Origin of the sequence: Draconibacterium orientale, from assembly GCF_900111425.1 — a bacterium.
Taxonomy (GTDB): Bacteria; Bacteroidota; Bacteroidia; order Bacteroidales; family Prolixibacteraceae; genus Draconibacterium; species Draconibacterium orientale.
The window spans coordinates 1-57,671 of record NZ_FOHT01000032.1 but is presented as its reverse complement, the minus strand read 5'-3'; the positions used below and the strand labels follow the sequence as shown (position 1 = coordinate 57,671).

Annotated in this window: 51 protein-coding genes, 1 tRNA gene and 2 riboswitches (1 of these 54 running past the window's edge); of the genes, 24 read left to right on the top strand and 28 right to left on the bottom strand. The window is 42.0% G+C overall.

The features are described from left to right. A protein-coding gene (locus BMW53_RS16125) for a hypothetical protein (protein WP_139178211.1) crosses the window boundary here: on the top strand, positions 1-648 show its 3' portion. It extends 84 nt beyond the left edge of the window; the window shows 648 of its 732 coding nt (coding positions 85-732); its start codon lies beyond the left edge, outside the window; its stop codon occupies positions 646-648. Positions 649-1,628: 980 nt separating this feature from the next. On the opposite strand, the gene BMW53_RS16115 is transcribed toward BMW53_RS16125, so the two are convergent. The 21 genes from BMW53_RS16115 to BMW53_RS16015 all read right to left on the bottom strand — a co-directional run bounded on the left by BMW53_RS16115 (position 1,629) and on the right by BMW53_RS16015 (position 24,365). Further along, positions 1,629-2,948 (bottom strand): citrate (Si)-synthase, encoded by a 1,320-nt coding sequence (locus BMW53_RS16115; RefSeq protein WP_038559465.1) that lies wholly within the window; start codon positions 2,946-2,948, stop codon positions 1,629-1,631. Between the two features lie 20 nt (positions 2,949-2,968). Then, positions 2,969-4,234, bottom strand: coding sequence for an NADP-dependent isocitrate dehydrogenase (gene icd / locus BMW53_RS16110; protein WP_038559468.1), 1,266 nt, complete (start codon positions 4,232-4,234; stop codon positions 2,969-2,971). Between the two features lie 102 nt (positions 4,235-4,336). Continuing rightward, the gene (locus tag BMW53_RS16105) at positions 4,337-5,563 is read right to left on the bottom strand and encodes an isocitrate dehydrogenase (NADP(+)) (RefSeq protein ID WP_038559471.1); all 1,227 of its coding nucleotides are present in this window, start codon (positions 5,561-5,563) and stop codon (positions 4,337-4,339) included. Between the two features lie 293 nt (positions 5,564-5,856). Beyond that, positions 5,857-8,118, bottom strand: a complete 2,262-nt coding sequence (locus tag BMW53_RS16100; RefSeq protein ID WP_038559474.1) for an aconitate hydratase — start codon at positions 8,116-8,118, stop codon at positions 5,857-5,859. A 308-nt stretch (positions 8,119-8,426) separates the two neighbouring features. Further along, positions 8,427-9,902, bottom strand: a complete 1,476-nt coding sequence (locus BMW53_RS16095) for a phytoene desaturase family protein (protein ID WP_038559477.1) — start codon at positions 9,900-9,902, stop codon at positions 8,427-8,429. Further along, positions 9,899-10,642, bottom strand: a complete 744-nt coding sequence (locus tag BMW53_RS16090; RefSeq protein ID WP_038559479.1) for a hypothetical protein — start codon at positions 10,640-10,642, stop codon at positions 9,899-9,901. Before BMW53_RS16090 ends, BMW53_RS16095 begins: the two co-directional genes overlap by 4 nt. Beyond that, positions 10,618-11,709 (bottom strand): glycosyltransferase family 2 protein, encoded by a 1,092-nt coding sequence (locus BMW53_RS16085; protein WP_051567869.1) that lies wholly within the window; start codon positions 11,707-11,709, stop codon positions 10,618-10,620. The genes BMW53_RS16090 and BMW53_RS16085 overlap by 25 nt, the downstream gene beginning before the upstream one ends. Before the next feature lie 2 nt (positions 11,710-11,711). Further along, on the bottom strand, positions 11,712-12,266 hold the full coding sequence (locus BMW53_RS16080; protein WP_038559482.1) for a 1-acyl-sn-glycerol-3-phosphate acyltransferase: 555 nt from the start codon (positions 12,264-12,266) through the stop codon (positions 11,712-11,714). A 70-nt stretch (positions 12,267-12,336) separates the two neighbouring features. Beyond that, complete coding sequence (locus BMW53_RS16075; protein ID WP_168136416.1) at positions 12,337-12,999, bottom strand: carotenoid biosynthesis protein; 663 nt, start codon at positions 12,997-12,999, stop codon at positions 12,337-12,339. Continuing rightward, entirely contained in the window at positions 12,996-13,682 is a 687-nt protein-coding gene (locus tag BMW53_RS16070; RefSeq protein ID WP_038559488.1) for a lycopene cyclase domain-containing protein, read from the bottom strand. The genes BMW53_RS16075 and BMW53_RS16070 overlap by 4 nt, the downstream gene beginning before the upstream one ends. Then, on the bottom strand, positions 13,683-14,156 hold the full coding sequence (locus BMW53_RS16065; RefSeq protein ID WP_217642967.1) for a sterol desaturase family protein: 474 nt from the start codon (positions 14,154-14,156) through the stop codon (positions 13,683-13,685). Beyond that, the gene (gene idi, locus BMW53_RS16060; RefSeq protein ID WP_038559491.1) at positions 14,153-14,689 is read right to left on the bottom strand and encodes an isopentenyl-diphosphate Delta-isomerase; all 537 of its coding nucleotides are present in this window, start codon (positions 14,687-14,689) and stop codon (positions 14,153-14,155) included. The genes BMW53_RS16065 and idi overlap by 4 nt, the downstream gene beginning before the upstream one ends. Further along, positions 14,686-15,522 carry a phytoene/squalene synthase family protein gene (locus BMW53_RS16055; RefSeq protein ID WP_038559494.1) on the bottom strand — a complete coding sequence of 279 codons (837 nt, stop codon included), beginning with the start codon at positions 15,520-15,522 and terminating at the stop codon, positions 14,686-14,688. The genes idi and BMW53_RS16055 overlap by 4 nt, the downstream gene beginning before the upstream one ends. A gap of 200 nt (positions 15,523-15,722) precedes the next feature. Next, on the bottom strand, positions 15,723-16,478 hold the full coding sequence (locus BMW53_RS16050) for a tetratricopeptide repeat protein (protein WP_083404960.1): 756 nt from the start codon (positions 16,476-16,478) through the stop codon (positions 15,723-15,725). Between the two features lie 4 nt (positions 16,479-16,482). Further along, positions 16,483-18,345 carry an aerotolerance protein BatD gene (locus tag BMW53_RS16045; RefSeq protein WP_139178209.1) on the bottom strand — a complete coding sequence of 621 codons (1,863 nt, stop codon included), beginning with the start codon at positions 18,343-18,345 and terminating at the stop codon, positions 16,483-16,485. A 54-nt stretch (positions 18,346-18,399) separates the two neighbouring features. Continuing rightward, on the bottom strand, positions 18,400-19,227 hold the full coding sequence (locus BMW53_RS16040) for a TPR repeat aerotolerance protein BatC (RefSeq protein WP_038559503.1): 828 nt from the start codon (positions 19,225-19,227) through the stop codon (positions 18,400-18,402). Positions 19,228-19,238: 11 nt separating this feature from the next. After that, positions 19,239-20,270: a VWA domain-containing protein gene (locus BMW53_RS16035; protein ID WP_245749059.1), complete on the bottom strand. Its 1,032-nt coding sequence runs from the start codon at positions 20,268-20,270 to the stop codon at positions 19,239-19,241. A 12-nt stretch (positions 20,271-20,282) separates the two neighbouring features. Then, on the bottom strand, positions 20,283-21,278 hold the full coding sequence (locus BMW53_RS16030; protein WP_139178207.1) for a vWA domain-containing protein: 996 nt from the start codon (positions 21,276-21,278) through the stop codon (positions 20,283-20,285). A gap of 6 nt (positions 21,279-21,284) precedes the next feature. Further along, positions 21,285-22,403, bottom strand: coding sequence for a hypothetical protein (locus BMW53_RS16025; protein WP_051567871.1), 1,119 nt, complete (start codon positions 22,401-22,403; stop codon positions 21,285-21,287). Positions 22,404-22,409: 6 nt separating this feature from the next. Beyond that, entirely contained in the window at positions 22,410-23,288 is an 879-nt protein-coding gene (locus tag BMW53_RS16020) for a DUF58 domain-containing protein (RefSeq protein ID WP_038559506.1), read from the bottom strand. An 81-nt stretch (positions 23,289-23,369) separates the two neighbouring features. After that, positions 23,370-24,365, bottom strand: coding sequence for an AAA family ATPase (locus BMW53_RS16015; RefSeq protein WP_038564817.1), 996 nt, complete (start codon positions 24,363-24,365; stop codon positions 23,370-23,372). A 407-nt stretch (positions 24,366-24,772) separates the two neighbouring features. On the opposite strand from BMW53_RS16015, the gene BMW53_RS16010 reads away from it, so the two are divergent. Together BMW53_RS16010 and BMW53_RS16005 are read left to right on the top strand one after the other, a co-directional pair. Further along, entirely contained in the window at positions 24,773-25,729 is a 957-nt protein-coding gene (locus tag BMW53_RS16010; RefSeq protein ID WP_157470818.1) for a hypothetical protein, read from the top strand. Positions 25,730-25,900: 171 nt separating this feature from the next. Then, a complete protein-coding gene (locus BMW53_RS16005) occupies positions 25,901-26,287 on the top strand; it encodes a hypothetical protein (protein ID WP_038559512.1) in 387 nt (128 codons plus the stop codon). 69 nt (positions 26,288-26,356) lie between these two features. On the opposite strand, the gene BMW53_RS16000 is transcribed toward BMW53_RS16005, so the two are convergent. Further along, positions 26,357-26,797 carry an Hsp20/alpha crystallin family protein gene (locus BMW53_RS16000; RefSeq protein ID WP_038564821.1) on the bottom strand — a complete coding sequence of 147 codons (441 nt, stop codon included), beginning with the start codon at positions 26,795-26,797 and terminating at the stop codon, positions 26,357-26,359. A gap of 598 nt (positions 26,798-27,395) precedes the next feature. Here BMW53_RS16000 and truA point away from each other — a divergent pair. The 11 genes from truA (at position 27,396) to cobC (ending at position 39,391) form a co-directional block, all read left to right on the top strand. Next, the gene (gene truA / locus BMW53_RS15995) at positions 27,396-28,154 is read left to right on the top strand and encodes a tRNA pseudouridine(38-40) synthase TruA (protein WP_038559515.1); all 759 of its coding nucleotides are present in this window, start codon (positions 27,396-27,398) and stop codon (positions 28,152-28,154) included. Positions 28,155-28,221: 67 nt separating this feature from the next. After that, a riboswitch (cobalamin riboswitch) is annotated at positions 28,222-28,407 on the top strand. 70 nt (positions 28,408-28,477) lie between these two features. Further along, complete coding sequence (locus BMW53_RS15990; protein WP_074780964.1) at positions 28,478-29,284, top strand: ABC transporter substrate-binding protein; 807 nt, start codon at positions 28,478-28,480, stop codon at positions 29,282-29,284. 19 nt (positions 29,285-29,303) lie between these two features. Then, a complete protein-coding gene (locus BMW53_RS15985) occupies positions 29,304-30,314 on the top strand; it encodes a FecCD family ABC transporter permease (RefSeq protein ID WP_038559523.1) in 1,011 nt (336 codons plus the stop codon). Position 30,315: 1 nt separating this feature from the next. After that, entirely contained in the window at positions 30,316-31,116 is an 801-nt protein-coding gene (locus BMW53_RS15980) for an ABC transporter ATP-binding protein (protein WP_038559526.1), read from the top strand. A gap of 244 nt (positions 31,117-31,360) precedes the next feature. After that, a riboswitch (cobalamin riboswitch) is annotated at positions 31,361-31,577 on the top strand. Between the two features lie 80 nt (positions 31,578-31,657). Further along, the gene (locus tag BMW53_RS15975; protein WP_038559529.1) at positions 31,658-33,592 is read left to right on the top strand and encodes a TonB-dependent receptor; all 1,935 of its coding nucleotides are present in this window, start codon (positions 31,658-31,660) and stop codon (positions 33,590-33,592) included. Between the two features lie 17 nt (positions 33,593-33,609). Further along, positions 33,610-34,920, top strand: coding sequence for a PKD domain-containing protein (locus BMW53_RS15970; protein WP_038559532.1), 1,311 nt, complete (start codon positions 33,610-33,612; stop codon positions 34,918-34,920). Positions 34,921-34,923: 3 nt separating this feature from the next. Further along, positions 34,924-35,316, top strand: coding sequence for a DUF4430 domain-containing protein (locus BMW53_RS15965; protein ID WP_038559535.1), 393 nt, complete (start codon positions 34,924-34,926; stop codon positions 35,314-35,316). A 126-nt stretch (positions 35,317-35,442) separates the two neighbouring features. Next, on the top strand, positions 35,443-36,015 hold the full coding sequence (cobU, locus tag BMW53_RS15960; RefSeq protein ID WP_051567872.1) for a bifunctional adenosylcobinamide kinase/adenosylcobinamide-phosphate guanylyltransferase: 573 nt from the start codon (positions 35,443-35,445) through the stop codon (positions 36,013-36,015). Between the two features lie 1,000 nt (positions 36,016-37,015). Continuing rightward, positions 37,016-38,020 (top strand): nicotinate-nucleotide--dimethylbenzimidazole phosphoribosyltransferase, encoded by a 1,005-nt coding sequence (gene cobT, locus BMW53_RS15955; RefSeq protein ID WP_038559538.1) that lies wholly within the window; start codon positions 37,016-37,018, stop codon positions 38,018-38,020. Between the two features lie 64 nt (positions 38,021-38,084). Next, entirely contained in the window at positions 38,085-38,846 is a 762-nt protein-coding gene (locus tag BMW53_RS15950) for an adenosylcobinamide-GDP ribazoletransferase (protein ID WP_038559540.1), read from the top strand. Beyond that, complete coding sequence (gene cobC / locus BMW53_RS15945; RefSeq protein ID WP_051567873.1) at positions 38,843-39,391, top strand: alpha-ribazole phosphatase; 549 nt, start codon at positions 38,843-38,845, stop codon at positions 39,389-39,391. Before BMW53_RS15950 ends, cobC begins: the two co-directional genes overlap by 4 nt. Positions 39,392-41,311: 1,920 nt before the next feature. Here cobC and floA read toward each other — a convergent pair. From floA to BMW53_RS15925, 4 genes are read right to left on the bottom strand one after another with little or no spacing between them, the layout of a single operon-like run. Further along, positions 41,312-42,298 (bottom strand): flotillin-like protein FloA, encoded by a 987-nt coding sequence (floA, locus tag BMW53_RS15940; RefSeq protein WP_038559543.1) that lies wholly within the window; start codon positions 42,296-42,298, stop codon positions 41,312-41,314. 2 nt (positions 42,299-42,300) lie between these two features. Further along, positions 42,301-42,771 (bottom strand): NfeD family protein, encoded by a 471-nt coding sequence (locus BMW53_RS15935; RefSeq protein ID WP_038559546.1) that lies wholly within the window; start codon positions 42,769-42,771, stop codon positions 42,301-42,303. A 5-nt stretch (positions 42,772-42,776) separates the two neighbouring features. Further along, positions 42,777-43,055 (bottom strand): ATP-dependent Clp protease adaptor ClpS, encoded by a 279-nt coding sequence (locus BMW53_RS15930; RefSeq protein ID WP_038559550.1) that lies wholly within the window; start codon positions 43,053-43,055, stop codon positions 42,777-42,779. Next, a complete protein-coding gene (locus BMW53_RS15925; RefSeq protein ID WP_074780961.1) occupies positions 43,052-44,500 on the bottom strand; it encodes a hypothetical protein in 1,449 nt (482 codons plus the stop codon). Before BMW53_RS15925 ends, BMW53_RS15930 begins: the two co-directional genes overlap by 4 nt. 153 nt (positions 44,501-44,653) lie before the next feature. Here BMW53_RS15925 and bcp point away from each other — a divergent pair, with 153 nt between their 5' ends. The 7 genes from bcp (at position 44,654) to rpe (ending at position 53,133) form a co-directional block, all read left to right on the top strand. Next, a complete protein-coding gene (gene bcp / locus BMW53_RS15920; protein WP_038559556.1) occupies positions 44,654-45,118 on the top strand; it encodes a thioredoxin-dependent thiol peroxidase in 465 nt (154 codons plus the stop codon). 12 nt (positions 45,119-45,130) lie between these two features. Next, positions 45,131-46,162 (top strand): recombinase RecA, encoded by a 1,032-nt coding sequence (gene recA / locus BMW53_RS15915; RefSeq protein ID WP_038559559.1) that lies wholly within the window; start codon positions 45,131-45,133, stop codon positions 46,160-46,162. 122 nt (positions 46,163-46,284) lie between these two features. Beyond that, on the top strand, positions 46,285-48,705 hold the full coding sequence (thrA, locus tag BMW53_RS15910) for a bifunctional aspartate kinase/homoserine dehydrogenase I (protein WP_038559562.1): 2,421 nt from the start codon (positions 46,285-46,287) through the stop codon (positions 48,703-48,705). Between the two features lie 113 nt (positions 48,706-48,818). After that, positions 48,819-50,024: a cofactor-independent phosphoglycerate mutase gene (locus BMW53_RS15905; RefSeq protein ID WP_038559565.1), complete on the top strand. Its 1,206-nt coding sequence runs from the start codon at positions 48,819-48,821 to the stop codon at positions 50,022-50,024. A gap of 103 nt (positions 50,025-50,127) precedes the next feature. Further along, on the top strand, positions 50,128-51,435 hold the full coding sequence (gene thrC / locus BMW53_RS15900; protein WP_038559568.1) for a threonine synthase: 1,308 nt from the start codon (positions 50,128-50,130) through the stop codon (positions 51,433-51,435). A gap of 171 nt (positions 51,436-51,606) precedes the next feature. Next, positions 51,607-52,473, top strand: a complete 867-nt coding sequence (locus BMW53_RS15895; RefSeq protein WP_038559571.1) for a sigma-70 family RNA polymerase sigma factor — start codon at positions 51,607-51,609, stop codon at positions 52,471-52,473. Between the two features lie 9 nt (positions 52,474-52,482). After that, complete coding sequence (gene rpe / locus BMW53_RS15890) at positions 52,483-53,133, top strand: ribulose-phosphate 3-epimerase (protein WP_038559574.1); 651 nt, start codon at positions 52,483-52,485, stop codon at positions 53,131-53,133. Here the strand turns inward: rpe and BMW53_RS15885 are convergent. Continuing rightward, entirely contained in the window at positions 53,125-53,376 is a 252-nt protein-coding gene (locus BMW53_RS15885; protein ID WP_038559577.1) for a hypothetical protein, read from the bottom strand. The two genes, rpe and BMW53_RS15885, sit on opposite strands and share 9 nt — an antisense overlap. 1 nt (position 53,377) lies before the next feature. After that, a complete protein-coding gene (gene feoB / locus BMW53_RS15880) occupies positions 53,378-55,840 on the bottom strand; it encodes a ferrous iron transport protein B (protein ID WP_038559580.1) in 2,463 nt (820 codons plus the stop codon). A 140-nt stretch (positions 55,841-55,980) separates the two neighbouring features. Between feoB and BMW53_RS15875 the strand changes: the two genes are divergently transcribed. The 3 genes from BMW53_RS15875 to BMW53_RS15865 all read left to right on the top strand — a co-directional run bounded on the left by BMW53_RS15875 (position 55,981) and on the right by BMW53_RS15865 (position 57,234). Further along, complete coding sequence (locus BMW53_RS15875; protein WP_051567874.1) at positions 55,981-56,733, top strand: hypothetical protein; 753 nt, start codon at positions 55,981-55,983, stop codon at positions 56,731-56,733. Next, complete coding sequence (locus tag BMW53_RS15870; RefSeq protein ID WP_038559583.1) at positions 56,714-57,016, top strand: thiamine-binding protein; 303 nt, start codon at positions 56,714-56,716, stop codon at positions 57,014-57,016. Before BMW53_RS15875 ends, BMW53_RS15870 begins: the two co-directional genes overlap by 20 nt. A gap of 144 nt (positions 57,017-57,160) precedes the next feature. Beyond that, positions 57,161-57,234, top strand: a tRNA-Arg gene (locus tag BMW53_RS15865). Positions 57,235-57,671: the final 437 nt, after the last annotated feature.

The following is a 57,671-nucleotide window of genomic DNA, read 5'->3' as shown; positions in this document are numbered from 1 at the left end:
GCCGATCAATGGGCGATAAGTACCGAAACGCAAACACGGCTCACCACGCTTTACCCGGCTTTTCGACAGGAAATAGCCGAGCGGCAGGAGCAGTTTGCCAAACAAGCCGAGGCTTCCGAAGTGGAAAATGCACAGCAAGTGGTGTTACATCGTTGCGTGTCGCATTTCTTCCAGGTTTTTAATTTAGCTGTTGAACGGGGTGTGTTTAGTGCATCAGATCGTTTGTACTACGGATTGAATGCCAACCAGAGCGAACTGCCCAAACTAAGTACCGAACAAGACCTTACTACCTGGGCACTTAACCTAATAATGGGCGAGCAGAAACGTACACAACAGACCGATCCCGAAGCCGCAGACCCGGTGCCTATGAGTAACCCGTCGGCAGCCGAAGTGCAGACCGAACTAATGCGATACAATGAGTTAAGCAGCGCACAGTCGGCCGAAAAGCAGGCTTTTGATGCCGAAAACAAAGATGTGCTGGATATGCTGCCAGAAATCGACGAATTGATACGTGATATTTACGATGAGGTAGAATTTTACTACCGCAAAGAAACACCCCCCAACCGCCGAAAACTAGCACGCGAGTGGGGTGTGAGCTATGTATCGAGGCCGGGCGAAGAACCCGATGATGAGGTGGTGGAAGAGTGATTCCGCCGCTATACCAGTAAAACGAAAGGCTGTTCCGGAGGGCAGCCTTTTGTTTTTTGGTCTCCCTGCCTATCGGTAACATGTCGTTGCCCTTACGAACAGCGCTTTACTGTTGCCGACCGATGGCCCTGTTTCGTCACAGGGGCAAAGCCCCGGCATTTTATAGCATCATCCGTAAGGGTGATGATTCAAATTTTCAAAGGAATAGAATGTAAAATATTCCCATTTTCAAATGATTTTGCAACGATTTTTCGTTCGGAACAAGCTGACCAATTCTAATCAATTTTAGACGCCGAACGATTTTTTATCGATCTTTTACCCGGCGCTTTGTGTCTTCGTAAACTCAGCCACTCGCACCGGGCTATTGCCTGTCGCCCGCTTCGGGGCTTTAAGCACCAAGGGTGCGTAATCAATAGCCCGGGGGAAGCACCCGCAGGGAGCGCAACCCCGGGGATAGAAGAGAAAAATGACAAAGGCGCAACTGCTACCGGTTTTTGAAATACAACCCTACCTTGCGCCGCATATTAAAAGTCGATTGTAAAGCAGAACTTTCTAAAATAGTTGTGTGTACACCTCCTTTAAAAAAAGTGAGGACGCGGCTGCTTGTCCCCCTTGGCGAAGGGGGAATAAAAGGGGGATTGTTTGATCTGACTTGTTTTTGCATAATGAATCCTCCGACTCCTGCGGAGCCACCTCCTTTAAAAAAAAAAGGAGGACGAGCAACAAGAGGCAGGGTACCTACAAATCCGCCGGATTTTTTGGGGCTTGCTTTTGTTACATAGGAAATTTTATTTAAACTGTTGAAATTGAGTCCGAATGTAGGGTTTACTAAATAAATTGGATTGTAAGTTATGTTGGTGCTACATCCCCTCGCTCGTGCCAATTCCCAATCGGAGTGCAATTAGTAAGCAGCAAATCAAACTTCATAAACAAAAAAAGCCGGTAAAACCGGCTTTCTTAATATCATCTCGTTGCAACTCTTAGCAATCTGATCCTTTTCCTTCAGCTTGTTCTTTAAACCAGCTTAACGGGTGCGATGTTGGGCGCTCAATCGGCATACCGTAAATACGGTCGTTTACCAACGATGCCAGTACTCCCAATGCACGCGATACACCAAACATTACGGTATAGAAGGTGTATTCCTTAATGCCGTAGTGGTACAGCAACGATCCGCTGTAGGCATCAACATTAGGCCATGGATTTTTGATTTTTCCTACCGATCCCAGAATTGGAGGAACTACGCGGTACAACTGGTTGGCCAGGTTTACCATTTTATCGTCTTTAATGTACTTGTCGGCAAATTCCTGTTGTGCGGTAAAACGCGGGTCGGTTTTACGTAATACAGCGTGTCCGTAACCCGGAATTACGCGGCCACTTTCCAGTGTGTTTTTGCAATACTCGGCTACCTGTTCGTCGGTAGGTGTGTCGGTATCCAGTTCTTCAATCATTTCAAAAATCCAGAAAATTACATCCTGGTTTGCCAGACCGTGCAATGGTCCTGCCAGTCCGTTCATGGCTGCCGAATAACAGTAGTATGGATTGCTTAACGCAGATCCTACCAGGTGTGCTGTGTGTGCTGATACATTTCCTCCTTCGTGGTCGGCGTGGATAATCATGTACAGGCGGAACAAACGACGGATGTCTTCCGAGTCAAAACCCATCATATGCGCCAGGTTGCCGGCCCAGTCTAAACGAGGATTAGGCTCAATATGGTTGCCGTTGTGGAACTGACGACGGTAAATATAGGCAGCCACACGTGGTAAACGGGCAATCAGGTTCATTACGTCTTCGTAAGTGGCATCCCAGAAATATTTTTTATTTACACCGGCGCGGTAGGCCTTCTGGAAAGTTGACTCGGTTGCCATAGAAAGGATCGCAGCACTGAACTGTGTCATTGGCTTCGATGTTTTTGGCATCGCATCAATTACATCGAAAGTGTGCTGCGGCACGTGTGCACGTGTTGCCAGGTCGCGCGACAGGTTCAGTGCATCTTCTTGCGATGGAATTTCGCCGATCAGCATCAGGTAAAGCAGCCCTTCAGGGATGGGTTCGCCATCCGGATTTATTTTTGGAAGTTTTTGCTGCAATTCAGGAATGGTATATCCTTTAAAACGGATTCCCTCTTCCGGGTCGAGTTTTGAAGTGTCGGTAACCAGCAAGGGGATACCTTTCATTCCGGTTAATACTTGTCCGAGTTTTACTTCTCCGAGCACCACATCGGCATGTTCACTTTTGAGTCTTTGGAACTCCTTAGCGCACTTATTCGCTTTCTGGTAAAATCTGTACTTAATGTATTCCATCTGTTATTGTTATTGATTTATTAATGCATATTCTTAATTATGGCATCGGCAAACTCCGACGTTGTTAGCAGAGTAGCTCCCTCCATTTGCGCATGCAGATCGCTGGTTACCTTACGTTTAGCAAATACGTGTTCCATTGCATCGTAAACGTGCTCAGCTGCTTCGTTCCATCCCATATACTCCAACATCATAACCGCCGACAGGATCAGTGATCCCGGGTTGGCTTTTCCGGTTCCGGCAATATTAGGCGCTGTTCCGTGAGTTGCCTCAAAAATGGCATAACCACTTTGGTAGTTGATATTTGCTCCCGGCGAAATTCCAATTCCACCCACCATTGCTGCCAGCTGATCCGATACGTAATCGCCGTTCAGGTTCATGGTTGCAATTACCGAATGATCCCACGGGTGCAATAACGACTCCTGTAAAAAGGCATCGGTGATACAATCTTTAACGATCACTTTCCCGGCTTTGCGGGCTTCGTCGAGTGCTTTTTTAGCATCCAGTTCGCCTTTCTCCTTTTTCAGGGTTTCGTATTGTCGCCAGGTAAAAGTCTGTTCGCCAAATTCAGTTTCTGCCAGGTCGTAGCTCCAGTTTTTAAAGGCACCCTCGGTAAATTTCATAATGTTTCCTTTGTGAACAATGGTAACCGATGGCAACTGGCGATCGATGGCATATTCGATAGCTGCACGTGTTAAGCGCTCCGATCCGTCTTTCGAGATGGGTTTTACTCCAAACGACGACGACTCGGGGAAACGAACCTGGTCAACACCCATTTCGTTAAGCAGAAAATCCCTAAACTTTTTCGTTTCTTCTTCGCCCATCATGTATTCGATACCGGCGTAAATGTCTTCGGTGTTTTCACGGAAAATGTGCATGTCAACCATCGACGGGTAACGAATAGGCGAGGGCACCCCTTTAAACCAGCGCACCGGGCGCACGCAAACGTACAAATCGAGCGTTTGGCGCAAAGCCACGTTCAACGAACGTATTCCACCACCAACGGGTGTTTGCAGCGGGCCTTTTATACCGATGAGGTACTCTTTAAAAGCTTCGATTGTTTCGTCGGGCAGGTAACTCCCGGTTTCGTGGTAGGCTTTTTCGCCGGCCAATACTTCTTTCCAGGTAATCTTTTTCGATTCGCCGTAGGCTTTAGCTACTGCAGCATCGATTACACGTTGCGAAGGCAGGCTGATATCCTTTCCGATTCCATCACCCTCGATAAACGGAATGGTCGGATAATCCGGCACTACCAACTTCCCGTTGATTATTTTGGTTTTTTCTGTCATATCAGTAATGTTTCATTGTCATTTCGAAGGAGGTAACGACTGAGAAATCTGTTTCATAAGCGCTCAGAAGCTACAGATTTCTCTCTGCGTTCGAAATGACAGTTAATTCAACTTTGCCTGTAAATTTTCGTCCAACGCTTCCAAAAACTGCTCAGTTGTTAAATAGTGCACTTCTTGCAATTCTTTACCGTGAATAATCAAGGCCAGGTCTTTGGTCATTTTACCCGATTCTACGGTTTCAATACAAACTTGTTCCAGTGCATGTGCAAAATCAATCAGTTCCTGGTTTTCGTCTAGTTTACCGCGGAAAGCCAAACCTCGTGTCCATGCAAAAATCGATGCAATCGGATTCGTTGATGTTGGTTTTCCCTGCTGGTGCTGACGGAAGTGGCGTGTTACCGTTCCGTGAGCTGCTTCGGCTTCCATGGTTTTTCCGTCGGGAGTAACCAATGTTGAAGTCATTAATCCCAACGAACCAAAACCTTGTGCAACGGTGTCGCTCTGTACGTCGCCATCGTAGTTTTTACAGGCCCAAACAAATCCGCCTTCCCATTTAAGGGCGGCAGCTACCATATCGTCGATCAAACGGTGTTCGTACCAAATTCCGGCAGCTTCGAATTTCTCGCGGTATTCGTTCTCGTAAACCATCTGGAACAGGTCTTTAAAACGACCATCATAGGCTTTTAAGATGGTATTTTTTGTTGACATATACAGCGGCCACTTTTTGTCGAGTGCCTGGTTCATACACGAGTGGGCAAAACCAATAATCGACTCATCGGTGTTGTACATAGCCATCGCCAGTCCGTTTCCTTCGAAATCGAAAACTTCATGCGAGATCGGTTCACTGCCGTCTTCCGGCGTAAACGTAATCGTTAACTTACCTTTTCCTTTGGTGAGAAAATCGGTAGCACGATACTGATCGCCAAACGCGTGACGACCGATACAAATGGGCTGTTTCCACCCCGGTACCAAACGCGGAATATTCGAAATCATGATCGGCTCGCGGAAAACCGTTCCTCCCAAAATGTTGCGGATAGTTCCGTTTGGCGACTTCCACATTTTCTTCAGGCCGAATTCTTCCACACGGGCTTCATCGGGTGTAATGGTGGCACATTTTACCCCAACTCCATATTTCCGGATAGCGTGGGCTGCGTCTATAGTTATTTGGTCGTCGGTGGCATCGCGGCTTTCCATTCCCAAATCGTAATATTTCAAATCGATATCAAGATAGGGTAGAATGAGTTTTTGTTTGATGAAATCCCATATTACCCGGGTCATTTCATCACCGTCGAGTTCGACAACCGGATTTTGTACTTTGATCTTTTGCATGGTCGTAATCAATTAATTTACTGGTTATAATTATTTTGTTGTATGTCTTTTTATGTTTTCAGTATGCGGCGAATAGTTGGCCTGAATATTTGTTTAACTGTACCGGATTCGCCTTTTGTACTATTTTGTATTATACCCCGGGCTGAAGCCCGGGGCTAATTATCTTTCCTGTGATGATCATTGAAATAGGAAAATTCAAGGCGTGAACTAATTTGAATACCGGAGTCCCGATTCTATCGGGATGAGGATTTCAAATTTGTGAAACAACGCCGAAGTTTTCATTTCAATGCTTATCACGCGTTTTGTTTTTTGATCAGATTCAATGCCGATCCGGCTTTAAACCACTCAATCTGTTGCTCATTGTAAGTGTGGTTCACTTTAATGGTGTCTTTCGATCCATCGGCATGAACGAGCTCCACAGTAAGTGGTTTGTCAGGTGCAAAATCCACCAGGTCAACAAAGTTGAATGTATCGTCTTCCTGAACCAAGTCGTAATCGCTTTCATTATCGAACGTCAATCCTAACATTCCCTGTTTTTTCAGGTTGGTTTCGTGGATCCGTGCAAACGATTTAACGATTACCGCTTTTACTCCCAAATGACGAGGCTCCATGGCGGCATGCTCGCGCGACGATCCTTCGCCATAGTTATGATCGCCAACCACAATCGTTGGAATTCCTTCAGCTTTGTACTGGCGCTGAACGGCAGGAACTGCATCGTATTCGCCGGTAAGCTGGTTTTTCACTTTGTTGGTTTCGCCATTAAACGCGTTAACGGCACCAATAAGCATGTTATTCGAAATGTTATCAAGGTGACCACGGAAACGTAACCACGGTCCGGCCATTGAAATGTGGTCGGTGGTACATTTTCCTTCGGCTTTAATCAGCAGTTTTGCACCTGTTATATTTTGTCCGTCCCATTTGTCGAAAGGCGATAAAAGCTGTAAACGATTCGAGTCGTCGGCAACATTCACCACAACGTTTGAACCGTCGGCTGCCGGAGCCTGGAACCCGGGATCTTTTACATCAAAGCCTTTGCTTGGCAATTCTTCGCCTGTTGGAAGGTCGAGTTTTACTTCTTCGCCGTTTTTGTTGGTCAGCGTGTCGGTAGCCGGATTAAAATCCAACCTGCCGGCAATGGCCAGCGCTGTTACCATTTCGGGCGATGTTACAAAAGCGTGGGTATTCGGGTTCCCGTCGGCACGTTTCGAGAAGTTACGGTTGAACGAGTGCACAATCGTGTTTTTCTCTCCTTTTTCAGCTCCGGGGCGCGCCCACTGACCGATACATGGTCCACAGGCATTGGCAAATACTTTTCCGCCAATTTTTTCGAAAGTATCAATAAATCCATCGCGTTCGATGGTGTAACGCACTTGCTCCGATCCCGGAGTAATGGTAAATTCCGATTTTGCGATCAAACCTTTTTCTTCGGCTTGTTTGGCAATCGATGCAGCGCGCGAAATATCTTCGTACGATGAGTTGGTACAACTACCGATCAATCCCACCGATATATCCATTGGCCATCCATTGGCTTCGGCTTCAGCTTTCATTTTCGAGATAGGAGTAGCACGGTCGGGAGTAAATGGCCCGTTTACGTGTGGCTCCAGTTCTGAAAGATTGATCTCGATCAGCTCGTCGTAATATTGTTCAGGATTGGCATAAACCTCATCATCGGCATCAAGGTGTTCTTTAACACCGTTGGCCAGATCGGCAACTTCTGCGCGACCTGTAGCGCGTAAATAACGCTCCATACTTTCGTCGTAAGCAAAAATACTTGTGGTAGCACCTACTTCAGCACCCATATTACAGATCGTTCCTTTACCGGTTGCTGAAAGCGATTTTGCACCTTCGCCAAAGTATTCGATAATGGCCCCGGTTCCACCTTTTACGGTCAGGATTCCGGCCACTTTAAGAATTACATCTTTTGGAGCCGCCCAGCCACTTAGTTTCCCGGTGAGTTTTACACCGATCATTTTGGGCATTTTTAGCTCCCAGGCCATTCCTGCCATCACATCAACAGCATCGGCACCGCCAACTCCAATGGCAACCATTCCCAGTCCACCCGCGTTAACGGTGTGCGAGTCGGTTCCAATCATCATTCCACCCGGGAATGCATAATTTTCCAAAACCACCTGGTGAATAATACCGGCTCCCGGTTTCCAGAATCCTATTCCGTATTTATTCGAAACGGACTCGAGGAAATCAAAAACTTCCTTATTAGCGGTTTTTGAAACAGAGAGGTCGGTTTTTCCTTCCACCTGCGCCTGAATCAAGTGATCGCAATGCACGGTTGACGGCACAGCTGTCCGCTTTTTTCCTGAGTTAATAAATTGAAGTAATGCCATCTGCGCAGTGGCGTCCTGCATGGCTACCCGGTCGGGAGCAAAATCAACATAATCTGCTCCTCGTTTAAAGGCAGCTAATTCCTGCGCTGCAAACAGGTGAGAATAAAGAATTTTTTCTGCGTACGTCATTGGCTTATTCAGAATTCCTTTGGCTTGTTTCACCTTCTCAGGGAGTTCTGAATACACTTTTTTTACTAGGTCTAAATCAAACATAAGATATTTAGTTTTTTTGAATATTGTCGACGTATTATTTGTCGCTTTTACTAACAATAAATATCGTGAAAAGTTGACTTAATTCCTATAGAAATTAACTATTACAGTTCACTGATATCGATATATACCGTACATAAATAAACCATAATATAAGTTTTCTATTTGTAATTTTAATCACATAACATAGCCGGGGAGATTTGATATATATCAATATGTGGAATTAATGAATCGGATGAATTGTTACGGTCTGATATTCAGTGTGTTAATTTATGGTTTTGTGCTACATTGATAACCCGAATTGTGTTATGTTATGAAACATGTTGCTGAATGCGCTTAAAAGCTAGTTTTGAGCTGATTATAGCCATCGGAATTCCGGCGCCGGGAACAGTGGAGGCACCAACATAAAAAACGTTCTTGTATTTCTCGTCGATATTGCGCGGGCGCATTATGCCAATTTGGTTCATGTTGTGCGAAAGGCCAAGTCCGGCGCCGCGATGTAAATTAAAGCGGTTTTGCCACACTTGTGGCGTATAAATGGTGCGCGATACGATTTCGTCTTTTATATTCGTTCCAATCCGTTCCGAGAAGTCTTCAATAATACTGTCAACGATCTGATCTTTATCCGACCAGTCTCTTTTGAAATAAAGGTTAGGCACCGGGCAAACAAAAAACAGGCTTTCGCAACCTTCGGGTGCGCAATCGTTATTGTGTTTCGAGAGGACATTTACATAGTAATACGGTTTCTGTAATGTCCCCGGGTCCTTCATTACATTTTCGGCATAGTCTTTATAATTCGTTCCCAGGTAATAGTTGTGATGATTTACCTGTGGTAGTTTGCATTTTAGCCCGATGTAAAAGGTAAGGTAGCCCATTGTCCAGCTCATTTTGTCGAGTTTGGGGGGAGCATAAGCCGGACGTTTAAAAATATTCCCTCTGAACCAGGCTGCATCCGAATTAATAAGGTAACTGTCGGCCGACCACGTTTTTCCGTTTTGATCGGTAAGCGATTGAAGTACTCCGTTGTTTTCTGTGAATCCTTTTATTTCGGTGTTGTAAAGGATTTTTACGTTTTCCTTTTTGAGCACATCCACAAAACCTTCAATAATTTTATACATTCCGCCTTTTACGTTGTAGTAGCCGTCGTGTTTAAATTCGGTGTACGAAAGCAGGCTGTAGATTCCCATGGTATCGAAAGGTGTACGCCCGAGGAAAAAAGCCACTAGCGAAATAATCTGTTGTGCCTGCGATGACGAAAAGTATTTTGTAACGTGGTTCCAGAAGCTTTTGAACAATACCGGAATATGCACCGGGTTTACACGCATTAATGCCCATACATAACCCGCCAGCGAGTCGAAGTTTTGTTTGATTACAATATCAACGGTGTCGAGGAAAAGCGCACCGGCTTTGTCCATGTAACGCTCAAACTTTTCTTTAAAATCGGGTTCGATGTCGGCAAATTGTTCGGCCAGTTTATCAATGTCTTTATACAAAAAATAGGTTTTGTCGTCGCCTCTGAAATTTACCGTGTAAAGCGGATCGAGTTCCACATATTCAAACGGCAGCTGAATGCCACATTCTTTGGCAAACTCCTCAAATTCGTATGACATGCTGAAAAAACTGGGACCGGTATCGAAAGTAAAACCATCTTTTTTTATCTGGTTCAGCCTTCCGCCGGCTTGTTCGTTCTTTTCCAGCATTTCAACTTTGTAACCGTTTTTTACCAGGCGAATTGCTGTTGCCAGTCCACCGATTCCGGCACCTACTATCAAAACCTTTTTCTTCATTGTTGTTTCAGTTTTGTTTTTAAGTCAGGATAAAGTTCGTCTTTAATCCATTTAAAATTGGGTTCAAATTTTAATGCTTTCTCGTATATAACCTGCGCTTTGCCAAATTCGTTCAATTCTTCATAAGATTGTGCGGTTAAACTCAGTAAACTCAGGTAATTCCAATTGTTCTTTAATTCTTCGGGTGAAGTCTCCATTTGCTTAATGGCCAGCAAAAAATGCTCGATGGCTACTTGTTTCGATCCGCCAAAAACAGCCGGCATATAAAAATACGCATTGCCATATTGCACATGGGCAAAAGGGAGTTGGTTGTTTAATTCCAGCGCCCGATCAGCATTTTTAATACACCTGCGTCCAAAGATTGGTGCCTTTATTGGCGACAGGCCAATTTTAAAGCCCCAGAAAGCCGCTTCATACGCATTCACAAGTGCCGGATCAAAGTTTTTATTCTCCAAGATGTCCAGGTTGTTTTCAGCCAGATCGAGGTAATGTTTGGCTTTCTTATCATCATCTTCAGCCAGACAATAACCAATGTAACCGTATTGGTAGTTTACCAGTTCGCTGAGGTAAGCCGCATTTCCTGTTTTGTTTTGCTCCATACTATCGATCACTATTTGCCAATCAATCATGCGATTGCTAATATAGGCCGCATAAATTTTTTCCTTGTTCGAAGCAAAAGCACTTCCCGAAAGGGAAAAGGCTAAAAGCAGTGTAATTATGATATCGTTCTTCCTTTCCATTGGTAGGCTTTTTTTGATTTATTGAGAAATGCTTTTATAATGAAAATACCCAGCACTACTTGTTGAGGAATTGCCAACAGCAGATTTTTTAACCGATTTTGATGGCTGATAACACTAATTAAAATACGAATGCTAACCAGCATGAACAAATAGATAAAAATGTGTACTGTTGGCAAAGCAATAAGAACGGGAATAAATCCCAGTGTGGTAATTAGCCAAAAAAGAACAGCCATTATCCCGGAGTTCCCGAAGAACATAATTACATTTTTTGAGAAGCCGTTTACAGCGTCGCTAAACGAATTGTACATGCGACAGGAAATTGAAGCATTTCCCGACAGACAAGCGATTTGTATTCCATTTTGCTTGAAGAAACGAGCTATTGAGATATCTTCCACTTTGTTATTCCGAAAGTTGTAATGCGGTTGTGTTTCACGATATATTTTGGCATCAAACAGCATAAACTGGCCGTTTGCTGCTGCCATCGACGAAACGGGCATAACCCGTACAAAAATCAAGGGCAACAAACTTAGCAGAATGAAATTCATTATCGGCACCGTGAGGTATTCGCCCCAGGTGTGCATAATTTGTTTGGGGAAAATGGATAACAATCCTAAGTTGTGTTGTTGCACTTTGGCAATTGTTCCGGCGATTATTGCTCCCGAAATTCGAACATCAGCATCCAGAAACAAAAAGTAACTTCCTTTCGCTTCCAGTGCTAATTGGTAACAACCATAGTTTTTCCCCAACCAACCGTTTGGTAGTCCGTCAGAATTGAATAGCTGAAAACGCTGATCTGTTTTTGTGAACGATTCAACAATTTTAGCGGTTTTATCCGTCGATTGATCGTTAAAAACCAGTACCTCAAAATTTTGCCATTTCTGCTGTTGGATATCCTTAAGCAGGCGGCCAATGTTTTGTTCTTCGTTACGCGCCGGAATAAGGATGGAAACCAGCGGACTAAAATCGTTTGGGCAAGGGGGAAGTGGCTGCCTGAAAATTGCATTCAGCAAAACAACACCAAGTTGTGTCGCCGTAAAACCGAATATGATCCACGCTGCAATTATCATTGTTAAATCTCTTTTTTAGCTTGTGTTTGCAAACACTGTTCGTAAAAAGTGTTGTATGCGTTTTCTATTTCATCAACGTTCCAGGCACCGGTGTAATGATGCAGATTGAAAAACGCATTTGGTTTTGCATCGGCGAAATAATCGATGAGGTTGGCCTGAAAAATGATCTGAATATCATTTTTTGTGCGTTGCAGAATCTTTTCAGTTCCCTTCTCGAACACAAATTTGTTTTGATAGATGCTTTTTATGTTCCCCTGTGGAAATAACAAAACCAGGTTCTGTGCATCCGACAATAATTTGGCGGTGTAATCAAAGGTTTCAAAAATTGACTTCGATTGTTTTGTTATGGAAAAGCCACCGGTATATTGGAAAAACCAGTTTTTTCGAAGTTCTTCTTCAAGCATCATAAAATGGTATTTCCGTTTAAACAATTGCTGATTGGTGTACAAAGTCCATATTCCGTCCCACCAGCTCACGTGATTGCAAATCAAAAGAATTGGCAAGCTTTTATCCTGTACCGCGCCATTAATGGTAAACGACTGAAAGTGTCTTTTCATTTTCCAGAGTACATAATTTCTGAAAAACGGGTCGAGGACAAAATTATGTTTTGCTTTTATGATCAAAGTTTTAGTTTAAAGTTAAAAGTAAGGCGGCAAAAAATAAAGCCTGAATTCCAAAAACCACCGGTGCAATCCGGTTTTTCGTATTTATTTTCAACAGCTTGATGACCAGTGAAAAAAGCAATGCCAAAAGAAACCAGGCCACGTAGTTTTGCACCGGAACTGCTGATTCGCTGAACGTCCACATGGAAAGGTTCGGCGCTACTTGTTCCAAAAGCACATCGTAGGTCAGCAATAAAAATGATGCTCCAAAAACTTTAAATAGGGGATTCCAGTTGGTTCTTTCCATTACCGAGTTCGACACATAAACAAGCAGCAGCCAGTTTAGTCCGATAATAAGCGGCGTGTTAAAAAGTTTTATGCCCAATCCGTGACCGTATGTGTAGTGGCCAAAAATACTTCCGGTGTTTACACCAATCAACTCAACCATAAAACTTGCTGCGTAAATGAATATAAAGACCAATATTGTTTTTGCGGAAAATTTGCTGTGAAACAAGCCAACGACCAAGCTACTCAGCAATAAAGCAAAAGGCGTTAAGTGGATGAAAAACGGACGGGTTGAGGGCATGGTGAGTCCTGAAAAACCTACCAGATAAAAAATAATGATGATCGACACAAGGTAGCTGAAATTCGAACGGAAGGATTGTGCTATGTTTCTGATGTTAATCATTTGCTCCTCCATTTTATTAGCTGTTCAATAAGCAGAAAGTTATATAAAATCATGCTAAAAGCATAGGCAAAATCTTCAACAGGAATAGTGAAAACCCGTAATCCCAGGTTTTCGTTGTTGTTGTACCATACTACTTCTCCATTGATATACGATCCGGTTAAAATTCCGTTTACGATCAAAAATGGAATAAGGATGACGATGAAAGTGATAAAAAACGAACGGGGAATTCTGCTGCTTAAAAGTAAAGCCAGCAGCAAAGCAACCGCGAGTTTCAGTGAAATGTAAAACGTGTAGCTTTTATCAATGTTGAAAACGGCTATTAATACGCACAAAACAATTAGTGCTATTGTCAATGCCATATTTATTGACTTGGGTATTTCCAGCTTTGGAAAATATTCCCGGATAGATTCGTGCAGGAAAATACTGGCATAGGGAATAACCACAAAAAACAGGATTTCTTCTAAAGGAAGCGAAAACAAATAAATGCCGGAAAGATATTCCGGGTTAAAACCCCAAATTCCCCGGTTTGTAAAATTCACATCGAAAATGATATACACCAAAGCCACCAACAGAATGGAAGAAAAAACATATTTCCACTGTTTGTAAAACTGCAGTCGTTTATCGAAACTGAGGAGCAAAGGCACTGCGCCGGAAGCCGTAAGTAGTATAAAGTACAATGACATTTATTTCTTTAAAAAACGAGATTGAAAAATCAGTAATCCATAGTTGTCAAAATCGCGAATGTTCTTTCCGCGATGATGTGCCAGGTGTGCCTCGCGAACGGCCCTGAGGTATTTATTTTTTGTATGGGTTAAAAACGGAATGTTGAGCCGTTGGTGGATCATTACATCGTGAATGGCGAAGTAGGTCAGCCCGTACAAACTAATTCCAATGCCCAAAGAAATTAGTGCCGGGATATGAAAGAAGAAACCAACGATAAGAACAACGATTGCCGGAATGGCGTAAACGAGGAAAAAGTAATCATTCTTTTCGAAGCCGGGTTTGTACAACTCGGTTTGCGAGGCGTTTTTTTTGTGGTCGTTTACATGATGATCGCGGTGCCATTTCCACAAAAAACCATGCATCACAAATTTATGGTTCGACCATGCAACGAACTCCATAAAACAAAAGGCTGCTATGGCAATTAGTATATTCACGTTTGTACTTTTAAATGTTCTTCAACGCGCTCGTATATCTTTTTAAACCAAACGGTGTAGTTCTCCGGATTGTTCTTTATGTCCTTTCTTAATTCTTCGAAGTTGATGTATTTCCAACTGGAAACTTCATCGGCATTTGGCTCCGGCTTATCATCGCTGAAACCAATAAAAACACGGTCGAGTTCGTGTTCAGTCAGCCGATTATCTAACTCTTCTTTGTAGGTAAAAGCAAATATTTCCTGTAAGGGCGCCTGCATTCCCATTTCTTGCATTAATCGGCGGTTGGCTGCGTCAATGCTGGTTTCGCCGGGGAAGGGGTGGCTGCAGCAGGTATTGGTCCAAAGCCCGTTGGAGTGATACTTGTTTAAGGCCCGCTGATGAATGAGCCATTCGCCTTTTGAATTGACGATAAACACAGAAATGGCCCGATGGAGCAGCCCTTTTACGTGCGCCTCCATTTTTTCCATTTCTCCAAGTACCTTGTCGTTTTCGTTAACCAGGATAACTTTTTCTATTTTGTTGTTGTTCGTCATACGAGTCTGAGATTATAGAGTGTTTTTGCTTTTACCATGATCAGCATTTTTTTGTAGTTCGGAATGCGCACCCTGTTTTGCATAATTACCGATGCCGGCGTTTCTTTTAATTTATTTAGCAGTAAGCGATAATAATTATAAGCCAAAAGCACCGCCAGTTTCGATTTTCCGGGCAGCATTTTAATGCCTTCGTAAGCCGCTTCAAAATCGGTTTCAATATCTTTTATAATGCGCTTCTTTTCTTCGTCGCAGAAATCTTTGGTGCATAATTCCGCAAAATAAGTCCGGCCTAAGGTTTCGGTGTCTTCACGCAGGTCGCGCAAAAAGTTTACTTTCTGAAAAGCAGAGCCAAGTTTCATGGCAGGAGTCACCAGCTCGTCGAATTTTTCCTGATCACCATCGCAAAATACTTTTAAACACATCAAACCAACTACATCGGCCGAACCGTAAATGTATTGGTTAGCCTCAAGTTTTGTTTTGTATTCTTTTTTCTCCAGATCATATCTCATGCTGGTAAGAAAGGCATCGACATGAGCCAGCGAGATATTGTATTTTTTTACGGTGTACTGAAATGCCTGAAGAACCGGATTCAGACTGATGCCGCGTTTCATGGCATCTTTAAAATCTTCGTCAAATTTATTGAGCAGGTAGGCTTTGTCGTTATCGTGAAAAGTGTCCACTATTTCATCGGCCAAACGAACAAAACCGTAAATGCTGTAAATAGCATCCCGATGTTCTTTACTCAACAAACTCGTGGCATACGAAAAGGAGGTGCTGTAACTGGCTGTTACAACCTTCGAGATCTTTATTGAACAGGCGTTGTACAATCTCATCTACATTCTGGTTTCATGTTCATTACTACTGTAACCTACTAACAAAATCGCAATGCACTAAAATCTCAACAGTCTGATAACTCAGGTACTTCTAAAAATAAAGTATATGCGTATGATTTGCAATTAAACAACGCAGAATAATACCGTTTTGTTTACTAACAGGTAAGTTATAGTAATGGGGGATAGGAAGAAAAGGGGGGCTAGATTCTCACAATACAAGAATCGGGGAGCCATCCCTGGTTACCGTCGGCCAGTTTTATTTCGGTCCAGCTGTCGAGCTGATCGGTAATTTCCAGTTTTAATCCTTCGTAAATCAGGAACAGGTCGGTGCCGGTTTCGCTGGGCGAACTTTTTACCGTAACACGCGGGCAGAAAACGATGGCGGTGTTCCGGTTATTGATTCTGGCTTTTTGCTGTGCTGCGTGAGAGACCGCAAAACCTGACAAAAGCACTGCGAAAATGCCCACCCAAAACGACAGGCGTTTTACGGCAACCGTTTTGCTGAAGAAAAAAGCACCGAGCAGCAACAGGAACAATACAAAGGACGCAATGCTGATGGTTGCCCAGGTATCGGCCGGGTATTTATTGATTACCGAATTTTTCCAGCGCAGGAAAAACGGTTTTGGCAATTCCTCTATTTGAGTTACCACATACTGGTTGGCTACCTGAAGGTTAAAAGCAATGTCTTCGTCGTGCGGAGCCAGTACTTTGGCACGTTCGTAATTTAAAATGGCATTGTTAATGTCGCCGGTTTTAAAATAGGCATTTCCCAGGTTGAAATAGACTTTAGCCGATTCTTCGCCGGTAGCTAAAATCTGCTCGTAGGCAGAAACGGCCTGTTGGTATTCTTCGGTGGTGTAATAAGCGTTTGCTTTCTCCCAAAGTTGCTCATTTGTTTCCTGTGCGAAACTAAAAAACGGAGCTATAAGTAGTATGAATATTAGTATCCTTTTCATTGTTCTAGCGTTTAATTTGTTTTTCAAAACGGCTCATTGTGGTCTCAGCCTTCTTATACAAATCATGGCGTGCTTCTGATCCACCAGCCGGAGCATATCTTGCAAATTCGCATTGGTCAACCACTTCCTCAAAGTCTTTAATTACTTCCTCGGCAACATTTCTGTCCTGCAGTTTTGCCACTGCGTTTTCGCGGTTCAGGTCGGCAACCGGAATTCCCAGTTTGTCGCTCAAATAGCCCCAGAAAGCTTTTAAAATTGCTTCGTGGAAAGCTTCGTTGTTGTTGTGTTTCATATAACCGGCAGCTGCTTTCAGTCGTTTAACAGCAACGCGGTTGGCCTTTTTATTTCGTACCAGTGCAATGTTGGCATTTTCGCGGGCTTTTTTGCGGTACACAAAATACAGTACAACAAACAGCAGCGCACTAATCAGGTAGATCAGATAAAAGATGGTACTTCCGTAGAAGGTGTGTCCTTTTACCTGTAACATCGGTTTGCCTGATTTAATGAAGCGGATATCCTGTCCGATCAATTGCAAGTCTTCTTTACGGCGCGAGCTGATAACGGTGGTCGATTGCTCTTCGGTTCCTTTTTCAACGTGCAGCTTGTAAGCCTGAGTCGATTTGGTTTCGTATTTTCCTGTAGCTGGGTTGAAATACGCAAATCTGATCGGTGGAATTTCATAGTCGCCCTCAAAACGTGGCTGGAAAAGGTACTCAATGGTTTTATTTCCCGAAACGCCATTATCGTTGGCCTGTACATTGTCGGTTGCACGCGGGTCGTACACTTCAAAATCACTTGGCAGTTCCAGTTCAGGCGAACGAACCAGTCGGATATTTCCGTTACCCGATATTTTCATCGTTAGTGTAACCGCGTCGTTGGTGGTAACATTGGTACTGCTAATCTCCGACGAAACATTAAAGTTACCCACTCCGCCCATAAAATTGGCCGGTTCGGTTGGCAGGTCTTTTACATTCACCGAAACGGCATCGCTGGTAACGCGTGCTCGTACTGTACGGTAATTGTCAAAGAAATCATCGAAGAAACTGCGTGCTTTTACCCGCTCACGAATCAACAGTGCCATACTGAATGGCTCGATTGTTAATCGTCCGTTTTGCTGCGGGAAAAGGATGGTCTTTTTCAATGTGCCAACCTGGTAAATTTTATCGTTGTACACCTCGCGGGTGAAGTTTATCTGCTGCGGAATATCAATGTCCTGGGTGTAAAAACCTTCGTAAGTGGGCAGGTTTACTTCATCAAAACCATGCACCGGAACATTCGGATTTACATACAATTTAACGGTGGCAATAATTTGCTCTCCGCGGTAAACGTTTCGTTTGCTTAAATCAACACGAACAAACAGGTTGTCTTTGTCGAGCTCCACATTTTGCGATGCGCCTTGTTGTGGTTGTGTAGCGCCTCCCTGCGACTGCCTGGGTTGTGCCTGTGCCTTTACCACCTGAATAGACAGCTTATTGGATTCAAAAACCTTTCCGTTTACTTCTATCGATCCCGGACGAATTTCGAAAGTTCCTTCTGTTTTGGCACGCAAAATATAGGTGTACGAAAACGTTACCTCGGAAGTTGTTTTCCCGTTGATGGTTTGAATACTGGTTGATTGACTGGTACTCGGCCCCATTAAAATCTGGAAATTGTCGCTTAATCCCGGAGGAAGCTGCAAATTTGTTCCCCTGTCGTTAATTTGAAAGCTAAGCCTGAATTGTTGTCGCATTTCAACGGCGCTTGGTGCCGACATGGTAAAACGGGTTTGTTCGGCCCGGGCTGCAACCGCCGCGCAAAAAAGAAAAATATATATTATCAGTTTTTTCATCATTGTATCAAAGCCTACAAAATTATTGTTTTTGTTCAATTGCTTCTTTTTGTATCCGATTAATCCTTAATCTTTAATCCTTAATCGTTTCCCCTACCATTCTTTTTCCGATCGCGTACGTTTGGCTTTGGCAGCTTTCGCTTTTTTTACCTTATCCTGAATGTCGCGTTCGTCGTTTTGTAAAGCCTGCAACAGTTGCTCAGCATCCTGTTTCGAAATTTTGTTTTGCTGAGGTTGTTGCTGTTGCTGGTCTTTATTTTGGTCTTTGTTCTGATTTTGGTCCTGATCCTGTTTGTTTTGATCTTTATTCTGGTCCTGCTGATCCTTGTTCTGATCTTTGTTTTTGTCCTGGTTATCTTTATTCTGATCGTTTTTATCCTTGTTTTGATCTTTGTTCTGGTCCTTATTTTGGTCTTTATTCTGATCCTGGTTTTGATCTTTATTTTGCTGCTGTTGCTGCTCTTTTTTCTTTTTCAGCATTTGCGCATAAGCCAGGTTGTATTTTGTTTCCAGATCATCGGGATTTTCACGCAGAGCCTTTTTATACGATTCGATACTTTCATCCAGTTTCTCCTGCATCAGCTGCGTATTTCCCAGGTTGTGGTTAACACGGGCACGCTCTGCAGGTTCTTCCATCTTTTCTGCCAATTCTGAGAATTTACCTTCGGCATCTTCAAATTTTTGTTGTTTATACAAAGCATCTGCCAGGTTGTAATTCCATTTCAAATCTTCAGGACGTTTTTCCAACGCCTTCCGGTATTCGGTTTCTGCATTACTAAATTTAACGGAATCAATTTTCATGGTATCGCGCACGGCTTCCATAAAAAGTTTATTTCCGTTGCGTACAAATTTCCGTTCGTTTTGCCCGAAAACAGTTACCGAAAAAACTATAAATAATGATAATATGATTGTCTTTTTCATCTCTCCTCCTTCTATCCAAACAATTTTATCCGCTTCAAATACTTGTTTTTGCGTTCAAGTATTACAAATTCCAGCAAGAGCAAAAACAATCCCACGGCAAAGAAATACTGGAACTGGTCGTCGTATTCCGAAAAAGTACGCGTTTCCATTTCCTGTTTCTCCATTTTATTTATTTCATCGAACAGGGCATTTAACCCCACTTGTGCATTATTGGCACGCACATAAATGCCTCCACCGGTAGCAGCAATTTGCTCCAGCATTTGTTCATTCAATTTTGTTACCACCACATTTCCGTCGCGGTCTTTCAAATAATCGGTTTGTCCGTTCCGCAGCACCGGAATTGGCGATCCTGACGGTAAACCCATTCCAATAGTGTGTACAATGGCACCTTCATCCAACGCAGCCTTTGCTGATGCCAGTGCGTCATCTTCATGGTTTTCACCGTCGGTGATAATTATAATCGCTTTGTTGGCCTCGCCGTTTGGCGTAAACGATTTTCGAGCCAGATCGATGGCCGCTCCAATGGCGGTTCCCTGTTTTGGCACGATTTGCGTATTCACCGAATTCAAAAACAGTTTCGCCGAATTGTAATCGGTAGTAATTGGCAGCTGCGTGTATGCATCGCCGGCAAAAACGATCAAGCCGATCTTGTCGTCTTTCAAACGATCAACCAGTCGAGAAATGGCACGTTTTGCACGTTCCAAACGGTTGGGCTGAATATCTTCGGCCATCATACTGTTCGACACGTCGAGCGCGATCATCAACTCAACACCTTCGCGTTTTTCGGTTTTTAATTTCGATCCGAACTGCGGACGGGCAATTCCAACAATAAAGAATGCCAGCGCCAACATTAAAATGATAAACTTAACAACAGGTCGGTTGCCTGAGCTGTAAGGCATCAGCTGCCCCAGAATTTCCTGCTGCCCAAACTTTTTTAAAGCACGTCGGCGCGAAATGCGCGACCAGACAAAAAACAATGCCAGCAGCGGAATTAGTAATAATCCCCATAAGTATTCGATATTTGCAAACCTAAACATTTCCATTCTTCTATCTTTTTATGGGATACTTCTGAATATGGTTAAACGCAGGAATAAACTCACAATCAAAAACAGTGCCCCAAGCAGGGCAAACGGCATAAATTCTTCCGATTTGCGGCTGAATTCGCGCACTTCAATTTTTGACTTTTCCAACGCGTCAATTTCTTTGTAAATCTCTTCCAGCTTGGTGTTGCTGGTTGCCCGGAAATATTTTCCGTCGGTAAGCGACGATATTTCCTGCAAGGTTTCTTCGTCAATTTTTACCGGCATGTCGCGCAACTGGACGCCAAATTGAGTTTGCACAGGGTAGGGCGCTGTTCCGATACTTCCCACTCCAACCGTATAAACACGAATGCCAAAAGTTTTGGCAATTTCGGCAGCTGTAACCGGGGCAACTTCTCCACGGTTGTTTTCACCGTCGGTTAACAGAATTACCACGCGGCTGATGGCTTCGCTGTCTTTCAGACGGGCCACCGAAGTTGCCAGTCCGTTTCCAATAGCTGTACCGTCTTCAATCATACCGCTTTCAATATCTTTAAACAGGTTGAGCAATACGGCGCGGTCGGTAGTTAGCGGACATTGCGTAAATGCTTCGCCGGCAAAAACCACGAGTCCCATGCGGTCGTATTCGCGCCCCGAAATAAATTCCATGGCCACATTTTTTGCCGCTTCCAGGCGGTCGGGCTGAAAATCCTGCGCCAACATCGAGCTTGAAATATCAAGCGCAATTACAATGTCGATACCTTCTGTTTCGCTCTTTTCCCAGTTTCTTGACGATTGCGGACGAGCCAGCACTACCACAAAAAAACTGATGGCGATAAGCAGGCACACAAACACCAGATGGCGCAAATAATGCCGGATCGTTTTTGGGGCTTTTATTACCGAAGCGGTGGATGAAACCTGGATGCTTGCGGTATTTTTTTTCTGCCTGAAAATATACCACACCACCATGGGAATTAATACCCACAGGATGTGAAATAGCTCAGGGTTTTTAAATGTCAATCCTTCAAACATCTCTTTTTATTTTATCTCAACTTCTTCAATGTTTTCATCATTATCTCCTTTGTCAGCGTCTTTGCTGTCAGCCTTTTTCTGTTCCTCTTTTTTCGTGTCGTTCACAAAGAAATAGGCGTTTACCAGCGACAGGTTATCGTCGTCGGGCAGTGGCTGATATTTGGCAAACTTTACCAAATCGGCTAATTGTAATAACTGCGTCAGGTTCGAGAAATGTTTCTCGTTAATTAAGCTTTTCTGCACCCTGAAACTTTCAATGGTTTCGTCGGTGGTTTGCTCCAAGGCCCGAATACCAAAACGGTCTTCAATGTATTCGCGCAGCGTGTCGGTAAGCTCGCTGTAATATTGTTTGGTTTTGCCTTGCTGCCAAACTTTTTCCGTTTTAATACGGTCCAGCTCACGCAATGCAATAATGTGCGCCGGCTCTTTTGGTTTTGCCGGACGTGCAAATATCGGCTTGTTATTTTTCTTCCGCTTAATTGAATATAACAGGAAGAATATAATCGCTCCGATAAGAATTACTCCCAAAATGTAAGGCGTAACTTCCTTTAACGTCAGCGGTGCATCGTAGGGCATTTTTATGTCGGTTGGCCCTTTGGTGGTGTCGATCTCCATGGTGTAAACATTCAGCGTAACACCGTTGCTGGGAATGGAATCAATGGTTCCGTCCACATCGATTTTAAACCAGTAAGGCGGAATGCGGTAACTTCCACTGTCGAAACTGGTAATGGTGTAGGCCTGAATTTGTTTCATCAGCTTCTCATCATCCAGCTCAAAAGTATCGACACCCGAACGGCTGATCACTTCAATCAGACTGTTAATCGTATCCGGAACCGCCGGAAACTGTACGTTTACATCTTTCGGATGATCTATTTCCAGGAAAAGTTTTACCTGGTCGCCAATCAGAATATTTGCAGAATCGAGGCTGGCAGTGGCTTTTATGCGCTGTGCCTGCGTTGTTCCTGCAAATAAAAACAGGGTAATAAACAACAGCATAACTCCGGTGTTCATCACCCTTCGACTCCCGATGCTATGATCGGGACGGATTCGCTCAGGATGACAGTCACAGTGAGCGGAGTCGAACTGTGCTTTGTTACTCTTTAAAATATCTTTTTTCAATTGCATGCTTCTCTATTTTAATGCCCGTCTTTTAAAAAGGGTCATTAACGATTTTACATAGTCTTCGTTGGTATTTATCGATACATAATCAACACCACTTTTTTTGAACATCACATCCAGCCGGCCCATGTGTTTTATCCACCAGTCGGCATAAAGTTTACGTGTTTTACTCGAACTGCTGTCTACCCAAACGTAGTTGCCTTTTTCAGCATCTTTAAGTTTTATCATCCCGATAGATGGCAGTTCTGTTTCGCGTTTGTCGTATATGTTCAGCGCTACCATGTCGTGCTTGTTGTTGGCGATAGAAAGTGCCATTTCCAGGTCTTTGTTATCGTCCATAAAGTCGGAAATAATAAAAGCCGTACAGCGCTTTTTAATGGCGTTGGTCATGTAGCGAACAGCCTCGGTAATGTCGGTGCCGTTACTTTCCGGGTGAAATTCGATCAATTCGCGGATAATACGCAAAATGTGACTTTTCCCTTTTTTGGGCGGAATGAATTTCTCGATTTTATCCGAAAAGAAGATCACTCCGATTTTATCGTTGTTTTGAATAGCCGAAAACGAAAGCACTGCAGACAGTTCTGTAATCACATTTTTCTTCAGCTTCTCAAACGAACCAAATTCGCGCGAGCCACTCACATCAATCAGCAGCATCACAGTGAGTTCGCGTTCCTCTTCAAATATTTTCACGTAAGGATGACTGTAGCGGGCGGTAACGTTCCAGTCGATGTTACGAATATCGTCGCCAAACTGGTATTCGCGTACCTCCGAGAATGCCATACCGCGCCCTTTAAAAGCACTGTGGTACTCGCCGGCAAAAATATTGCGCGACAAACCACGTGTTTTTATCTCAATCTTCCGTACTTTTTTTAATAAATCAGTTGTTTCCATAATTAGAGTTCAAAGTTTAACGTTCAGTGTTCAAAGTTGTGTTTGAACAGCTGTAAACTGCCACTGTTAACTGTGACTCGACTATGGTACTTCTACCTGGTTCAATATATCGGTAATAATTTCTTCCTGTGTAATGTTATTGGCCTCAGCTTCGTAACTCAGCCCGATACGGTGGCGCAACACATCAGGACAAACGGCACGCACATCTTCAGGAATTACATACCCACGGCGCTTAATAAAAGCAAAAGCTTTTGCTGCCTGCGCCAAACTGATTCCTGCCCTTGGCGATGCTCCGTAAGCGATCATATCGGCATATTTTTCCAGTTTATATTCTTCCGGTTCGCGTGTGGCAAAAACAATGTCAACAATGTATTTCTGAATTTTTTCATCCATGTACACATCTTTTACCACGTTACGTGCTTTCATAATGTCTTCCGGTTTCAGAATGGTTGTTGTTTCAGGGAATTGGGCCAAAAGGTTCTGATTGATAATCTGACGTTCTTCCTCTTTTTTCGGGTAGTTGATTACCACTTTCAGCATAAAACGATCGACTTGCGCTTCAGGCAGCGGGTAAGTACCTTCCTGTTCAATCGGGTTTTGCGTTGCCATAACCAGGAATGGCTCGTCCAGTTTAAAGGTTTCGTCGCCAATGGTAATCTGACGTTCCTGCATGGCTTCGAGCAATGCCGATTGCACTTTTGCCGGTGCACGGTTAATCTCGTCAGCCAATACAAAGTTGGCAAAGATTGGTCCCTTTTTTATGCTGAACTCTTCCTTTTTCTGGCTGTAAATCATTGTTCCCAGAACGTCGGCAGGCAGCAAGTCGGGCGTAAACTGAATACGCGAAAATTTAGCACTGATGGTTTGCGACAAGGATTTTATGGCAAGCGTTTTTGCCAATCCCGGAACACCTTCCAGCAAAATATGCCCATTGGAAAGTAAGCCAATCAGCAAACTTTCAACCAGGTGTTTTTGTCCAACAATCACCTTGTTCATTTCCATGGAAATCATATCCACAAACGAACTCTCTCTCTGTATTCTCTCGTTCAATTCTTTGATATCAACTGCTTGATTCATATCTTTTATAAATTTATTTGCTAATTTTTTCGAAGGCACGAATTTAAAGCATTATGCTATTTATTTCCCTATTCTTTTGTTAAAAAAAATTAAGTAATTGCGAAACGAATTATGATGTTAACAAAGAATAACAGCTTATTAGGATTTTGTTAAGAAATTATGCACTGGTTCCGGGATTTTAAATGAAATGAATTTGGTAGAGCATAGTCTTATAAGCTACAACCTGGTTTTTGCGAAGATGTACAAAAGTGGTAATTTTCTGATGTGGAGTTTAGTGTTAAAAATAATTAAACAAGTTGCAGTATAATCTGTTGTGGTGTACATATTACAAATTGTGTTTATATATTGGTTCCCTGTTTTGTTGGCGGCGAATATATGCTAATGTTAATTCATGAATTGAAGAAATAGTGTTGAAATCAATCGTTATTATAATCGTACTTCTCATGTTTGCCAACACCTGTTTTTCGCAAAGCAGTTTAAATGGCAACGAATCTTATTTTGAAAAGAGTCATATACTGATTCAGCATATAAATGATATTGATTTGCTTTTTTCCGGCAAATCAAACGATGTGGCATTTACTTCATCGTTTTTGATAAAAGCCTTTATCAATCAAAAAACAGAGAAGAAGCGCTTGCTTTCGTTTGGAATAAGAACTGACCTTTATACACAACGGGAATATAGCCAGCGTTTCGATGAAAATGGCCGGTATTACAGAGGCGAATCGTTTGTAGAGATTAGTGCGGTGGAGTTTTCCTGGGTGAAATTTTTGTCGAATAACCTGGCCATTCAATTGTCGGGCGGTCCCGGTATTTTAAACAAGAAAAAACCAATTCCCGGATTGGCTTTGTGGATTCAGGGAGGAAATGATGGTGCCGGTGGAATTCACAAAATCATTGATAGTTTTGGGAAGCAACATGGGCAGATTATTGAAGGACGAGACGTGTTGACCCATTTTATGTATTTTAACCCCGCGGTGAGTTATTACCTCAATGTATTTCCAAAATCAGGCTATACGCCACATACTCTGGTAAGTGAAATAGGCGTTAATTTAAGCGATCAGTTTGCCGGTAACTGGTTTTTCTTCGAAAATGACCTTACCCTGCATCTTTTTCGGTTTCCGCTTTCACAAAGGTTGTTTTCGTTTGATTTAACAGGCGCGGGAGATTTTCGTTTGCATCGGTCAGGGGTAAAATCAGACATCCGCGTAGGAACAGCAATTTCGTGGGGAAGGGCTACATTTGGATACGAACTTACAAAGCAGTATGGAAAGGCGAATGTGGAATGGGTTGATTATTACGATGACGATGATTTGTACCGGATTTACTTCAGAGTTCGGCTGGAAAAGCAAAAAGGGAATTATTGACAAACAGGCGCTTATGGAGTAGTATTGGTGTTGAAGGTTCAGGGTGTTCAGTCCCGGTTTGGGAATTTCATCATAACTAACAGTTGATAGTTTGTAAAAGTAAGCTACAATTTAAGGTGAAGATGTCTTATTTTGTAGTTTTATACCGACGCAAAACAACTTTATAATTCTATGGATGCAGAGAAATTTAAATATGAATACAAAGATTGTATTGTATTTAAGTCCTATTTTGGTTTAATAACCGTTAACGATGTGAAAGAATCCTGGCTGTATGCTATTGAGAAGGATACATTTCCGGCAGAAACTATTGGGTTTGTACTTGATTACAGGGCAGCTCATTTTGATATAGAGCCGGGGCAGCATGTCGAAATTCCTGAATTTTACCAACAAAATCCCAATGTTTTTGGAAATAAAAGAATTGCCATTGTTACTGTAAATCCTGAAGATATAGTATATCCCATGTTAATTCGTATTTGCGACCGAGGTTACGAATCGCGGCCGTTTAGTACGATGGAGGCTGCAATTCGATGGGTTTTAGAAAAGAAGCAGGGTTTATGAAGTTTGCTTCCCGAAAGCAATCAACTAAAAACGTCGCCCAAAATCTTTGAGCGACGTTTTTATTACTCCTTACGAAATTTTAATCTGTCTTTCAGGTTGAGGTTTTACCTCATCGCGTTTTGGCAGTATAATATGTAAAATTCCATTGTCGTATTTGGCTGAAATCTTTTCGCCAACTACTGCATTTTCGGCAACGGTGAACGAACGTTGAAACGATTGGTAACTGAACTCTTTGCGTGTATAGTTCTCATTTTTTTCTTCTTTTTCGTTTTTCTTTTCCGAAGAAATGGTGAGCACGTTGTTTTTAAAGTTCACGTTAAAATCGTTTTTGCTCATTCCCGGAGCTGCAACCTCGATAACAAAATCATCGTCGGTTTCTTTTACGTTTACTGCCGGTAACGAAGTGTTTGTGCTCGAAAAGTTCGAGTGATCCCAATCCATCAATTCATTGTTGAAAAACCTGTCAAAGACTGATGGAAAATACGGTTCGTTTCTTCTTGCTAATTTCATGACTTTATCCTCCTTTAACTTTTGGTTAAACAATTCATTGAACATGCTGAAAAGAAAAAATCAAATGCCATACCATCTTTGATTTTGTGAAAATATTTCAGTGCTAAGCTGTCTGGTTGTCAGTTGGTTTGGTGCGTGTTTTGAATGTGATTGGAAGTCAGTAATTTGTAAAATGTCAAAATTTCAGTTTAGGGCCTTTATTGTTAAACAACATCTTTATCACTCTTGGTTTTAATGAATTAATGTTTTAATTTTATTAAATAAACCTGACGCCCCATTTAAAGGGCCGCCAAATTAAAACAAACAATGAATAGTTTTAACTCCATAAATTGTTAAGTATAACGAGTAACAGCGGATGCTTTGGAGGATTAAAACCTGCTTTTAAAACAGCTAAAATTGCATTAGAAACTAAGGGATAGGATTGAAAAAGTTAATGAACACTTTCAAAAACTTTTAGGCTTCGTTCTGAAGTCGTGTGTTTGGGGTTAACTGGGGCCGCCTCTCTGAAAAAGAGAGGCGGCTATTTTTTTGCCGGTACTTTGGTTAATCTGTGCTTTCAACTTTTTCTGTAATTTTACCCCCAGATAAAACGAGAAAAATGCCACAACGTTATTTTTTACAACTTAGTTACAAGGGAACCAATTACCATGGTTGGCAAATTCAGCCTAATGCTGTTTCTGTTCAGGAGGTGATGGAAGACGCACTATCAAAAATCCTGCGCGAAAAAATAGCTGTTGTTGGTGCCGGACGAACCGATACCGGTGTGCATGCCTCGTTTTTTATTCTGCATTTTGATACCCAAAATAGTATTCCCGAAAATCTGGACATCGTTTATAAACTCAATAGTTTTTTACCATCCGATATTGCTGTGCAAAAAGTGTGGCCGGTTGATGAGGAAGCACATGCCCGGTTTAGTGCATTATCACGAACCTATCATTATTTTATTTCTACCGAAAAAAATCCGTTTGCAACCGAAACGAGCCACAAATACCTGAAACCACTCGATGTGGACAAAATGAACCAGGCAGCATTAAGGCTTTTTAATTACACCGATTTTACCAGTTTCAGTCGCCTGCATACCGATGTAAAAACCAACAACTGCAAAATTATGCACGCCGAATGGACGAAAAATGGCGAACAATTAAAATTTACAATTAAAGCCGATCGGTTTTTACGCAATATGGTGCGTGCTATTGTAGGAACGCTGTTGGAAGTGGGGAAGAGCAAACTCAGTATCGAACAGTTTTGTGAGATCATTGAAAAGCAGGATCGGGGGGCAGCAGGAGCATCAGCGCCGGCGCAGGGGCTATTTTTGGTGGATATTGAATACCCCAAAAAACTTATGAGTGAATGTTGAAATAGTTTCAAAATGTTTATTTTTTAAACAACTGTTTGTGTTCTGCATTTTGTACTCTTTAAAATTATTTATCTTTGTGCGCGTTGGTTACGCACAATTGCGTTTAGGGAATCCGGTGTAAATCCGGAACTGTACCCGCAGCTGTAAATTCAGAAAATGATCATTTCTCACGCCACTGTCGGTTCAGCCAATGACGGGAAGGCAATGATCAAAGGGAATAAGTCAGAAGACCTGCCAGCAAATGGATGAACGAACTTCGGGAACAAAGTTTCGGGAATCAATCTATTGATTTCTGCACCTGATTTCCTGTTAATTTTAAACGGATGAAGATTAAAATTCTCGTGGTATTGCTGCTTGCCGGTTTTTCGGTGTTTGCACAGGATGTTAAACGCGTGATTTCGCTGGCACCGTCGATTACCGAAAATATTTACCTGGTTGGCGGAAAAGATAAACTTGTGGGATGTACGAGTTATTGCATGTTGGCCTTAAATGATGGAATTGAAGAAATTGGTTCAACGGTTGATGTAAATGTGGAGAGGATTTTCGCTTTGAAACCTGACATGGTACTAACTATGAAATTGACCAAAGCGCAGGATATTGCTACTCTTGAAAAACTGGGATTACGTGTTGAGGTGTTGGAAACGCCGCGTACTTTCGATGAAATTTGTGCCCAAACACAACAAATCGCCGAGCTTATCGGATGCGAAGATCAATCGACAGAAGTAGTTGCAAAAGCCCGTAAAACGGTGGCCGAAATTCAGGCGAAATCGAAGCAGCTGCCTCCTTCAAAAATATTTTTCCAGATTGGCGCCAATCCCGTATTTTCGGTGCTGGACAATACCTACATGAACGATTTTATGCTGTTGTGTAATGCAACAAATATTGCCTCCGGGTTAAAACACGGAACTTTAACCCGCGAAAGTGTATTGCTAAAAAATCCGGATGTGATAATCATTGCCGAAATGGGCGGTTTTGGCAAGGAAGAACGAAAGGTTTGGAATACTTACGAAGGAATGGAGGCCGTAAATAACAACAAGGTTTTTCTGATTTCTTCGGAAACAGCCTGTAGCCCAACACCGGCAAACTTTGCAAGTGCACTGAAAGATGTTTACCGTTTTATAAGCGAGTAAATCCAAAAGTTAGAGACGAATGAACAGCAAATATTTAAAATGGATACTTTTTTTAGCCGCACTTTTGGTGTTGTTGCTGGTGTCTGTTTTGTTGTCGTTATCGGCCGGTGAAATAAAAGTTTCGCTGATGCAACTGCCACAAATTTTGTCGGATAAAGGCAGCATCGAATACACTGTTCTAGCAAAAATCCGTATTCCCCGAATATTGATGGCCATTGGTGTTGGCGGCGCTTTAAGCCTGTCGGGAGTGGTGTTGCAGGGTATATACCGAAACCCGCTGGTTGAGCCCTACACGCTGGGAATTTCCGGTGGTGCGGCTTTGGGAGTGGCCATTGCCATTGTTTTTGGGCTGAATACTCTGAGCTTCTTTTCGCTTCCGGCATTTGGCTTTTTGGGGGCGCTTGTTACGCTCATTGTTGTGTATCTGTTAAGTATAAAACGTGGCGGATTAAGTATCAACAGTATGTTATTGATTGGCGTAATGGTAAGTTTTGTGTCTTCTTCGGCCATGATGTTTCTGATGTCGATTTCTACCGCCGAAAACCTGCATAACATTGTTTTCTGGGTGATGGGATCGCTGGATGAGTCGAACAATTCTCTGATTGCCATTGCATTCTATTCATCGCTGGCCGGACTGGTAATTTCGTACTTTTTTGCACAAACGCTGAACGCACTTCGCCTGGGTGAAGTAAAAGCACGGCACTTGGGAATAAACACCGGCGTAGCAATAAAACTGCTGTTTTTTGTGGCGTCGTTACTCACCGGAATTGCCGTTTCGGTAGCCGGAGTTATCGGTTTTGTTGGTTTGGTTATTCCGCACTTAATCCGATTGATTATCGGCAACGATTACCGTGTCCTTTTGGCCGGTTCGTTTATGGGAGGAGCCATTTTTCTGATACTTTCCGATACCATTGCCCGAACCATTATTTCGCCAAATGAACTGCCGATTGGCGTAATAACCGGTTTTATTGGGGGATTGGTTTTCATTATTGTGTTGAGTCGCTCCAAATCACATTTCAAACTGAATTAGCATGGAGCAGTTTTTTCAAATATCAAATTTTTCGTGCGGATATCCGGGAAAGTTCATTCTCCAGGATATCGATTTTTCAGTGGCAAAAGGTGACATTGTGGGGATTATCGGTCCAAACGGTTCGGGAAAAACTACTTTGTTTCGTGGAATTTCAGGAGAGCTTCCTCCGCTGAAAGGTAAAATGGAGCTGAAGGGGTTGGATACGCGAAAAATGAATCTGAAGCAGCGTGCTCAAAATATTGCCATTGTTACGCAGAATATTGAAATAGGCAGCATGACTGTGGAGGAATATGTGTTGATGGGCCGCATTCCGTATCACAAACAATTTCAGTTTTTCGAGACCAAAGAGGATTTTGCCATTGCCGAAAAATACATGAAGCTTACGGGCGTTGACAAACTGAAAGGAAAATACATGAATGCCTTGAGTGGTGGCGAGCAACAGCTTGCAGGAATTGCCCGTGCATTAACACAAGAACCCGATTTACTTCTGCTCGACGAGCCAACTTCGCATTTGGATATCACGCACCAGGTTCAAACACTGAATCTCATTCGCCGCTTGAGTTGCGAACTGGGATTAACGGTTCTTATGATCATTCACGACCTGAACCTGGCCGGAGAATATTGCGATTCGTTGATTATGATGCAGGAAGGCCATATTCGTAAAAAAGGCCTGCCGGTAGAGGTGCTTAATTATGCAGATATTGAAGCCGTTTACGAAACCGTTGTAGTGGTGCGTACCAATCCCATCTCAAATAAACCGGTGGTATTTTTGGTGTCGGAGGAGGTGATCAAAAAAAGTTAAAGCGATACCTGGTGATGCTCTCACTCGAAGTGAGAGTATCACTAATTTGTAGTTTAACTTCCCTAATAAAACAATTCGGAATTAGCTTTTCAAGAGTCTGCTAAATCATTCTTAATGCACAATTAAGTTTTGTTGCGTTCGCTTAAGGCTTTCATATTAGCGATTTAGGAGTGCTATTAATAAGTAGAGGTATTTTCCTGCGTATCTTTTTCAATAATATCATGCTTGTTAAAAAATGTGACTATCTTTGTCGGTGAATTTAGGTTCTTAAAATTTCTGTATCAGAAATAAGATGAAAAGGGAATCCGGTGAAAAACCGGAGCTGTACCCGCAGCTGTAAGTCCTATCCGTCGGTTGACGGATCGTGTTATTGAACCATAAGCCACTTTCTGAGGGATCGGGAGGGAAGGCATCAATAACCGGGATGAGCCAGAAGACCTGCCATAAATTCAATAGTAAATAATTAAGCTTCGGGATAAAAGCTTGAGAAATATCATCCGTATTTTTCACTGATTTATCCAAAGCTCCTTAAGTGTTTAGAATGAGGAGGTTTGTAGTTTTTGGAATCGTATTGTGGGCGCTGGCTCAAAATGTAGCGGCGCAGCAGCCCTTTACCGTGTTCGACACCGTGCAGGTAGAAGAAGTAGTGAGTTATGGAAAGCTTCAGAAATACCAGTCGGGAGCAAAAATCGAACTCATTAGTGCCACGCAGTTTTCGCTGGCGCAGGATGGAAACCTGGAGCAATTGCTCTCGCGCAGTTTACCCATCGCCTTTAAAACCAATGCAGGTGGTTTGGCCACTATTCGTATTCGTGGATCGGCACCCGATCATACCAGTTTAAATTTTGGCGGCATAAATATTAACTCGCTCACGCTGGGCCACTCCAATGTAAATAACGTTCCCATTTATCTTTTCGATAATATTGGAGTGCAGTTTGGTAGTGCCAGTTCGGTAAACGGTTCGGGAAGTATTGGAGGAGCCATTCATTTAGGCCTGCAAAACCACTGGACCAATGGTTTTAAGGCGGAAGCCCGTATTGCAAACGGATCGTTTGGAGAGCAGCTTTACGGTACAAAACTGTTTTGGGGAAACGGCAGGTTTGAAGCAGTGACCCGTGCTTTTTATTATTCGAAAACAAACGATTTTAAATTTACAAACCCCAACTACCGCGATTTTGAAAACGATATTTTTGAAATTGAGGATACGCAGCACAATGCCAATATTAAAAATATGGGATTACTACAGGAGCTGAATTATAAGTTCAACAAAGACGAGTTCTTCATTTTTAATGTTTGGGTAGAAAATGACTGGCATCTGGTTCAGCAAAACATGCAAACAAACCTGAGTAATCCCGATTTGCGCGAAGAGTACAACGATGATCATGTGCGTATTTGGGCAGGTTATAAAAACCGCAAAAATCCCTTCAAATTCGAGATTAACGGTGGATATGTTTATGACAATGCCGTTAGCGACGAAAATACTTCCGACACCATTTCAACCCAACGCATAATTGGCGAGGCATTTATCGAACACGATTTTTCGCCCAATGCCAGCTACAAAGCCGGAGCAAAAACTACCCGTATTTATCCCTCGGTTTATGCCTATTCCAAGTCGTTGAAACACGAGGACCGGGTAGATTTGTATGCTTCGTACTATCAACGTTTTTTTAGCCGTTTAACCGCAACACTGAATTTGCGTTACGGTTATGTAACCGATTTCGATGTGCCTTTCACGCCGTCGTTTGGACTGAACTACCTGGCGCTTTCAAAAGAAAAGTATGTGCTTCGGTTTACCGGAAATGTTGCACGTAGTTATCGTGTCCCGACCTTTAACGACCGCTTTTGGGTGCCCGGTGGAAATCCAGATCTGAATCCCGAAAAAGGAATGAGTTACGAATTTGGATCGAAGTGGAGCTACTGTGTTGGAGACGTTTCAGGGAATGTAAAACTGAATGCTTTCCTGATGAATGTTGACGACTGGATTTTGTGGAAAAACGGTGGTTCGTACTGGTACGCCGCGAATGTTGAAAATGTACAAAGTAAAGGACTGGAGTTTATGACCGATTGGAATTATACCCTTTGGGGATTGAAAGCCAATTCGGGACTGAACTATACTTACACTTCGGCAGAAAGAAAAAAGTCGCAGAATAATACCAATGCGCTGAACCGTCAGTTGGAGTATGTTCCGCTGCATGCCGGTAATTTTTTCACAACGGTAGCTTATAACAAATTCGATTTTACAATTGACGGAAGTTACACCGACGAGCAATTTACCGACGAGGAGCAGAAAAATATTCTCGATGCTTATGTTCTGATGAATGTGGCTGTTGGTTACAACTGGAAAATCGACAGCCAGAATCAAATTCGAATAAACGGAATGATCAACAATGTGCTGGATACCAATTACCAGTCGAGTTGGGGCTATGCCATGCCCGGCATTGCTTACCGATTAAGTATTACGTATAAATTCAAATAAAAAACAAACTACAAAAAATGAAAAACCGATTTAAAATTTTGACACTTTTGGCGGTGTTGGCACTTGCCTTTACTGCTTGCGATGACGATGAAAGTTTAGATATAACGCTAGGCTTTTCTTTCTCACCTGAAGAAAATATTCAGGTTGGAGATACCGTTTATTTTACAAACAATTCGGTGTCGAATATGGATGTTGTTTACACCTGGGATATGGGAGATGGAACAACATTAAATGATGAATCAGTAGAGCATGTTTATGCCGAGCCAGGTGTTTATGATGTAACTTTAAGTGTGGAGGATGGGCAATCCGAAAAATATGTTAGACAACAAATCAATGTTGACGCATCTTTGGCCTTCATTGTTAACGCCGGAAGCTGGTCGGGAGATAAATCGACCATAACGGCTTACAATAAATATACTGATGAGGTAGTGAACAGCTATTACAGTTCTGTGAATGGATTGGACATCACTTCAAATATTCAATTTGCCTACAACTACAACGGCAAAATTTATATGACGGGGAATACTGCCGATCAGATTTTTTGGGTTGATGCAAAAACCTTTGAACAAACGGAAAATGGGATTACCGATCAGATTGTAGGCCCCCGTAACTGTCAGGCACTTGGCGATTACCTGTATGTTTCTTGTTGGGGTGGAGCAGTTTACGCCGATCCTACACTCTCGTACATAGCAAAAGTAGATTTAACTGCCGGAGAAGTTGTGAGTACAATTCCTGTGCATTATGGCCCCGAAGGTTTGGCTATTGCCGGAAACAAATTGTATGCTGCATTAAATTATACAAATCAGGTGGCAGTGATCGACCTGGACACAGATGAGGTTTCATACATCGATCTTCCTGAAGGCAACATTCCATCGTATTTTGAAAAGGATGATCAGGATAACTTGTATATCAATCTGGGAGTTGCATACGGCAATGAAACCACACAAACAGGTATCGGCTACATTAATACTTCTACTGATGAATTTGAAGCGAAATATGATTTGGAAGGAGTTAGCAGCATGAACTATGTTGATGTTTTTGAGTTTAATGATGACTTCTCAAAATTGTATATCGTAACTACCGGTGGCTACGGAATGCCTGGTGGAGTATCTGTATTTGATGTGGCTTCAAAAAGTTTCGAAGCCGAAAAATTCATCGATGGAGTGAATGGATTAAATGGTTTGGGTTACTACGACGATAAACTGTTTTGTTTCTTCTCAGACAATGTAACCTCAAATGGTTCAGTGGTAACCTACTCACCTGATGGAACAGAATTGAAAGTGTTTGAAACAGGTATTGCACCATTCATGTTGCTTGATGTTGAATAAGCGATGAACAAACTAAAAATATTTTGCCTTTATCTGCTGCTGGCTTGCTTTTTCGGATTATCGGCTTTTGCCGGCAACAGAGATAAGGTTACTGTTGAAATAGATTTTGGATCGTTGAATCATCCAAAACTGAAAATCGAGACAAATTGGAAAGAAGGGCTTTCGGCTTTGGAAGCCCTCCAGTTTGTTGCGGAGGTAAAAACACACCCGGTGGGGCAATATGTTTTTGTCGATGAAATTGATGGTATAAAAGGTGAGCCGAACAAAAGTGTTTGGTACTACAAAATAAATGGCGAGCCGGCCAAAAAGATTGCTATCAACCAGCCCCTTGAAAGTGGTGATAAAATAACATGGATTTATAAACAGGATGTTTGTAGTCCGAAAGAAGACAAATAGCTATAGGAATAATTATAGCAGTTTCTTCCCTAAGTGCGGCACTCAAAGCACATGATAATGATTCTTACCCCTGGTCGCGTACCTGGGGTTTGATTTTTTGTAACTTTTGATATTCAATTTTATAGAATGGCACAAATAACATTTATAACAGGCGGCCAGCGCTCGGGGAAAAGCAGCTTTGCACAGAAACGTGCTGAAGAAAATTCGGATGCACCGGTGTATTTGGCAACCGCTCATATCTGGGACGAAGATTTTCATCGCCGGGTTAAACGCCATCAGTCCGATCGGGGCGAACAGTGGCAAACCATCGAGGAAGAGATTGAAATCAGTAAGCATGATTTGGCCGGAAAAACAGTGATGCTTGATTGTATTACGCTGTGGCTGACCAATATTTTTTACCGGAACAACAACGATGTTGATGCCAGCCTGGAATTAGCCAAGCGAGAGTGGGATAGATTTATCAAACAGGAGATGGAGCTTTTCGTGGTAAGCAACGAGCTGGGAATGGGCGTTCATCCCGAAAACGAAATCGCCCGGAAATTTGCCGATCTGCAGGGCTGGATGAACCAGTACATTGCCAAATCGGCAAACGACGTATTTCTGATGGTTTCGGGAATACCGGTACAGGTAAAAAGGCAAAAGGCAAAAAGTAGAAAGGTAAAAGTTGGGCGAAGCGAATTGAAAATCGGCCATAGCTAAATCCCAACCGCAGTGTCGGCAACAAAAATTAAACTTCGAGTCTTCGTGTTTAAAAAAGAATGAATTTCGAATGCTGATTAACGAATTAAGATTTCAGAATGCTTTGCGTCTTTGCGCCTTTGCGGTTAAAAAAAACTTCGGGTTATAGTGTTTGAAGTTTTACCACAAAGTTGCACAAAGGCAGCACAAAGTAACACTAAGAAGAACTATTGATATCTACTGTGCCTGCTGTGGTTCAGAAACAAGTAATAAGGAAAGAATATTGAATTTCGAATGAAGATTAACGATTTAAGATTTTAGAATTCTCTGCGTCCTGGCGCCTTTGCGGTAAATATCTTCGTGTCTTTGAGTCTTCGTGTTTAAAAAAGAATGAATTTCGAATGATGATTAACGAATTAAGATTTCAGAATGCTTTGCGCCTTTGCGATTAAAAAAACATCGAGTTATAGAGTTTAAAGTTTTACCACAAAGTTGCACAAAGTAACACTAAGAAGAACTATTGATACCTACTGTGCCTACTGTGGTTCAGAAACAAGTAATAAGGAAAGAATATTGAATTTCGAATGAAGATTAACGATTTAAGATTTTAGAATTCTCTGCGTCCTGGCGCCTTTGCGGTAAATATCTTCGTGTCTTTGAGTCTTCGTGTTTAAAAAAGAATGAATTTCGAATGAAGATTAACGAATTAAGATTTCAGAATGCTTTGCGTCTTTGCGGTTAAAAAAAACTTCGAGTTATAGAGTTTAAAGTTTTACCACAAAGTTGCACAAAGTTGCACAAAGTAACACTAAGAAGAACTATTGATACCTACTGTGCCTGCTGTGGTTCAGAAACAAGTAATAAGGAAAGAATATTGAATTTCGAATGAAGATTGACGAACTAAGATTTCAGAATGCTTTGCGTCTTAGCGCCTTTGCGGTTAAAATGTTTGTGTCTTTCTCTTTAAAAATTATATCTGCGCATATCCGCGCAATCTGCGAGAAATTAAAAAGCAATAACAATGACATTAAAAGATCAGCTACAACACAAAATCGATAACAAAACCAAGCCGCTCGGATCGCTTGGAAGGCTTGAAAAACTGGCCCTGCAAATAGGCATGGTTCAAAACACACTGTCGCCCAAAATTGAAAAACCGGCGCATCTGGTTTTTGCTGCCGACCATGGCCTGGTTGACGAAGGCATCAGCCCGTACCCCAAAGATGTAACCTGGCAAATGGTAATGAATTTTTGCGCCGGAGGTGCTTCCATCAACGTTTTTTGCCGGCAAAACGCAATGAATCTGAAAGTTTTTGATGTGGGTGTTGATTACGATTTCCCGGCAGAACTACCCGTGATTAATGCCAAAGTGGCAAACGGAAGTCGTAACATGCGAAAAGAACCGGCCATGACCGCGGAGGAATGTCGCGCCGCGATGGAAGTTGGTGTCAAAGCCGTTCGCGAAGAAGCGGCCAAAGGGTGTAATACCATCGGTTGTGGCGAAATGGGAATTGGAAACACCTCGCCTTCGTCGTTACTGATGCACAAATTTACCGGCCTTTCACTGGAAGATTGTACGGGTAGAGGCTCGGGCTTGAATGATGAGCAGGTCGATCGTAAAACCAGAATCCTACAAGAAATTGCCGCGAAATACAATCCCGGCACGCCTGAAGAAGTTTTAGCAACTTTCGGCGGTCTTGAAATTGCTGCCATGACGGGGGCTTACCTCGAAGCGAAGAGACAAAATATGCTTATCCTTATCGATGGTTTTATTGCCACGGCTGCTGTGCTTACGGCAATACAACTGGACCCGGCAGTAAAAGATAATTGTGTATTTTGCCATGGTTCCGATGAAAAAGGACACGAGCTTATGTTGCAATACCTTGGAGCAAAACCGCTGCTGCAATTGGGAATGCGATTGGGCGAAGGAAGCGGAGCTGCTGTTGCGATGCCGCTGGTAAAATCGGCTGTAAATTTCCTCAACGAAATGAGCAGCATGGACGATGCCGGTGTTAGCAATAAAGATTAAGTTTACAAGTCAGAGTTTGAAATGGTTTTAGCTCTTTGCTCTCTGCGCATAGCTCTTTACAAACATGAAAAATGAAATAAAAATATTCCTCACAGCCCTGATGTTTTACACCCGAATTCCGGTGGGAAGCATCGAAGGATGGTCGGAGAAGATGCTGAACAAAGCAACGCGCTACTTTCCGGTAATCGGATGGATTGTTGGAGGGGTTGGGGCATTGGTTTATTTTGCTTTTGGCGCTGTATTGCCAGTTACGCTGGCAGTAGCCCTCAGTATGGTGGCCACAATTCTGTTAACCGGAGCATTTCACGAGGATGGTTTTGCCGATTTCTGCGATGGTTTTGGAGGCGGCTACACACCCGAACGTATCCTGGAAATAATGAAAGACAGCCGGATTGGTACCTACGGAACAGTAGGTATTTTATCGGTTCTGGCGATAAAATTTCTGGCCTTGTCGCATATCGATACAATGCGCATTCCTTTTATTTTAATTGCCGGTCATGCCTTAAGTCGCATTTTCCCGGTGCTGCTAATTTATTCTTCGGTTTACGCGCGCCTGGATGCAACAAGCAAAACCAAGCCCGTTGGTAAAGCCGATTCGTTATTTTCGTTGCTGTTGGCACTGGTTACGGGCGGATTGTCATTGCTGTTCCTTGCCTGGCAGGAAACTGTTTTGGTGATTGCGGTTTTGCTCATTGTAACCTTTTTCTTCAGGAATTATATCACACGCAAATTAGGCGGTTACACCGGCGATGTTTTGGGTGCCCTGCAGCAATTGTGCGAAGTGTTTTTTTATTTGTGTATTCTTGCTTATCAAAATCTGGGATGAAGATCTACACGATCCGACATAGCAGCGTAAATGTAAAACCCGGCATTTGTTATGGGCAAACCGATGTTGATGTGGCCGAATCGTTTTACGAAGAGCAAAAACGTCTTTCACAGGAATTAGCGCAGGTGAGTTTTGATGCCGTGTGGTCGAGCCCCTTATTGCGTTGCCGGAAACTGGCTGAAAGTCTTTTTCCGAATAAGGCGATTCATTTTGATTCGCGACTTAAAGAATTGAATTTTGGCGACTGGGAAATGCTGCCCTGGGACGAAATATATGCTCAACCGGAGGGAAAAGACTGGATGGACAATTACCAGATACTGCCAACCAAAAACGGCGAATCGTACCCTGAAATGGTGGCGCGTGTTTCGGCTATTTTCAATGCAATTAAAAACGAAAATGCTGAAAACATTGCCATTGTTGCCCATGCCGGAGTAATCCGCATTTTAAAAAGTGTGATTGAGAACCGTCCAATTTCTGAACTTTTTGAAAATTTTAAACCGGCTTATGCCAGCTGTACCGTCTTCGAAATTAATCAACATGACTAAACCAAAAATATACGTCGGCTTATCAAAACCTCTACTTCGTTGTTTCTCCCATTTTGGTTTTTTACGGATTGGCTAACCGGTCTCTTATAATTATTGATGATTGCTGGCTGCGAAACAGCAGCGTTAAACGAAAACCAGGTCAGAACGGCAGTTTTGTAAACGTTGGCCGAAACCCATCGTGACGGAGTAATTGCTGCTTTGTTTTTTATTTCGTTGGAGGAGTGCCTGCTGTGCTTGCCTATAAAATGGCGAATACCCTCGATTCTGTGATCGGTCTGCTATTAAAAGTTTGTTTTATCAATATGGCAGTAACGCTTGTGTTTATCGGTGGTTTTGTGCTTTGGTTGGTATAAAACAAAAAAAGGACGGGTCAACACCCATCCTTTTCACTAACTAAACCAATAAAACTAATCAAACCTAAACTTATGAACTAAACTTGTATGACAAATGTACAATGAAAATGTAAACAGGAAGTTATCTCAATGTTAAAAAATGTGTTTTATAACATCTTTTTAATCTATCGATACTTAAGAAAAATCTATTGGACGATTTTGGGGCGGTGTTGAATGTATTGCTAAATCTACAGTTTGGGGTAAAATAAAAAAGGACAGGTCAACACCTATCCTTTTGTCTAACTAAACCAATAAAACTAATCAAACCTAAACTTATGAACTAAAACTTATAGTACAAATGTAAGTGCTTTCTTCGAAACAAAAGTTAATCGAATGTTAAGTTGTGTAATATCGTATTGTTATTATTTATGAGCGATAAGTATCATCTATTGCAAACGTTTGCGGAATAAAATGTAAAAAAGACTTTGGAGATGTGTTTGAACTGACAAAAAGATATTGAGGTTTTGGTTTTGTGCATAAAAAAAGGACGAGTCAACACTCATCCTTTTCACTAACTAAACCAATAAAACTAATCAAACCTAAACTTATGAACTAAACTTGTAGTACAAATTTAAGGCGAATACGATGAACTAAGGTTAATGGGATGTTAAAATGTGTGCACATAACATATTTTAACTTTATGAATCATCAGTTAAATTGATGGGAATTGTATGTCCATGATCTCATCTGTCAGGATATCAGTGCTTAATGTCGGCTGTGGTCTGTGAAAACACTTGTAATGTCAGGTTTGTACGAAAGTGTTGGTGTTAACTCAGATGTTAATTACGTATTAAGAACAGGGAAGATATAGCGCTTTGTAATTTTTAACTTGCTTTTCGAGGATGGGGTGCCCCCTTGATTGTGAATTGACTTGTGATGCTATCATCTTTCCGCAATTTCGGAATGTTGTACGTTCTCACAATATAATTTAAAGGAATCAGAACTGAATTAAATATGTTTCACCGAAAGATGAGATGTCGGGAGTGGGGTAATTCAGGTGTTGTTGGAGATGGTTGGTATAACGAAAAAAAGGACGGGTCAACACCCATCCTTTTCACTAACTAAACCAATAAAACTAATCAAACCTAAACTTATGAACTAAAACTTATACTGCAAAGATAAGGTGCGTATGTAAACCGGAGGTTACCCGAATGTTAAAAAATGTGTTTTATAACATATTTTAAATCTATTCAAGCTTAGAGAAAATCTATCGGGTGAAACTATTGTGGAAGATGGCAGGGCGAGTGGGGATTGTTTTCGAATTAAGCTATAAAAAAAGGATGAGTCAACGCTCATCCTTTCCACTAACTAAACCAATAAAACTAATCAAACCTAAACTTGTGAACTAAAACTTATGCTGCAAAGATATGCTGAAAAACATATTGCGGTTACGATATGAGTGAAGAATCGTTCGGAAAGGCATATTTTTTAACAAACGCTTAAGCTTTGGAAAAAATTTTAGAAACTAAGTATTAAAAAAGCCCGTTCCAGTTTGCAACGAGCTTTAAAATTTTATTGTAGATAGGGTTTATTGATCTTCTGTATTGCTTTTGTCTTCATCGGCAATCGACTCACGCATGGTAGTATCGGCCATTATGTTTTTGTATTTCATGTAATCCATAATTCCAAGGTTTCCACTGCGGAAGGCCTCCGAAATTGCCAGTGGTACCTGAACTTCAGCTTCAATAACCTTGGCTCTCATTTCTTGTGCTGTAGCCTTATTTTCCTGTTCCAGAGCAATTGCCATAGCACGGCGTTCTTCTGCTTTTGCCTGGGCAATGTTTTTGTCTGCCTCAGCCTGATCCATTTGAAGCACTGCTCCAATGTTTTTACCAATGTCGATGTCGGCAATATCAATTGATAATATTTCAAATGCTGTTCCAGCATCCAACCCTTTTTCAAGCACTACGCGCGAAATAAAATCAGGATTTTCCAACACCGCTTTGTGCGAATGCGATGATCCGATCGACGAAACAATTCCTTCACCTACGCGGGCGAGTACTGTTTCTTCTCCGGCTCCTCCAACCAATTGTTTAATGTTGGCCCGAACGGTTACCCTTGCTTTTGCAATGAGCTGAATACCGTCTTTCGAAACAGCAGTTACAGGCGGAGTATTAATTACTTTCGGATTCACCGACATTTGTACAGCTTCAAAAACATCGCGACCTGCCAGGTCGATGGCGGTTGCCATATTAAAAGGTAGTTCGATGTTTGCCTTTGCTGCAGATACCAATGCATGAACAACTCTCGCTACATGACCTCCGGCCAGGTAGTGGGCTTCCAAAGCATCGCGACTTAATTCAACATCGGCTTTTGCTCCTTCAATCATTGCGCGCACAATAACTCCCGGAGGTACTTTCCGGAAACGCATTAAGAACAACTGTAACAACGAAATTCGTACGCCGGATACCAGCGCTGAAAACCATAATCCTATCGGGATAAAATAGAGAATTATAAAAAGTAAAACGATGGCCCCAATGATTAATCCCCAGGCACCTACTGCATCTACTAACATATTTATTTTTTTATTGGTTCTACAATAATTTTATTGGATTCAATTTTCAAAACTCTGATTTCGGTATTGTGGTCGATGAAAGCACCGGTTGATTGTGCTTCCACTATTTCGCCATTCACTTTTGCTTTTCCCATTGGTGCTAATCTGCCAATCGATTTGCCGGTTTCGCCCACAACAATTTTTTCCTTGTTTATAAGGTCTATTTTTCCATCGATGTTTTTTTGCAGGATCATCTTTTTCCCAGTCCGCGATTTAAAGAAGTAGTAAATCATTGCCGGGGCAAGAATAAGAACTGCGGTTAGTGTAATGAAACCGGCAAGTATTCCGTATTCGGCAAATGCCACATACACTGCTCCTCCTAAAAGAAGGAAACCGCCAATTCCGGCGATGGTAACTCCCGGAATCACTGCAAACTCGATGAGTAGAAGGAGCAGGCCCAGAAGAATTAGTAAAATAATAGCAAGAATGCTCATATGTTTTAGTCAATAGTTGCGTTTAATTTGCGCTCGATCAGTGCCTCTTTCATTGGTTTTAATGCATCAAAAGCTCCTTTTTTAACATCGCATTTACCTTTGTAATGAACCAGCATTGTACATTGTGTAGCCTGCTCATATTCATGGTTGCAAATGTCAATCAAAGCATCGATAACATAATCGAATGTGTGCACATCGTCGTTATGCAAAGTCAGGAAATTTTCTTCAACAACTCCTTCTCTGAAATCACCTGTTGGGACTTTTTTTGTCTCTTTCTGCGTCATTTGTCGTTTTCAATTTCTTTAGCTTCACTCAAAGTTATTCTTTTTCCGTTAAAATACGGCACAACATAGGCATCTTCTACGCCTTCTCTACGTACTTGTTCCTGCATTTTTACTGCATCGTTGTAGTTGGTAAGGTTTCCGGTGGTATAAACTACAATGCCTTTTTCGTCGGTGTAATTCTCAATTTTACGAATATAAGATAACTTATCGAATAATCGTTTTACATAGGCCGGTAATCCGCGGCTATAAGCGCCCAACTGAATTTTATAAATCAATTCGTCTTTTGTTGTGTCGTCGGTATCACTGGTCGTTGTTCGGTTAACCGGCGCAATTGACGGTGCTACCAGGATGATCGAATCTGGTTTTTCATGAACTAATTGCGAATTGTAGGCTGCTAAATAATCATCGGCCTGTTTTCTGAATTCCTGTATTTCTTCGAATGAAGCGCTCTGCCAGTACGCATTTTCTTCCTGCTGCGATTTTAGCAGCAATTCTTCTGCAGCTGCACGTAGCTGAAAAATGCTTGTTTCTTTGGCAAGAATTTGTTTTCCCAGCGTTTGTCGCTCGGTATATGACGTTGTGGAGCCGTATTGTTTCCGCAGTTCGTCGGTGTTGCTGATCGTTTGCTCCAGCTCCTCTTGTTTGGCTGTTCCCTCGGCATATAAATTTAAACCGCTTTTTGTTTTAAAGAATGTGGTGTCAGGATAAGTAATCTCCGCATTCACTCCAAAATTTATTGGCTCGGGTATAACCTCAGCTTCAGTTGGTTCTTCAATAATTTCCGGTTCAGGGATGATTGAATCGGCAATTGTTGAGTCGGGCAAAACCGAATCAGTGGCTGCAAAAATTTCTGTAGAATCCGAGATTTCAGCTGCGATCACCGTTTCCCCAATAACCGGGTTAAAGGATTCCGGTTCTGTTTCGCGGGGCACGGCTGCCGGCATCACATCTGTTGCTGCTGTTTCGGTTACTTCTTCAACTTCTTCAGTTTGCTCAAACGGATTTATTTTATCGCGGCATAGCTGCATTTTTTCGACAATACCAAGTTCCTGTGCAGTTGCATCGTCGGCTTTATTCCTGAATAAGGTATAATAATTTAAAGCCTCTACGAAACGATTTTTAGCGTGGTACTGAACAGCAATATAATAATTGGTTTTTACAGGTGCTTCTCCCAGGCTTCCGTTCAGTAAGTAAATGATTTCATTTGTTCCGTAATGTCCGTTTTCAGTACGGCAGGCACCATAATAGTAATTAACCATCAGGTGGTCGGGTTTTTCATTCAGCAACTTTTTCAGAATCACCTCGGCATCGCTAAAATTGCCTTCATCGTATAAACGAATGGCCTGCGAAAGCGAACTTTCCTGGCTGGCTCCAAAAACGCTGTCGGAAGCAAACAAAAAAATAGAGAATATTGTTAGTAGTGCTAAAACCTTTCTAAAAATCATATGAAAATCAGTTCTGTTTTATGTTTGTAAAGCTACAAAAAATCAAATTTTTTCAGAGATTAAATTAAACTGAAGTAGCAGCTAAGATACAGAAATGAACTGAGATTTATCATTTATTAAACTATATTTGTAAAATTGAATAATTCGTAAGACATGGCAAATTTAAAAGTTGGAGATAAGGCCCCGGATTTTGAAGGTAAAAATCAAAATGGAGAGAAGATCGCTCTTAAAGATTTTGCCGGAAAAAAGCTGATTCTTTATTTCTACCCAAAAGACAATACTCCCGGATGTACCGCTGAATCGTGCAATTTAAACGACAATTACGATGCGTGGCTGGAAAAAGGTTTTGATGTTGTGGGAGTAAGCCCCGACAGTGAAAAATCGCATCAGAAATTTATCGACAAATTTGGGTTTAAATTTAACCTGATTGCCGATACCGAAAAAGAAATTCTGGAGGCCTATGGCGCCTGGGGATTGAAAAAAATGTATGGTAAAGAGTACATGGGCGTTTTACGAAAAACCTTTGTTATTGACGAAGAGGGCGTAATCGCCGAAATTTTCGAAAAAGTAAATACAAAAGATCACACAAATCAGATTATTGAAACGTTAAATCTATAACCTATTCTGAACATGACAAAAGAGGAAAGAGCTCAAATGAATAAGGAAAAGCTGAAAGCGCTTCAGCTAACAATGGATAAAATTGAAAAGAGCTATGGTAAAGGCTCGATAATGCGCATGGGCGACCAGGGCGAACAGGATATTCCTGCCATTTCATCCGGATCTATTGCACTTGACGTAGCTTTGGGGATTGGTGGTTTCCCGAAAGGCCGTGTAATCGAGATTTACGGTCCAGAATCGTCGGGTAAAACAACCCTGGCTATTCACGCTATTGCCGAAGCTCAAAAAGCCGGAGGAATTGCCGCAATTGTAGATGCCGAGCATGCTTTCGATCCGTACTACGCCCGTAAACTGGGTGTTGATATTGATGAACTTCTAATTTCGCAACCCGATAACGGTGAGCAGGCTTTGGAAATTACCGATAACCTGATTCGTTCGGGTGCGTTGGATATTGTGGTAATCGACTCGGTTGCTGCATTAACACCAAAAGCCGAGTTGGAAGGTGAAATGGGCGATTCAAAAATGGGACTTCAGGCACGTTTAATGTCGCAGGCACTGCGTAAGCTTACGGCCAACATCAACAAAACAAAAACCTGCTGTATTTTTATTAACCAGTTGCGCGAGAAAATCGGTGTTATGTTCGGTAACCCTGAAACTACAACCGGTGGTAATGCACTTAAATTTTATGCATCGGTACGTTTGGATATTCGCCGCATTGGCCAGATTAAAGATGGCGACGAGGTGAATGGTAACCACGTACGTGTGAAAGTGGTGAAAAACAAGGTGGCACCACCATTCCGCAAAGCAGAGTTCGATATTATGTATGGCGAAGGAATTTCTAAATCGGGCGAAATCATCGATTTGGGCGTTCAATACAACATTATCAAAAAAAGCGGATCGTGGTTTAGTTATGGCGAAACAAAATTAGGACAGGGACGTGAAACTGTACGTCAGTTGGTAATCGACAATCCCGAGCTTGCTCAGGAATTGGAGACGAAAATTATTGAAGCCATTACCGGAAAAGTAACCACCACAACAGAATAAATTATACTGATATAGGCAGAATATAACGGGTGAATTGATTCTGTCGATTCATCCGTTTTTTTTATAAGGAAGGACTAAAATTGAAGTAGTTATTACAAATAATAATAGATAAAAAAAATCGTATGAAAGTGTTAAAGTTTGGTGGAACATCCGTAGGTTCCGCCGCAAACATTAAACGTGTAAAAGACATTGTACTAAACCAGAACGACGATGTTGTTGTGGTTGTTTCGGCCTTTGGTGGCATAACCGATAAAATTCTGACGGCAGCGCACAATGCTGCCTCTGGTACAGGCGACTTTCATACGGAACTTACGGAAATCAGACAGCGACACGACGAAACAATCAATGAGCTTTTTAACGGTTCAGGATCGGTAAAAGAAAAGGTTGACGTGTTACTCGACGAACTGGAAAAATTGCTGACAGGTATAACTTTGGTGGGCGAATTAACATTGAAAACGCTCGACCGGATTGCCGGTTTGGGTGAGCGGATTTCGTCGCATATTGTTGCCGAATTTATTGGTTGCCCCAGAAAAGACTCGTCGGAATTTATTCAAACCGACAGTAACTTTGGGAAAGCTGTAGTTGATTTTAGCGTGACCAACAGCAAAATCAAAGAAACTTTTACCGGTTTTAAAGGTATGGCAGTTGTGCCCGGATTTATCTCGAAAAATGCCAAAGGCGAATTTACAACGCTGGGCCGCGGTGGATCTGATTTTACTGCCGCAATTTTGGCTGCAGCACTCGATGTTGAAATTCTGGAAATATGGACTGATGTAAACGGTTTTATGACGGCCGATCCGCGCGTGATTCGCAAAGCTTACACCATTCCGGAGATTTCTTATTCAGAAGCCATGGAGCTTTCGCATTTTGGTGCTAAAGTAATTTACCCGCCAACCATTTTGCCGGTTTACCAAAAAGGAATTCCTATCCAGATAAAAAATACGTTCGATCCGGAAAACCCGGGAACCAAAATTGTAAAAGGCGTAAAAAATGGTTTCGACCGTCCGATTAAAGGTATTTCATCTATTTCCGGAATTACGCTCGTTACTTTGCAGGGTATTGGAATGGTGGGAGTTACCGGTATTTCGATGCGTTTGTTTACCGCGTTGGCAAAAGTAAATGTAAATGTGATTTTGATTTCGCAGGCATCATCGGAAAATTCAATCAGTGTGGCCATTGAAGAAAAAGCACTGGATGTGGCCGAAGCTGCCATTCGCGAAGAATTTGAAAAGGAAATTGCCGCCGGGCAGGTGAGTAAAATAGATCTGGAAAGCAGCGTTTCGGTGGTTGCAATTGTTGGCGAGAACATGAAACACACCACCGGTATTGCCGGAAAACTGTTCTCTACGATGGGAAAAAGCGGGGTGAATATAATTGCCATCGCGCAAGGAGCGTCGGAATTGAATATTTCGTGGGTAGTAAAAAACGATGACTTGCGAAAAACCTTAAATGTGGTGCACGAATCGTTCTTCCTGTCGGAGAATGTGGAGCTGAATATTTTCCTGATGGGAATCGGAACCGTTGGAGGAAACCTGCTTAAGCAGATCAAACAACAACAGCAGCGCCTGTTAAAAGAAAACCATTTACGCTTAAAGTTAACCGGGATTGCCAACTCAAAAAAAATGCTCTTTAACCGCGATGGAATCGAAATCGAATCCTTTAAAGAGCAGTTGGATGCTTCGGAAAAAACATCGTCGTTGCAGGGTTTTGTTGATGGGATTAAGGAAATGAATATTTACAATTCAGTGTTTGTGGATTGTACGGCCAACGACGCGGTTGCGGATCTTTACAAAGAAATTTTAAGCTCGAACGTTTCCATTGTTACGGCCAATAAAGTAGCCGCATCATCGGAATACGATAATTATGCCGAACTGAAAAAAATCGCCAAAAAGAAAGGGATTAAATTTCTTTTCGAAACCAATGTTGGCGCAGGTTTGCCAATTATCAATACGCTGAACGATTTGGTAAATTCGGGAGATAAAGTATTACGGATTGAAGCCGTTCTTTCCGGCACGCTCAACTATATTTTTAATACCATTTCAGCTGAAATCCCATTGAGCAAAACCATAAAAATGGCGAAGGAAGAAGGTTATTCAGAGCCCGATCCGCGTGTGGATTTAAGTGGTGTTGACGTAGCCCGTAAAATTCTGATTCTTGCGCGCGAGTCGGGTTATCGTATTGAAATGGAGGATATTTCGATCAACCGATTTGTACCCGAAGAATTATTTGCCGGTACGCTTGAAGAATTTTGGGCCGGTGTTCCAAAGTTGGATGCCAGATTTGAAACCGAGCGTCAGCGCCTGGAAGCCGAAAATAAGAAATGGCGTTTTGTGGCGAAGTTCGAGAACGGTAAAGCCGAAGCCGGTTTGCAGGAAGTAGATGCTACGCATCCGTTTTACGACCTGGAAGGAAGCAATAACCTGGTAATGTACACCACCGAACGTTATCACGAATTTCCGATGCTGATAAAAGGCTATGGTGCCGGTGCTTCGGTAACCGCTGCCGGTGTATTTGCCGATTTAATAAAAGTGTCGAATATTTAGAACAAAGTTGCTGCTAAAAACATACTTATAAATAAACAGTGCAAAAAAACGTTGAAGACCGGTTGCCTACTGCTGTCACCGTGCACTGGTCTTCCTTATATTTTCTGAACAACATGAAGCATATTATAATCCTTGGCGATGGCATGTCCGACGAGCCACTCGCTGCCTATGGCGGGAAAACTCCGCTGCAAATGGCAAATAAACCACATATCGATTGGCTGGCAAAAAACGGCCAGTCGGGCTTATTAAAAACCGTACCCGAAAGTATGCATCCGGGCAGCGAAATTGCCAATATGGCCGTATTGGGCTACGATGTTGAAAAGGTTTTTGAAGGCAGGGGAGTGTTGGAAGCGGCCAGTATGGGTGTTGAATTGCAACCCGGAGATTTGGGTATGCGTTGCAACCTGATTTGTGTGGAAGATGAGAAAATTAAAAACCACTCGGCCGGACACATTTCAAATGAAGAAGCCGAAGAACTGATCCGTTTTTTGGACGAGAAACTCGGAACGGATAAAATTAAATTCTACCCAGGCGTTTCGTATCGTCATTTATTGGTGATTAAAGGTGGGGTAAAAGATTTTGCCTGCACACCACCGCACGATGTGCCCGGAACTCCATTTGCCGGTTGTTTGCCAAAAGCCAAAACTGAAGCAGCACGAAAAACAGCTGATTTAGTTACCGATCTGATTTTAAAATCACAGGAATTATTAAAAGATCATCCGGTAAACCAGAAGCGTAGAGCAGCCGGGAAAGATCCGGGTAACTCTGTTTGGCCCTGGTCGCCGGGCTACAAGCCGGCTATGCCAACATTAAAGGAACTATTTGGTGTTGAGAATTCGGCGGTGATTTCGGCGGTTGATCTCATTCACGGAATTGGTGTTTATGCCGGAATGAAAGTGATTCATGTTGAGGGTGCAACCGGTTTGTACGATACCAATTACGAAGGAAAAGCACAGGCCGCAATTGACGCATTGAAAGAAAACGATTTTGTATATCTGCACATCGAAGCCAGTGACGAAGCCGGACATGAAGGCGATGTGGAGCTGAAAACAAAAACCATAGAATACCTCGATCAGCGTGTGGTAAAATACATTCTGGAAGAAACGACTAAAATGGAAGAGGATGTGGCAATTGCTATTTTGCCCGATCATCCAACGCCGTGTGCCCTAAAAACGCATACCCGCGATGCCGTTCCGTTTACCATTTATAAACCGGGGGCAGAAGCCGATGCGGTGGAAGTTTACGATGAGTTCGATCCACGCAACGGCGTTTTTGGAACTTTGCAAGGCGATGAATTTATTCGTGCATTTTTGAAATAGATTCCATCCGGGGATCAAGCGGTGTTAAATTTATGATATCTGTCATATTTTGATAGTGTGGAGAATCTTGACTTCATCTCAAAATTCTATTTTTGTTCTTGCAATGCAATATTATAGTACAAATAAAAATACTTCTGATGTTTCTTTGAAAGAAGCAGTTGTAAAAGGATTGGCGGCCGATAACGGATTGTTTATGCCCGAGCGAATTGAAAAATTCGATCCTGCTTTTTTTGACGAAATCCAAAATTTGTCGTTTCAGGAAATCGCCTTTGAAGTAGCAAAGAAATTCTTTGGCGAAGATATTGAAGATACAAAATTGAAGGAGATCGTTTACGATACCTTGCAATTTGATTGTCCGGTTATAAAGGTTACCGATTCTATTTATTCGCTGGAGCTGTTTCATGGGCCAACGCTGGCGTTTAAAGATGTTGGTGCACGTTTTATGGCGCGTTTGCTCAATCATTTTTTGGGAAAACAAGAGAAGCTGGTAAACGTATTGGTGGCCACATCGGGCGATACCGGAAGTGCTGTAGCCAATGGTTTTCTGGGCGTTGAGGGCATTCATGTGTATGTGCTTTATCCGAAAGGAAAAGTAAGCGATATTCAGGAATCGCAGTTTACAACATTGGGGCAGAACATTACAGCGCTGGAAATTGACGGAACTTTTGACGATTGTCAGCATTTGGTAAAAACGGCTTTCCTCGACGAGGAGCTGAATAGAAAACTGGTGTTAACATCGGCAAACTCTATAAATGTTGCCCGTTTTCTTCCGCAGGCGTTTTATTATTTTAATGCCTATGCCCGTCTGAAAGAAGCCGGAAAATTAGATAATAAAGAGTTAGTAGTTTCAGTGCCCAGCGGGAACTTTGGAAACCTGACCGCGGGATTGATCGCATCAGAAATGGGATTGCCGGTAAAACAGTTTATTGCCGCCAACAACGAAAACGATGTGGTTTTTCAGTACCTCAAAAGCGGAGAATACAAACCACGCCCATCGGTTGAAACCATTGCCAACGCTATGGATGTTGGGGCACCGAGTAACTTTGCCCGTATTCTCGATTTGTACAAAAACGAGCACTTCTTGATTGCCGAAAAGATTAAAGGTTACCGCTATTCTGATGAAGAAATCAGAGAGGTGATTTTAAAAGTGTACAACGAGCGCAACTATTTATGCGACCCACACGGGGCTTGTGGATGCCAGTCGTTAAGCGAGTATTTATCGGAAAACGAAATTGGTGTTTTTTTGGAAACCGCACATCCGGTAAAGTTCACCGAAACGGTAGAGAAAGTGATTGGAAAAGGCAAAGTAGAATTGCCGGAAAAGCTTGCTGTTTTCATGAAAGGTGAGAAAAAAAATGAACAAATGACTTGTTCATTCGAAGATTTTAAGACTTATCTTTTAAATCGCTAGCATTAGAAGGGACCAAAATGAACTGTTAACCAATTTTGATGTTTTTTTAGTGTGATTATAGATATTATGGATAAATTATTAAATTTAGCGTATTACTTTTAGCCCCATGAAGTAATATAAGTTAAAAGAGTACTATGCTCTAAAGAAAGTTAATGTTAACAAGATTAATATATGAGACAACTAAAAATTACCAAACAGGTTACTAACCGCGACACCCTCTCGCTGGACAAGTATCTGCACGAAATTGGAAAGGTAGAGTTGTTGTCGGCCGAAAAAGAAGTGGAGTTGGCCAAACGCATAAAAAAAGGTGACCGTGAAGCTTTGGAAACGCTGATAAAAGCAAACCTGAGGTTTGTAGTTTCGGTTTCGAAACAATACCAAAACCAGGGGCTAAGTCTGCCCGACCTGATTAACGAAGGAAATTTAGGATTGATAAAAGCTGCGGAGCGATTTGATGAAACCCGCGGATTTAAATTTATTTCGTATGCTGTTTGGTGGATCCGCCAATCAATTCTTCAGGCCTTGGCCGAGCAATCGAGAATTGTGCGTTTGCCTTTAAACAAAATTGGCTCGATTAACAAAATCAACAAAGCATTTAACAAGCTGGAACAGGAATTCCAGCGCGAACCTACCGTTGACGAAGTTGCCGAGTTAATGGAATCAAAACCGGATTTGATTGAGGATTCTATGAATTTTTCAAGCACTCATGTATCAATGGATGCGCCGCTTCGTGAAGAGGAGGCAAATAGTTTGTACGATGTAATGCTAAACGAAGATTCACCGGATCCTGACGGCGAGCTGATGGATAATTCACTTCGTAAAGAAATTGAACGATCATTGTCTACACTTGGAGAACGTGAGGCTGAAATTCTGCGGTATTACTTCGGGTTGAAAGGATATCAACCACATACGCTGGAAGAAATTGGTGATGTTTTTGGATTAACACGTGAGCGCGTTCGACAGATTAAAGAAAAAGCAATTAAAAAACTAAAAAATCAATACCGAAACAGGTTGCTAAAATCATACCTGGGTAAATAAACTACATTTATGAGAGCTTTGATAGCACCCTCCATTCTGTCAGCTGACTTTAACAATCTTGGAAAAGATATCGAGATGATCAATCAAAGTGAGGCTGATTATATTCATTTTGATGTGATGGATGGCGTGTTTGTGCCGAATATTTCATTCGGAATTCCTGTAATAGAACATGTAAATAAAATTGCCCAAAAACCGCTCGATGTGCATTTGATGATTGTTGATCCGGATAAATTCATCGAGCCTTTTGTTGAGGCAGGCGCATCAATTATTACGGTGCATTACGAGGCTTGTCGTCATTTACACCGTACGGTTCAGTTAATAAAATCGTTTGGTGCCAGTGCCAGCGTTTGTTTAAATCCACATACGCCGGTAGCCGTTTTAGAGGATATTATCGGCGAGCTGGACATGGTGTTGCTGATGTCGGTAAATCCGGGTTTTGGTGGGCAGAAATTCATTGAAAATACTTACAGGAAGGTGGCACAATTGCGTAAAATGATTGATGACGCAAACTCGGATTGTAAGATTGAAATTGATGGTGGCGTAAACTACGAAACAGGCAAAAAGCTGCTCGATAAAGGAGCCGATGTGCTTGTTGCCGGAAGTTTTGTTTTTAGTGCCGAAAATCCAAAAGAAATTATTTCAGGATTAAAATCATTGTGATGAGCGCACGACGTTGTCGTTGCACTCTTCAATATTCTTTTCAATAACCTTTCGTGGTAAGTCGCGCAAAGCACAGTCGCCCGCAGCGCAGTCGGAGCAGTTGTGTACCATGGTAATTTTATCCTTTTTAAAATCGGTTGTTTTCGTTTTTTTTGCCGGTTTAAAAAAACGACGGTACATTTTTAATCCTGCCCAAAAAACGGCAGCAGCAATAATCAGGTATGTCAGAATTTCCTGGATCATATTACATGAATAACATTCCGATATTGTAGGTTACAAACGCTGCTATCCATGCCAGTGCGGTGGTGTAAAATACCGAGAAGGCTGCCCATTTCCACGAACCTGATTCGTTTTTAATGGTTGCCACAACCCCAATACATGGGAAATACAACAGAATAAAAATAATAAATGCCAGTGCGGCAGGTGTGGTAAATACAGCCTGTCCTTTATGCTTTCCTATCTGGTGAACTTCGTTTTGTAATTTTTGTTGCAGGTTGATGGTCGTTTCGCCATCTTGTGTTTGGTAAAGAACTCCCATGGTACTCACTACAATTTCTTTTGCCGGCAGACCGGCGACAATGGCAATACTCATTTTCCAGTCGAAACCAAGCGGACTCATTATTGGTTGAATAAATTTGCCTGTTCGCCCGATATAAGAGTTGATCAAACGATCGGATTCCATGGCATGATTTACTTCTGCTATGCGTTCTTCTTTTTGCGTTTCCGGTATTTCCGAATTTATTATCTGCTCAATTTGTTGTTCAAAACCGGCTGTATTCTTTGTTTTTCGCGGGAAATACTCCAGTGCCCAAATAATAATTACTCCCAACAAAATAATGGTCCCGATTTTTTTCAGGTAATGTTGCGTTTTGTCCCACATATGGTACACCACATTTCGGAATGTTGGCAGCCGATAGGTGGGGAGCTCCATTACAAACGGTGTTTCTTTATTCTTAAAAACCGTTTTGTTGAGCACCTGCGCTGTAATAAACGCAAAGAGAATTCCAACGGCATAAATTCCTATTAAAACCCATGCCTCGTATTTCTGGAAAAAGGCCGAAATAATAAGTATGTAAACCGGTAGCCGTGCACTGCACGACATAAACGGAATGATAAGCATGGTAAGAATGCGGTCGCCACGATTTCGCATGGACCGTGTTGCCAGAATGGCCGGGACATTGCATCCAAATCCCATAATCATTGGTATAAATGAACGGCCGTGCAAGCCAAAGCGGTGCATAATATTATCCATAATAAAAGCAGCACGAGCCATGTATCCCGAGCCTTCGAGCAAGGATATAAAAAAGAACAGAATCAGGATGTTGGGCAAAAATATCACTACACTTCCGGCGCCACCAATAATTCCGTCAACCAACAGGTCGTTCAGCATTCCATCGGGGATTATGTTGCCCACAAAATTGCCCAATGCCACTACTCCGGCATCAATCCAGTCCATGGGGTAAGCTCCCAGTTTAAAAGTAGTCCAGAAGATAAAAAACAAAAGTGCCGTAAAAATCGGAAATCCCAGGTAGCGGTTCGTTAGCACACTATCAATTTTTTCCGATTGCGTTTTCTTTTCCTTTTGTTTGTTGCTGTAAGTTTCGCGTAAAGCACCGGCAATAAAACTGTACTTGGCATTGGCAATAACCGTTTCGCTATCGTCGTTTTCCAATTGTTCTATTTTCTTTATTTCTTTCAGGGTAACTTCTTGTATTTCGTCGAAATTGGAGTATTTCGAAAGCAGTTCGATTACCTGGTTGTCTTTTTCAATCAGTTTAATGGCCAGAAAACGCGATGAAATCTTATCGGTAATCGGTTTGTCTTCTTTAATTTTCTGACGAATGGTGCGTATCGACTGTTCTAGTTCCTTTCCGTAATTGATATGGATATGGCGCGAAAAGTTGTCGCGGCCCTCAAAAACTTCGATAACTTTTTCAATTAACGAATCAAGCCCTAATCCTTTTGAACTAACCGTGGGGATAAGCGGAATTCCAACCAGTTTCGATAACTCTTCCTTGTCCAGTTTTAGCTTGTTCTTTTCCAGCTCGTCGAACATATTCAGGGCCATAATAACCCGCAAATCCATGTCGATCAATTGTGTAGTAAGAAACAGGCTTCGTTCCAGGTTGGTCGAATCAAGTACATTAATTACAATGTCAGGCGTTTGTTCGTAGATAAACTTCCTTACAAATATTTCTTCTTTTGAATAGGCTGTTAAACTGTAGGTGCCGGGCAGGTCGTAAAAGTTGAACGTATAATCGCCGTTTTTAAAAGTGGCTTTATGAATGTCAACCGTTACGCCGCTGTAATTGCCAACTTTTTCTTTCGAGCCGGAAATAAAATTAAACAACGTGGTTTTTCCGCAATTGGGGTTGCCTACCAATGCAATATTGATTGTTTTGGTACGCACCGAATTGTCGATAAGATCTATGTTCCTGTCGATGGTACCTTCGAAATTGTTGGTTGATGTTTTTTTGAACTCGGAGGCTGGAATAACCTCAATCCGATCGGCTTCCGATTTCCGTAGCGTAATATTATAGTTCAGAATTTTGTATTCACTGGGACCTTTAAACGGAGAATTTTTAATGGCCCGAACTTCGTTGCCACGGATAAATCCCATTTCAGTAATCCTCTTCCGGAACGAACCATGACCTAAAACTTTGGTGATTACCACCGGCTCATTATTTCTTGCTTCGCTTAATTTCACTCTCCCCCTGCTTTCTGTATTTAAATTAAATAAAAATAAGCCTACAAATATATTTAAATTCCGATGATAAAAAATAAAATATATTTGTTCTTTACATAGTTACAACAAGTCACTACTTTTGTTCGAACGAAGGAGGTTAAATGGAGGAAGATAAATTTTATAATAATATTCAGAAAGCATTGGACGATTTGCCCGAAAACTTTAGTATTCTGGAGGAACAGATAGATGTTGGCATTCAGATGGAATACTTTGAATTTGCCCGACTATTGAAGGACAGGGACACATCGGAAGAATGTTTTGAGGCGAGAGAAGAACTTTTTGACAAGGACGTTGACGAAGAACGCAAAAAGGAGATACTTACAGCTATAGCGGTGTACGACGATGTGAAAGCATACCGTACGCTTGAGAAGTTTGTTGAAGAGACTGAGGGCGACCTGAAGCAATGGGGAACGCTTGCTTTGCAGGAGAGCAGGATGCTGATGCATAGTTCGTTACTCGATGAGCAACAGGTGTTTATATCGACCGGGCTGGGCGGAAAAGGCAAAAAACTGCGGTATTTTGTGGTGTTTCTTTCGGTTAACGAAAACGAAATGTTAACAGAAACGCAACAAAAGCTTCTTAAAGATGAGTTAATATTCGAGCTTAACAAGCAGGAAGGTGTATTTGAATCGATGGACTTTATGGAAGGTTTTTCATCGGCTCTGGTAATGTTGCCGATTACCGCCGAAATCAAAGATACATTTCAGAATGTAATCAACGAGTGCAATCAGTACGGTGGTTTTTTACGCGAAGATATGGTAATTACCAATGTTAAGATTTTGTCGCGTAGCGAGATTATACAATTAATTCATCAAAAGGAAAATAAGAATAACAATGAGTTGGAAAACGAATAAGATAAATGTGGCAATTCAGGTGCTTCCTGAAGCCGACGGAAAAATAAAATACGAGTTGGTTGACAAAGCAATTGAAACCATTCAGAAATCGGGATACCGTTACCAGGTGTGCCCGTTTGAAACAGTAGTAGAGTGTGAATTTAATGAATTTCCGGCGTTGCTGGAGCGAATTCATGAGGCCTGTGGCGAAGCAGGAACACAACGAATGATCACCAATATGAAGCTTCAGGTAAATTTTGAAAAAAATGTGGCCATTGAAGATAAAATGGAAAAATACGCGTAATTATTTTGCTGTTAGGCGGTTGAATGCTTCGGCAGAAAAGCAGGCGAAAATGAATTGTAATTTATTTCAATAAAATTTCTGCACAGATTTGTATTTATACAAATAAGCGCTATATTTGCACCGCTTTAAAAGCAAAAACGTTCTGGACCTGTAGCTTAATTGGATAGAGCACCTGACTACGGATCAGGAGGTTAGGGGTTCGAGTCCCTTCAGGTTCACTTGGAAAAAAGGAGTTGCAAGAAATTGCAACTCCTTTTTTATTTTAGGTGAATTAGATGTAAAACAAATTGACGTTAATCTTTATGGGATCAGTTCTAAAACCTGGGGGATTTGATATTTTAAAGGATTAGTTTAAAAATACGGTGGATTACTTATTTGTACGAGCTACATGAAATTCAGTAAAATTATACCGATTTAACAACAAAGTGTCGCATTTTTTCATTTCATTCAGAACACTCCGGCGTTGTAGTATCGGCATTAACCATTGTAATTCGGGCAACAGTATAAGATATGCATTACCCCTCACCCTTCTATGTTGTAATCCAAATTTTATTTTTAGCATTTTGCTCATTATTAGCTATTTGTATTTCTTCAAAATAATACCTTCGGGCAATACAGAGCCAGCAGGTTTTCCTCTCCTGGTTAAATCCTTAGC

Bases quoted from the DNA above. Each gene is read 5' to 3' on its own strand.
- BMW53_RS16115 (WP_038559465.1), bottom strand. From the start codon at position 2,948: ATGGAATACATTAAGTACAGATTTTACCAGAAAGCGAATAAGTGCGCT.
- icd (WP_038559468.1), bottom strand. From the start codon at position 4,234: ATGACAGAAAAAACCAAAATAATCAACGGGAAGTTGGTAGTGCCGGAT.
- BMW53_RS16105 (WP_038559471.1), bottom strand. From the start codon at position 5,563: ATGCAAAAGATCAAAGTACAAAATCCGGTTGTCGAACTCGACGGTGAT.
- BMW53_RS16100 (WP_038559474.1), bottom strand. From the start codon at position 8,118: ATGTTTGATTTAGACCTAGTAAAAAAAGTGTATTCAGAACTCCCTGAG.
- BMW53_RS16095 (WP_038559477.1), bottom strand. From the start codon at position 9,902: ATGAAGAAAAAGGTTTTGATAGTAGGTGCCGGAATCGGTGGACTGGCA.
- BMW53_RS16090 (WP_038559479.1), bottom strand. From the start codon at position 10,642: ATGGAAAGGAAGAACGATATCATAATTACACTGCTTTTAGCCTTTTCC.
- BMW53_RS16085 (WP_051567869.1), bottom strand. From the start codon at position 11,709: ATGATAATTGCAGCGTGGATCATATTCGGTTTTACGGCGACACAACTT.
- BMW53_RS16080 (WP_038559482.1), bottom strand. From the start codon at position 12,266: ATGAAAAGACACTTTCAGTCGTTTACCATTAATGGCGCGGTACAGGAT.
- BMW53_RS16075 (WP_168136416.1), bottom strand. From the start codon at position 12,999: ATGATTAACATCAGAAACATAGCACAATCCTTCCGTTCGAATTTCAGC.
- BMW53_RS16070 (WP_038559488.1), bottom strand. From the start codon at position 13,682: ATGTCATTGTACTTTATACTACTTACGGCTTCCGGCGCAGTGCCTTTG.
- idi (WP_038559491.1), bottom strand. From the start codon at position 14,689: ATGACGAACAACAACAAAATAGAAAAAGTTATCCTGGTTAACGAAAAC.
- BMW53_RS16055 (WP_038559494.1), bottom strand. From the start codon at position 15,522: ATGAGATTGTACAACGCCTGTTCAATAAAGATCTCGAAGGTTGTAACA.
- BMW53_RS16050 (WP_083404960.1), bottom strand. From the start codon at position 16,478: ATGAAAAGGATACTAATATTCATACTACTTATAGCTCCGTTTTTTAGT.
- BMW53_RS16040 (WP_038559503.1), bottom strand. From the start codon at position 19,227: ATGAAAAAGACAATCATATTATCATTATTTATAGTTTTTTCGGTAACT.
- BMW53_RS16035 (WP_245749059.1), bottom strand. From the start codon at position 20,270: ATGGAAATGTTTAGGTTTGCAAATATCGAATACTTATGGGGATTATTA.
- BMW53_RS16030 (WP_139178207.1), bottom strand. From the start codon at position 21,278: ATGTTTGAAGGATTGACATTTAAAAACCCTGAGCTATTTCACATCCTG.
- BMW53_RS16025 (WP_051567871.1), bottom strand. From the start codon at position 22,403: ATGCAATTGAAAAAAGATATTTTAAAGAGTAACAAAGCACAGTTCGAC.
- BMW53_RS16020 (WP_038559506.1), bottom strand. From the start codon at position 23,288: ATGGAAACAACTGATTTATTAAAAAAAGTACGGAAGATTGAGATAAAA.
- BMW53_RS16015 (WP_038564817.1), bottom strand. From the start codon at position 24,365: ATGAATCAAGCAGTTGATATCAAAGAATTGAACGAGAGAATACAGAGA.
- BMW53_RS16005 (WP_038559512.1), top strand. From the start codon at position 25,901: ATGGATGCAGAGAAATTTAAATATGAATACAAAGATTGTATTGTATTT.
- BMW53_RS16000 (WP_038564821.1), bottom strand. From the start codon at position 26,797: ATGAAATTAGCAAGAAGAAACGAACCGTATTTTCCATCAGTCTTTGAC.
- truA (WP_038559515.1), top strand. From the start codon at position 27,396: ATGCCACAACGTTATTTTTTACAACTTAGTTACAAGGGAACCAATTAC.
- BMW53_RS15990 (WP_074780964.1), top strand. From the start codon at position 28,478: ATGAAGATTAAAATTCTCGTGGTATTGCTGCTTGCCGGTTTTTCGGTG.
- BMW53_RS15985 (WP_038559523.1), top strand. From the start codon at position 29,304: ATGAACAGCAAATATTTAAAATGGATACTTTTTTTAGCCGCACTTTTG.
- BMW53_RS15980 (WP_038559526.1), top strand. From the start codon at position 30,316: ATGGAGCAGTTTTTTCAAATATCAAATTTTTCGTGCGGATATCCGGGA.
- BMW53_RS15975 (WP_038559529.1), top strand. From the start codon at position 31,658: ATGAGGAGGTTTGTAGTTTTTGGAATCGTATTGTGGGCGCTGGCTCAA.
- BMW53_RS15970 (WP_038559532.1), top strand. From the start codon at position 33,610: ATGAAAAACCGATTTAAAATTTTGACACTTTTGGCGGTGTTGGCACTT.
- BMW53_RS15965 (WP_038559535.1), top strand. From the start codon at position 34,924: ATGAACAAACTAAAAATATTTTGCCTTTATCTGCTGCTGGCTTGCTTT.
- cobU (WP_051567872.1), top strand. From the start codon at position 35,443: ATGGCACAAATAACATTTATAACAGGCGGCCAGCGCTCGGGGAAAAGC.
- cobT (WP_038559538.1), top strand. From the start codon at position 37,016: ATGACATTAAAAGATCAGCTACAACACAAAATCGATAACAAAACCAAG.
- BMW53_RS15950 (WP_038559540.1), top strand. From the start codon at position 38,085: ATGAAAAATGAAATAAAAATATTCCTCACAGCCCTGATGTTTTACACC.
- cobC (WP_051567873.1), top strand. From the start codon at position 38,843: ATGAAGATCTACACGATCCGACATAGCAGCGTAAATGTAAAACCCGGC.
- floA (WP_038559543.1), bottom strand. From the start codon at position 42,298: ATGTTAGTAGATGCAGTAGGTGCCTGGGGATTAATCATTGGGGCCATC.
- BMW53_RS15935 (WP_038559546.1), bottom strand. From the start codon at position 42,771: ATGAGCATTCTTGCTATTATTTTACTAATTCTTCTGGGCCTGCTCCTT.
- BMW53_RS15930 (WP_038559550.1), bottom strand. From the start codon at position 43,055: ATGACGCAGAAAGAGACAAAAAAAGTCCCAACAGGTGATTTCAGAGAA.
- BMW53_RS15925 (WP_074780961.1), bottom strand. From the start codon at position 44,500: ATGATTTTTAGAAAGGTTTTAGCACTACTAACAATATTCTCTATTTTT.
- bcp (WP_038559556.1), top strand. From the start codon at position 44,654: ATGGCAAATTTAAAAGTTGGAGATAAGGCCCCGGATTTTGAAGGTAAA.
- recA (WP_038559559.1), top strand. From the start codon at position 45,131: ATGACAAAAGAGGAAAGAGCTCAAATGAATAAGGAAAAGCTGAAAGCG.
- thrA (WP_038559562.1), top strand. From the start codon at position 46,285: ATGAAAGTGTTAAAGTTTGGTGGAACATCCGTAGGTTCCGCCGCAAAC.
- BMW53_RS15905 (WP_038559565.1), top strand. From the start codon at position 48,819: ATGAAGCATATTATAATCCTTGGCGATGGCATGTCCGACGAGCCACTC.
- thrC (WP_038559568.1), top strand. From the start codon at position 50,128: ATGCAATATTATAGTACAAATAAAAATACTTCTGATGTTTCTTTGAAA.
- BMW53_RS15895 (WP_038559571.1), top strand. From the start codon at position 51,607: ATGAGACAACTAAAAATTACCAAACAGGTTACTAACCGCGACACCCTC.
- rpe (WP_038559574.1), top strand. From the start codon at position 52,483: ATGAGAGCTTTGATAGCACCCTCCATTCTGTCAGCTGACTTTAACAAT.
- BMW53_RS15885 (WP_038559577.1), bottom strand. From the start codon at position 53,376: ATGATCCAGGAAATTCTGACATACCTGATTATTGCTGCTGCCGTTTTT.
- BMW53_RS15875 (WP_051567874.1), top strand. From the start codon at position 55,981: ATGGAGGAAGATAAATTTTATAATAATATTCAGAAAGCATTGGACGAT.
- BMW53_RS15870 (WP_038559583.1), top strand. From the start codon at position 56,714: ATGAGTTGGAAAACGAATAAGATAAATGTGGCAATTCAGGTGCTTCCT.